This is a genomic window from Kitasatospora sp. NPDC057692, assembly GCF_042799475.1.
In the GTDB taxonomy this organism is placed as follows: domain Bacteria; phylum Actinomycetota; class Actinomycetes; order Streptomycetales; family Streptomycetaceae; genus Kitasatospora.
Map to the genome: position 1 here is coordinate 1 of NZ_JBHVIV010000027.1, position 49,873 is coordinate 49,873.

Annotated in this window: 73 protein-coding genes and 2 pseudogenes (1 of these 75 cut by a window edge); 19 read left to right on the plus strand and 56 right to left on the minus strand. The window is 72.3% G+C overall.

What is annotated here, in order from left to right:
* Positions 1–41: 41 nt before the first annotated feature.
* The gene (locus ACFVFS_RS17115; RefSeq protein WP_376087371.1) at positions 42–419 is read right to left on the minus strand and encodes a DUF1844 domain-containing protein; all 378 of its coding nucleotides are present in this window, start codon (positions 417–419) and stop codon (positions 42–44) included.
* 460 nt (positions 420–879) lie between these two features.
* Between ACFVFS_RS17115 and infC the strand changes: the two genes are divergently transcribed.
* The 9 genes from infC to ACFVFS_RS17160 all read left to right on the plus strand — a co-directional run bounded on the left by infC (position 880) and on the right by ACFVFS_RS17160 (position 10,364).
* The gene (gene infC, locus ACFVFS_RS17120; protein ID WP_380625092.1) at positions 880–1,629 is read left to right on the plus strand and encodes a translation initiation factor IF-3; all 750 of its coding nucleotides are present in this window, start codon (positions 880–882) and stop codon (positions 1,627–1,629) included.
* Positions 1,630–1,763: 134 nt separating this feature from the next.
* Positions 1,764–1,958: a 50S ribosomal protein L35 gene (rpmI, locus tag ACFVFS_RS17125; RefSeq protein WP_030055648.1), complete on the plus strand. Its 195-nt coding sequence runs from the start codon at positions 1,764–1,766 to the stop codon at positions 1,956–1,958.
* A gap of 109 nt (positions 1,959–2,067) precedes the next feature.
* Positions 2,068–2,463, plus strand: coding sequence for a 50S ribosomal protein L20 (gene rplT / locus ACFVFS_RS17130; RefSeq protein ID WP_266275176.1), 396 nt, complete (start codon positions 2,068–2,070; stop codon positions 2,461–2,463).
* Between the two features lie 105 nt (positions 2,464–2,568).
* Complete coding sequence (locus ACFVFS_RS17135; protein WP_380624855.1) at positions 2,569–3,435, plus strand: TrmH family RNA methyltransferase; 867 nt, start codon at positions 2,569–2,571, stop codon at positions 3,433–3,435.
* 127 nt (positions 3,436–3,562) lie between these two features.
* Complete coding sequence (locus ACFVFS_RS17140; protein WP_380624857.1) at positions 3,563–4,666, plus strand: ATP-binding protein; 1,104 nt, start codon at positions 3,563–3,565, stop codon at positions 4,664–4,666.
* 213 nt (positions 4,667–4,879) lie between these two features.
* Positions 4,880–6,001, plus strand: coding sequence for a phenylalanine--tRNA ligase subunit alpha (gene pheS, locus ACFVFS_RS17145; RefSeq protein WP_380624859.1), 1,122 nt, complete (start codon positions 4,880–4,882; stop codon positions 5,999–6,001).
* Positions 6,001–8,502 carry a phenylalanine--tRNA ligase subunit beta gene (pheT, locus tag ACFVFS_RS17150; protein ID WP_380624861.1) on the plus strand — a complete coding sequence of 834 codons (2,502 nt, stop codon included), beginning with the start codon at positions 6,001–6,003 and terminating at the stop codon, positions 8,500–8,502. The genes pheS and pheT overlap by 1 nt, the downstream gene beginning before the upstream one ends.
* A gap of 177 nt (positions 8,503–8,679) precedes the next feature.
* On the plus strand, positions 8,680–9,525 hold the full coding sequence (locus tag ACFVFS_RS17155) for a chitosanase (protein ID WP_380624863.1): 846 nt from the start codon (positions 8,680–8,682) through the stop codon (positions 9,523–9,525).
* 107 nt (positions 9,526–9,632) lie between these two features.
* Positions 9,633–10,364, plus strand: a complete 732-nt coding sequence (locus ACFVFS_RS17160) for a hypothetical protein (RefSeq protein ID WP_380624865.1) — start codon at positions 9,633–9,635, stop codon at positions 10,362–10,364.
* Positions 10,365–10,764: 400 nt separating this feature from the next.
* Here ACFVFS_RS17160 and ACFVFS_RS17165 read toward each other — a convergent pair.
* Positions 10,765–10,890 (minus strand): annotated as a pseudogene (locus ACFVFS_RS17165) (3-hydroxyacyl-CoA dehydrogenase family protein); the annotation flags it as partial.
* 616 nt (positions 10,891–11,506) lie between these two features.
* On the opposite strand from ACFVFS_RS17165, the pseudogene ACFVFS_RS17170 reads away from it, so the two are divergent.
* Positions 11,507–11,683, plus strand: a pseudogene (locus tag ACFVFS_RS17170) (GntR family transcriptional regulator); the annotation flags it as partial.
* Between the two features lie 42 nt (positions 11,684–11,725).
* Complete coding sequence (locus ACFVFS_RS17175; RefSeq protein ID WP_380625094.1) at positions 11,726–12,121, plus strand: UTRA domain-containing protein; 396 nt, start codon at positions 11,726–11,728, stop codon at positions 12,119–12,121.
* A gap of 38 nt (positions 12,122–12,159) precedes the next feature.
* Here the strand turns inward: ACFVFS_RS17175 and ACFVFS_RS17180 are convergent, their stop codons facing one another.
* The 3 genes from ACFVFS_RS17180 to ACFVFS_RS17190 form a co-directional block, all read right to left on the minus strand.
* Positions 12,160–12,372 carry a hypothetical protein gene (locus ACFVFS_RS17180; protein WP_380624867.1) on the minus strand — a complete coding sequence of 71 codons (213 nt, stop codon included), beginning with the start codon at positions 12,370–12,372 and terminating at the stop codon, positions 12,160–12,162.
* Positions 12,373–12,639: 267 nt separating this feature from the next.
* Complete coding sequence (locus ACFVFS_RS17185; protein WP_380624869.1) at positions 12,640–13,821, minus strand: helix-turn-helix domain-containing protein; 1,182 nt, start codon at positions 13,819–13,821, stop codon at positions 12,640–12,642.
* Between the two features lie 74 nt (positions 13,822–13,895).
* The gene (locus ACFVFS_RS17190; RefSeq protein WP_380624871.1) at positions 13,896–14,525 is read right to left on the minus strand and encodes an HAD family hydrolase; all 630 of its coding nucleotides are present in this window, start codon (positions 14,523–14,525) and stop codon (positions 13,896–13,898) included.
* A 49-nt stretch (positions 14,526–14,574) separates the two neighbouring features.
* Here ACFVFS_RS17190 and ACFVFS_RS17195 point away from each other — a divergent pair, with 49 nt between their 5' ends.
* From ACFVFS_RS17195 to ACFVFS_RS17220, 6 genes are all read left to right on the plus strand, one after another.
* Positions 14,575–14,844: a hypothetical protein gene (locus tag ACFVFS_RS17195; protein WP_380624873.1), complete on the plus strand. Its 270-nt coding sequence runs from the start codon at positions 14,575–14,577 to the stop codon at positions 14,842–14,844.
* A 38-nt stretch (positions 14,845–14,882) separates the two neighbouring features.
* On the plus strand, positions 14,883–15,182 hold the full coding sequence (locus ACFVFS_RS17200) for a hypothetical protein (RefSeq protein ID WP_380624875.1): 300 nt from the start codon (positions 14,883–14,885) through the stop codon (positions 15,180–15,182).
* 292 nt (positions 15,183–15,474) lie between these two features.
* On the plus strand, positions 15,475–16,086 hold the full coding sequence (locus ACFVFS_RS17205) for a hypothetical protein (RefSeq protein ID WP_380624877.1): 612 nt from the start codon (positions 15,475–15,477) through the stop codon (positions 16,084–16,086).
* A 134-nt stretch (positions 16,087–16,220) separates the two neighbouring features.
* Positions 16,221–16,736, plus strand: coding sequence for a hypothetical protein (locus ACFVFS_RS17210; protein WP_380624879.1), 516 nt, complete (start codon positions 16,221–16,223; stop codon positions 16,734–16,736).
* Between the two features lie 15 nt (positions 16,737–16,751).
* Positions 16,752–17,285, plus strand: a complete 534-nt coding sequence (locus tag ACFVFS_RS17215) for a hypothetical protein (protein WP_380624881.1) — start codon at positions 16,752–16,754, stop codon at positions 17,283–17,285.
* Positions 17,282–18,154 (plus strand): hypothetical protein, encoded by an 873-nt coding sequence (locus ACFVFS_RS17220; protein WP_380624883.1) that lies wholly within the window; start codon positions 17,282–17,284, stop codon positions 18,152–18,154. Before ACFVFS_RS17215 ends, ACFVFS_RS17220 begins: the two co-directional genes overlap by 4 nt.
* A 48-nt stretch (positions 18,155–18,202) precedes the next feature.
* Here ACFVFS_RS17220 and ACFVFS_RS17225 read toward each other — a convergent pair whose 3' ends face one another.
* The 22 genes from ACFVFS_RS17225 to ACFVFS_RS17330 all read right to left on the minus strand — a co-directional run bounded on the left by ACFVFS_RS17225 (position 18,203) and on the right by ACFVFS_RS17330 (position 34,731).
* Complete coding sequence (locus tag ACFVFS_RS17225) at positions 18,203–18,475, minus strand: hypothetical protein (RefSeq protein ID WP_380624885.1); 273 nt, start codon at positions 18,473–18,475, stop codon at positions 18,203–18,205.
* Entirely contained in the window at positions 18,472–18,696 is a 225-nt protein-coding gene (locus ACFVFS_RS17230) for a holin (protein ID WP_380624887.1), read from the minus strand. Before ACFVFS_RS17230 ends, ACFVFS_RS17225 begins: the two co-directional genes overlap by 4 nt.
* 2 nt (positions 18,697–18,698) lie before the next feature.
* Positions 18,699–19,559, minus strand: coding sequence for a peptidoglycan recognition family protein (locus ACFVFS_RS17235; RefSeq protein WP_380624889.1), 861 nt, complete (start codon positions 19,557–19,559; stop codon positions 18,699–18,701).
* A gap of 8 nt (positions 19,560–19,567) precedes the next feature.
* Entirely contained in the window at positions 19,568–19,912 is a 345-nt protein-coding gene (locus ACFVFS_RS17240; RefSeq protein ID WP_380624891.1) for a hypothetical protein, read from the minus strand.
* Positions 19,913–19,924: 12 nt separating this feature from the next.
* Entirely contained in the window at positions 19,925–20,635 is a 711-nt protein-coding gene (locus ACFVFS_RS17245) for a hypothetical protein (RefSeq protein ID WP_380624893.1), read from the minus strand.
* Positions 20,635–21,735 (minus strand): hypothetical protein, encoded by a 1,101-nt coding sequence (locus ACFVFS_RS17250; protein ID WP_380624895.1) that lies wholly within the window; start codon positions 21,733–21,735, stop codon positions 20,635–20,637. The genes ACFVFS_RS17245 and ACFVFS_RS17250 overlap by 1 nt, the downstream gene beginning before the upstream one ends.
* Before the next feature lie 9 nt (positions 21,736–21,744).
* Entirely contained in the window at positions 21,745–22,872 is a 1,128-nt protein-coding gene (locus ACFVFS_RS17255) for a hypothetical protein (RefSeq protein ID WP_380624897.1), read from the minus strand.
* A 13-nt stretch (positions 22,873–22,885) separates the two neighbouring features.
* Positions 22,886–23,776: a phage tail protein gene (locus tag ACFVFS_RS17260; RefSeq protein WP_380624899.1), complete on the minus strand. Its 891-nt coding sequence runs from the start codon at positions 23,774–23,776 to the stop codon at positions 22,886–22,888.
* A gap of 3 nt (positions 23,777–23,779) precedes the next feature.
* On the minus strand, positions 23,780–26,665 hold the full coding sequence (locus ACFVFS_RS17265; protein WP_380624901.1) for a hypothetical protein: 2,886 nt from the start codon (positions 26,663–26,665) through the stop codon (positions 23,780–23,782).
* Positions 26,666–26,693: 28 nt separating this feature from the next.
* Positions 26,694–26,894, minus strand: a complete 201-nt coding sequence (locus ACFVFS_RS17270) for a hypothetical protein (protein WP_380624903.1) — start codon at positions 26,892–26,894, stop codon at positions 26,694–26,696.
* 182 nt (positions 26,895–27,076) lie between these two features.
* Positions 27,077–27,415, minus strand: a complete 339-nt coding sequence (locus ACFVFS_RS17275; protein ID WP_380624904.1) for a hypothetical protein — start codon at positions 27,413–27,415, stop codon at positions 27,077–27,079.
* 83 nt (positions 27,416–27,498) lie between these two features.
* Entirely contained in the window at positions 27,499–28,278 is a 780-nt protein-coding gene (locus ACFVFS_RS17280; protein ID WP_380624906.1) for an Ig domain-containing protein, read from the minus strand.
* A 25-nt stretch (positions 28,279–28,303) separates the two neighbouring features.
* On the minus strand, positions 28,304–28,726 hold the full coding sequence (locus ACFVFS_RS17285; protein ID WP_380624908.1) for a hypothetical protein: 423 nt from the start codon (positions 28,724–28,726) through the stop codon (positions 28,304–28,306).
* A complete protein-coding gene (locus tag ACFVFS_RS17290; RefSeq protein WP_380624910.1) occupies positions 28,723–29,016 on the minus strand; it encodes a hypothetical protein in 294 nt (97 codons plus the stop codon). Before ACFVFS_RS17290 ends, ACFVFS_RS17285 begins: the two co-directional genes overlap by 4 nt.
* A gap of 11 nt (positions 29,017–29,027) precedes the next feature.
* On the minus strand, positions 29,028–29,369 hold the full coding sequence (locus ACFVFS_RS17295; RefSeq protein ID WP_380624912.1) for a hypothetical protein: 342 nt from the start codon (positions 29,367–29,369) through the stop codon (positions 29,028–29,030).
* Entirely contained in the window at positions 29,366–29,920 is a 555-nt protein-coding gene (locus ACFVFS_RS17300; protein WP_380624914.1) for a mobile element protein, read from the minus strand. The genes ACFVFS_RS17295 and ACFVFS_RS17300 overlap by 4 nt, the downstream gene beginning before the upstream one ends.
* A complete protein-coding gene (locus ACFVFS_RS17305; protein WP_380624916.1) occupies positions 29,907–30,098 on the minus strand; it encodes a hypothetical protein in 192 nt (63 codons plus the stop codon). Before ACFVFS_RS17305 ends, ACFVFS_RS17300 begins: the two co-directional genes overlap by 14 nt.
* Positions 30,099–30,214: 116 nt before the next feature.
* Positions 30,215–30,427 carry a hypothetical protein gene (locus ACFVFS_RS17310; protein WP_380624918.1) on the minus strand — a complete coding sequence of 71 codons (213 nt, stop codon included), beginning with the start codon at positions 30,425–30,427 and terminating at the stop codon, positions 30,215–30,217.
* A gap of 13 nt (positions 30,428–30,440) precedes the next feature.
* Complete coding sequence (locus tag ACFVFS_RS17315) at positions 30,441–31,709, minus strand: phage major capsid protein (protein ID WP_380624920.1); 1,269 nt, start codon at positions 31,707–31,709, stop codon at positions 30,441–30,443.
* An 8-nt stretch (positions 31,710–31,717) separates the two neighbouring features.
* Positions 31,718–32,587: an HK97 family phage prohead protease gene (locus tag ACFVFS_RS17320; protein ID WP_380624922.1), complete on the minus strand. Its 870-nt coding sequence runs from the start codon at positions 32,585–32,587 to the stop codon at positions 31,718–31,720.
* Positions 32,588–32,590: 3 nt separating this feature from the next.
* Entirely contained in the window at positions 32,591–34,510 is a 1,920-nt protein-coding gene (locus ACFVFS_RS17325; RefSeq protein ID WP_380624924.1) for a phage portal protein, read from the minus strand.
* Positions 34,510–34,731, minus strand: a complete 222-nt coding sequence (locus ACFVFS_RS17330; RefSeq protein WP_380624926.1) for a hypothetical protein — start codon at positions 34,729–34,731, stop codon at positions 34,510–34,512. The genes ACFVFS_RS17325 and ACFVFS_RS17330 overlap by 1 nt, the downstream gene beginning before the upstream one ends.
* Positions 34,732–34,767: 36 nt before the next feature.
* Between ACFVFS_RS17330 and ACFVFS_RS17335 the strand changes: the two genes are divergently transcribed.
* The gene (locus tag ACFVFS_RS17335) at positions 34,768–34,974 is read left to right on the plus strand and encodes a hypothetical protein (protein WP_380624928.1); all 207 of its coding nucleotides are present in this window, start codon (positions 34,768–34,770) and stop codon (positions 34,972–34,974) included.
* 18 nt (positions 34,975–34,992) lie between these two features.
* Here ACFVFS_RS17335 and ACFVFS_RS17340 read toward each other — a convergent pair whose 3' ends face one another.
* From ACFVFS_RS17340 to ACFVFS_RS17425, 18 genes are all read right to left on the minus strand, one after another.
* Positions 34,993–35,379 carry a hypothetical protein gene (locus tag ACFVFS_RS17340; protein ID WP_380624930.1) on the minus strand — a complete coding sequence of 129 codons (387 nt, stop codon included), beginning with the start codon at positions 35,377–35,379 and terminating at the stop codon, positions 34,993–34,995.
* 22 nt (positions 35,380–35,401) lie between these two features.
* The gene (locus tag ACFVFS_RS17345; RefSeq protein ID WP_380624932.1) at positions 35,402–37,129 is read right to left on the minus strand and encodes a terminase large subunit; all 1,728 of its coding nucleotides are present in this window, start codon (positions 37,127–37,129) and stop codon (positions 35,402–35,404) included.
* Positions 37,092–37,556, minus strand: coding sequence for a phage terminase small subunit P27 family (locus ACFVFS_RS17350; protein WP_380624934.1), 465 nt, complete (start codon positions 37,554–37,556; stop codon positions 37,092–37,094). Before ACFVFS_RS17350 ends, ACFVFS_RS17345 begins: the two co-directional genes overlap by 38 nt.
* Positions 37,557–37,750: 194 nt before the next feature.
* Positions 37,751–38,137, minus strand: a complete 387-nt coding sequence (locus ACFVFS_RS17355) for an HNH endonuclease (RefSeq protein WP_380624936.1) — start codon at positions 38,135–38,137, stop codon at positions 37,751–37,753.
* 5 nt (positions 38,138–38,142) lie between these two features.
* On the minus strand, positions 38,143–38,328 hold the full coding sequence (locus ACFVFS_RS17360; RefSeq protein ID WP_380624938.1) for a hypothetical protein: 186 nt from the start codon (positions 38,326–38,328) through the stop codon (positions 38,143–38,145).
* A complete protein-coding gene (locus ACFVFS_RS17365; protein ID WP_380624940.1) occupies positions 38,325–38,567 on the minus strand; it encodes a hypothetical protein in 243 nt (80 codons plus the stop codon). Before ACFVFS_RS17365 ends, ACFVFS_RS17360 begins: the two co-directional genes overlap by 4 nt.
* 47 nt (positions 38,568–38,614) lie before the next feature.
* A complete protein-coding gene (locus ACFVFS_RS17370) occupies positions 38,615–38,884 on the minus strand; it encodes a hypothetical protein (protein WP_380624942.1) in 270 nt (89 codons plus the stop codon).
* Between the two features lie 25 nt (positions 38,885–38,909).
* Positions 38,910–39,185: a hypothetical protein gene (locus tag ACFVFS_RS17375; protein ID WP_380624944.1), complete on the minus strand. Its 276-nt coding sequence runs from the start codon at positions 39,183–39,185 to the stop codon at positions 38,910–38,912.
* Between the two features lie 138 nt (positions 39,186–39,323).
* Positions 39,324–39,551 (minus strand): hypothetical protein, encoded by a 228-nt coding sequence (locus ACFVFS_RS17380; RefSeq protein WP_380624946.1) that lies wholly within the window; start codon positions 39,549–39,551, stop codon positions 39,324–39,326.
* Between the two features lie 73 nt (positions 39,552–39,624).
* Complete coding sequence (locus ACFVFS_RS17385) at positions 39,625–40,038, minus strand: DUF6221 family protein (RefSeq protein ID WP_380624948.1); 414 nt, start codon at positions 40,036–40,038, stop codon at positions 39,625–39,627.
* The gene (locus ACFVFS_RS17390; protein WP_380624950.1) at positions 40,035–40,289 is read right to left on the minus strand and encodes a hypothetical protein; all 255 of its coding nucleotides are present in this window, start codon (positions 40,287–40,289) and stop codon (positions 40,035–40,037) included. Before ACFVFS_RS17390 ends, ACFVFS_RS17385 begins: the two co-directional genes overlap by 4 nt.
* 68 nt (positions 40,290–40,357) lie before the next feature.
* Complete coding sequence (locus ACFVFS_RS17395) at positions 40,358–40,483, minus strand: hypothetical protein (RefSeq protein ID WP_380624952.1); 126 nt, start codon at positions 40,481–40,483, stop codon at positions 40,358–40,360.
* A gap of 90 nt (positions 40,484–40,573) precedes the next feature.
* A complete protein-coding gene (locus ACFVFS_RS17400; RefSeq protein WP_380624954.1) occupies positions 40,574–40,750 on the minus strand; it encodes an ABC transporter C-terminal domain-containing protein in 177 nt (58 codons plus the stop codon).
* A 17-nt stretch (positions 40,751–40,767) separates the two neighbouring features.
* Positions 40,768–41,157: an ATPase gene (locus ACFVFS_RS17405; RefSeq protein WP_380624956.1), complete on the minus strand. Its 390-nt coding sequence runs from the start codon at positions 41,155–41,157 to the stop codon at positions 40,768–40,770.
* A 147-nt stretch (positions 41,158–41,304) separates the two neighbouring features.
* Positions 41,305–42,219: a hypothetical protein gene (locus tag ACFVFS_RS17410; protein ID WP_380624958.1), complete on the minus strand. Its 915-nt coding sequence runs from the start codon at positions 42,217–42,219 to the stop codon at positions 41,305–41,307.
* A gap of 3 nt (positions 42,220–42,222) precedes the next feature.
* Positions 42,223–42,630 carry a hypothetical protein gene (locus ACFVFS_RS17415; protein WP_380624960.1) on the minus strand — a complete coding sequence of 136 codons (408 nt, stop codon included), beginning with the start codon at positions 42,628–42,630 and terminating at the stop codon, positions 42,223–42,225.
* Between the two features lie 15 nt (positions 42,631–42,645).
* Positions 42,646–43,710, minus strand: a complete 1,065-nt coding sequence (locus ACFVFS_RS17420) for a hypothetical protein (RefSeq protein ID WP_380624962.1) — start codon at positions 43,708–43,710, stop codon at positions 42,646–42,648.
* 82 nt (positions 43,711–43,792) lie between these two features.
* Entirely contained in the window at positions 43,793–44,851 is a 1,059-nt protein-coding gene (locus ACFVFS_RS17425) for a hypothetical protein (RefSeq protein ID WP_380624964.1), read from the minus strand.
* A gap of 137 nt (positions 44,852–44,988) precedes the next feature.
* On the opposite strand from ACFVFS_RS17425, the gene ACFVFS_RS17430 reads away from it, so the two are divergent.
* Positions 44,989–45,276, plus strand: coding sequence for a hypothetical protein (locus ACFVFS_RS17430; protein ID WP_380624966.1), 288 nt, complete (start codon positions 44,989–44,991; stop codon positions 45,274–45,276).
* 95 nt (positions 45,277–45,371) lie between these two features.
* On the opposite strand, the gene ACFVFS_RS17435 is transcribed toward ACFVFS_RS17430, so the two are convergent.
* From ACFVFS_RS17435 to ACFVFS_RS17485, 11 genes are all read right to left on the minus strand, one after another.
* Positions 45,372–46,007 (minus strand): hypothetical protein, encoded by a 636-nt coding sequence (locus ACFVFS_RS17435; protein ID WP_380624968.1) that lies wholly within the window; start codon positions 46,005–46,007, stop codon positions 45,372–45,374.
* Positions 46,008–46,104: 97 nt separating this feature from the next.
* Entirely contained in the window at positions 46,105–46,512 is a 408-nt protein-coding gene (locus tag ACFVFS_RS17440) for a DUF3307 domain-containing protein (RefSeq protein ID WP_380624970.1), read from the minus strand.
* A complete protein-coding gene (locus ACFVFS_RS17445; protein WP_380624972.1) occupies positions 46,509–46,664 on the minus strand; it encodes a hypothetical protein in 156 nt (51 codons plus the stop codon). Before ACFVFS_RS17445 ends, ACFVFS_RS17440 begins: the two co-directional genes overlap by 4 nt.
* Positions 46,661–47,776, minus strand: a complete 1,116-nt coding sequence (locus tag ACFVFS_RS17450; RefSeq protein WP_380624974.1) for a hypothetical protein — start codon at positions 47,774–47,776, stop codon at positions 46,661–46,663. The genes ACFVFS_RS17445 and ACFVFS_RS17450 overlap by 4 nt, the downstream gene beginning before the upstream one ends.
* Positions 47,773–48,117, minus strand: a complete 345-nt coding sequence (locus tag ACFVFS_RS17455) for a LuxR C-terminal-related transcriptional regulator (RefSeq protein WP_380624976.1) — start codon at positions 48,115–48,117, stop codon at positions 47,773–47,775. Before ACFVFS_RS17455 ends, ACFVFS_RS17450 begins: the two co-directional genes overlap by 4 nt.
* Entirely contained in the window at positions 48,114–48,398 is a 285-nt protein-coding gene (locus ACFVFS_RS17460; protein ID WP_380624978.1) for a hypothetical protein, read from the minus strand. The genes ACFVFS_RS17455 and ACFVFS_RS17460 overlap by 4 nt, the downstream gene beginning before the upstream one ends.
* Positions 48,395–48,559: a hypothetical protein gene (locus ACFVFS_RS17465; protein ID WP_380624980.1), complete on the minus strand. Its 165-nt coding sequence runs from the start codon at positions 48,557–48,559 to the stop codon at positions 48,395–48,397. Before ACFVFS_RS17465 ends, ACFVFS_RS17460 begins: the two co-directional genes overlap by 4 nt.
* 11 nt (positions 48,560–48,570) lie before the next feature.
* Positions 48,571–48,762 (minus strand): hypothetical protein, encoded by a 192-nt coding sequence (locus tag ACFVFS_RS17470; RefSeq protein ID WP_380624982.1) that lies wholly within the window; start codon positions 48,760–48,762, stop codon positions 48,571–48,573.
* The gene (locus ACFVFS_RS17475; protein WP_380624984.1) at positions 48,759–49,139 is read right to left on the minus strand and encodes a hypothetical protein; all 381 of its coding nucleotides are present in this window, start codon (positions 49,137–49,139) and stop codon (positions 48,759–48,761) included. Before ACFVFS_RS17475 ends, ACFVFS_RS17470 begins: the two co-directional genes overlap by 4 nt.
* A 60-nt stretch (positions 49,140–49,199) precedes the next feature.
* Complete coding sequence (locus tag ACFVFS_RS17480) at positions 49,200–49,550, minus strand: hypothetical protein (protein ID WP_380624985.1); 351 nt, start codon at positions 49,548–49,550, stop codon at positions 49,200–49,202.
* Between the two features lie 54 nt (positions 49,551–49,604).
* Positions 49,605–49,873, minus strand: partial view of a hypothetical protein gene (locus tag ACFVFS_RS17485; protein ID WP_380624987.1) — the 3' portion only. Its footprint extends 70 nt past the window's final position; only the last 269 of its 339 coding nucleotides appear in the window; the start codon falls outside the window, past its right edge — the gene reads right to left on this strand; the stop codon is at positions 49,605–49,607.

Below are 49,873 nucleotides of genomic sequence, written 5' to 3' on the forward strand. Positions count from 1 at the left end.
CCCACCCCCCCCGCCCCCCCCCACCACCGCCGTTCGGGGCCTCAGGAGTAGACCGGACCGGTGAACTTCTCGCCCGGCCCGGCACCCGGGGCGTCCGGGACGATCGAGGCCTCGCGGAAGGCCAGCTGCAGCGAGCGCAGGCCGTCGCGCAGCGGCGCGGCGTGGAAGTTGCTGACCTCCGGGGCGCCCGCGGTGACGAGTCCGGCCAGCGCGGTGATGAGCTTGCGGGCCTCGTCGAGGTCCTTGTCCTTCTCGCCGCCCTCGGCGAGGCCGCACTTCACGGCGGCCGCGCTCATCAGGTGCACGGCGACGGTGGTGATCACCTCGACGGCCGGGACCTCGGCGATGTCCCGGGTGAGGTCGTCGAAGCCGATCGCCTCGTCGTCCGCGGCGGGGTTCTGGGTGGTCTCGCTGCTCAAGGGGGGCTCGTTCCGTCGTGCCGGTGTCCGTACAGAGGGAGCGTACAAGCCGGGGCGTGCGGGGGCGGAATAGCGTTCGACCCCCCGGCGCTGTATGCTTCGAGACTGACCGGCCAGACGTCCTCACGGAGGTCCGGCCAGCAAGTGGAGGCTCCACCCAGGAGGCCCGAGAGGGCAACCGCGAAAGTCTCCCACCTGATCGGCCTCACGGTCGACGGGTCCGGTCCGCGACGGGCGCCCAGTGTGCCGACGGTCGCCGCAGCGCCCCTCACCGGGTGCCGCCCCCGGTTGTGTGGAGCCCCGCTTGTACCGAGCGGGGCTTTTTTCGTGTCGCGGTGTGAACGGCCGAACGGAGCCGGGCACAGCGCAGCACGAATGAAGCCCCGCCCAGTGGTCGAGTCCACTACGTGCGACCGCCGTCCGACGGCCGCATCGCAGAAGGTGCAACCGAGGAGGCCCCATCAGCACCGAGCCCCGCATCAACGACCGGATTCGCGTCCCCGAGGTGCGACTCGTCGGTCCCAGCGGCGAGCAGGTCGGCATCGTGCCGCTTGCCAAGGCGCTGGAGCTCGCGCAGGAGTACGACCTCGACCTGGTCGAGGTCGCGGCGACCGCCCGGCCGCCGGTGTGCAAGCTCATGGACTACGGCAAGTTCAAGTACGAGTCGGCCATGAAGGCCCGTGAGGCGCGCAAGAACCAGGCGCACACGGTCATCAAGGAGATGAAGCTCCGGCCGAAGATCGACCCGCACGACTATGACACCAAGAAGGGTCACGTCGTCCGGTTCCTCAAGCAGGGCGACAAGGTCAAGATCACGATCATGTTCCGCGGTCGTGAGCAGTCCCGCCCCGAGCTGGGCTTCCGTCTGCTTCAGCGGCTCGCCGACGACGTCCAGGACCTGGGCTTCGTCGAGTCCTCGCCGAAGCAGGACGGCCGTAACATGATCATGGTTCTCGGCCCGCACAAGAAGAAGACCGAGGCGATGGCCGAGGCCCGCGCCGCTGCGGACGCCCGCAAGGCCGAGCGTCAGGGCCGCACCACCGGTCCGGACGCGGACCTCGCCGAGTCCGACGAGCCTGCCGAGGTTCAGGACGCCGCCGTCGAGGTTCAGGACGACGCTGCCGAGCCCCAGGACGCCGCTGCCGAGGTGGAGGCCCCCGAGGCCGCCGCTCCGGTCGAGCAGCCGGCCGAGGCCTCCCAGGGCGCCTGACCCTCCCAGGTCAGGCCCGGGAGACCGGCCACAGGGTGACGGGGCGCCCCGCCCGGTCACCGCAGATCCATCCTTCACGCCCGCGCGGCGCACACCGCGCGGGCGTGGACGGACCGACGAGGAGATACGGCGAAATGCCGAAGCAGAAGACGCACAGTGGCGCCAGCAAGCGCTTCAAGATCAGTGGCTCTGGCAAGGTGCTGCGCGAGCGCGCCGGCCGCCGCCACCTCCTGGAGCACAAGCCTTCGACGCTGACCCGCAAGCTGGCCGGGACGGTCGAGCTGGCCCCCGCCGACGCCAAGAAGATCAAGAAGCTTCTCGGCAAGTGATCGCCCTCCCGCCCGGCGCGAGCCGCGTGCGGGGCAGCTGATCCTTCCCGACCCATTCGAATGACGGACCACGTGAAGTAGTCCGTGGTCCAACCCAAGGAGTAATCAAGTGGCACGCGTCAAGCGGGCAGTCAACGCCCACAAGAAGCGCCGGGTCATCCTGGAGCGCGCCAGCGGCTACCGCGGCCAGCGCTCGCGCCTGTACCGCAAGGCCAAGGAGCAGGTCACCCACTCGCTGGTCTACAACTTCAACGACCGCAAGAAGCGCAAGGGCGACTTCCGTCAGCTGTGGATCCAGCGCATCAACGCTGCGGCCCGTGCCAACGGCATCACCTACAACCGCTTCGTGCAGGGCCTGAAGGCCGCCAGCGTCGAGATCGACCGCAAGATGCTGGCCGACCTCGCCGTCAACGACCCGGGTGCGTTCGCCGTCCTGGTCGAGGTCGCCCAGAAGGCGCTGCCGGCCGACGTGAACGCCCCGAAGGCCGCCGCCGACGCCGCCTGATCCCCGGATCAGTCGAGTTGAGCTGACCGGACCCGCAGGCTCGATCCTGCGGGTCCGGTTTTGCGTTACCCGGTCACCCCGGCCAGCCAGTACAGAGACGAGATCATGCCGAGCACCGACACCCCCCTGCTCACCTCCCTGCGCTCGCCCCGCGTGGTCGCGGCCCGGCGGCTCGCCAAGCGGAGCCAGCGCGGCAAGGAGCGCCGCTTCCTCGCCGAGGGCCCGCAGGCCGTGCGGGAGGCGATCGCGTTCGGGCGGCTGCCGGGCTCGGGCGAGCACGCCGTCGTCGAGGTGTACGCCACCGCCGAGGCCGCCGAGCGGCACGCCGTGATCGTGGAGGCCGCCCGCGCCGAGGGGCTGCCGGTGCTCACCGCCACCGACGAGGTCATCGCCGACATCTGCGACACGGTGACCCCGCAGGGCATCGTCGCGCTCTGCCGCTTCATCGACACGCCCTTCGCCGACGTCCTGGCCGCCCGTCCGCAGCTGGTCGCCGTGCTCGCCCACGTCCGCGACCCCGGCAACGCCGGGACCGTGCTGCGCACCGCCGACGCGGCCGGCGCGGACGCCGTGGTGCTCACCGACGCCTCCGTCGACCTGTACAACCCGAAGGCCGTCCGGGCCTCGGTCGGCAGCCTCTTCCACCTCCCGGTCGCCGTCGGCGTGCCGGTCGAGGAGGCGATCGGCCGGCTGCGCGAGGCCGGGGTGCGGGTGCTCGCCGCCGACGGCGCGGGGGAGCGCGACCTCGACCAGGAGCTCGACGAGGGCACCCTGGGCGCACCCGGCGCATGGGTGTTCGGCAACGAGGCGTGGGGGCTCCCCGAGGAGACCCGCGCACTGACCGACGAGGTCGTGCGCGTGCCGATCCACGGGCACGCCGAGAGCCTCAACCTGGCCACCGCCGCCGCCGTCTGCCTCTACGCCTCGGCCCGCGCGCAGCGCTCGCCCGGCGGGTGCCGCGCCGCGCGGTGACCCGCGCGCCGACCCCGGCGCCGATCCGACGCGAATCGTCGGCCATGCCCTATTACGCGGGGCTGTGAGGCGCTAGGGTCTGCCTCGGTGGGGGGAAAGACACGGTGGGTAATCGGGGAGGACACCCATGGTCGGCAGCGGGCCAGAGCTCGACCCGGACGACCTGCCGGACGGCCTGGTGGTCGCCGACGCCCTGGGCCGGGTGGTCTGCTTCAACCGCGCCGCCGCCAGGCTGACCGGCGTCGCCCCGCAGGCCGTGCTCGGCGGCGCCCTGGAGGACGTCCTGCCGCTGGAGGACCTGGACGGCCGCCGCTGGTGGCAGCTGACCGACCCGTACGGCGGCCTGGCTGTCCGCACCGGCCAGCCGGAGCGCAACCTGCTGCTGCCCGGTGGCCGCGAGGTGCTGGTCTCCGCCCGCTACGTCCGCGAGCGCCCCGGGGGCCCGCTGGAGCGGCTGGTGATCGCCCTGCGCGGCACCGAGGCGCGCCGCCGCACCGAGCGCAGCCACGCGGAGCTGATCGCCACCGTCGCGCACGAGCTGCGCTCGCCGCTCACCAGCGTCAAGGGGTTCACCGCGACCCTGCTCGCCAAGTGGGAGCGGTTCACCGACGGGCAGAAGCGGCTGATGCTGGAGACCGTGGACGCCGACGCCGACCGGGTCACCCGGCTGATCGCCGAGCTGCTGGACATCTCCCGGATCGACGCCGGCCGGCTGGAGCTGCGCAAACAGGTCGTCGACCTGGCCGCCGCCGTGCGCCGGCACGTCGAGCGCAAGGTCGCCACCGGCATCCCCGAGGAGCGCTTCGACATCCGGGTCAGTGAGCCGCTCACCGTGCTGTGGGCCGATCCCGACAAGGTCGACCAGGTGCTCGCCAACCTGCTGGAAAACGCCGTGCGGCACGGCGAGGGGACTGTCACCATTGAGGTGGCACCGGCCAAGGAGGTCGTCGAGGCCCCCGTCTGGGAGCGCCCCGGCACCCAGCCCCGCATCGTGGAAGGCACAGCGGTCACCGTGAGCGACGAAGGCAGCGGCATCCCCGAGGAGGCGGTGCCGCGCGTCTTCACCCGCTTCTGGCGCGGCTCCAAGCGCGGCGGCACCGGGCTCGGCCTCTACATCGTCAAGGGCATCGTGGAGGCCCACGGCGGCTCGATCCGCGTCGACCGCGCGCCCGGCGGCGGCGCCCGGTTCCGATTCATCCTGCCCGCCGGGGTGCCCGACTTCATGTTGTAGTCGGTCCGCCGGGCGGGCTTGACGGCAGCCGCGCTACGCGCTGCGACTACACTCGACCTTTGGCGTTGTGGAACGCCCCGCGCGGCCGCGCCGCGGACACCCCGCCTCCCCGGTTCGGAGAACGGCTGCCCGTGCCCCGGCCACGCCGGGCGTGACGCGAAGGCACGAGCCCCTTACCTGAGCACGGACGAGCAGGAGCACGGGAAGATAGAGATGTCGGCACCCAACAAGTCGTACGACCCGGTCGAGGTCGAGGCCCTCAAGCCCGAGGTGGTGGAGACGGCCCGGGACGAGGCCGTCGCCGCGTTCGCCGCCGCCACCAGCCTCGACGAGCTGAAGCAGGCCAAGGTCGCCCACACCGGCGACCGCTCCGCCCTGTCCCTCGCCAACCGCGAGATCGGCGCCCTCCCCCCGCACGCCAAGGCCGCCGCCGGCAAGCTGATCGGCCAGGCCCGGGGCGCGGTCAACCAGGCGCTCGCCAAGCGGCAGGCCGAACTGGAGGCCGAGCGCGACGCCCGGGTGCTGGTCGAGGAGGCGGTGGACGTCACGCTGCCCTACGACCGCACCCCGCGCGGCGCCCGCCACCCGCTGACCACGCTGGCCGAGCGCATCGAGGACACCTTCGTCGCGATGGGCTACCAGGTCGCCGAGGGCCCCGAGGTCGAGGCCGAATGGCTCAACTTCGACGCCCTCAACCTGGGCCCGGACCACCCGGCCCGCTCCATGCAGGACACCTTCTTCGTGCAGGCCCCGGACGGCTCCGCCGACTCCGGCGTGGTGCTGCGCACCCAGACCTCCCCGGTCCAGGCCCGCACCCTGCTCCACCGCGAGCCCCCCGTCTACGTGGTCTGCCCCGGCCGGGTCTACCGCACCGACGAGCTGGACGCCACCCACACCCCGGTCTTCCGGCAGGTCGAGGGCCTGGCGGTGGACGAGGGCATCACCTTCGCCGACCTCAAGGGCACCATCGAGCAGCTGGTCTCGACCCTGATCGGCGACGGCCTGGAGCTGCGCTGGCGGCCGTCCTACTTCCCGTTCACCGAGCCGAGCGCCGAGATCGACCTGCAGTGCTTCGTCTGCCTCGGCGCGTCGGTCGGCAACCCGGACCGCCCCTGCCGCACCTGCGGCTCCGAGGGCTGGATCGAGCTCGGCGGCTGCGGCGTGGTCAACCCGCGGGTGCTCGTCGCCTGCGGCGTGGACCCCAACCGCTACAGCGGGTTCGCCTTCGGCCTGGGCCTGGAGCGGATCCTGATGAACCGTCACAACGTCGCCGACATGCGCGACATGGTCGAGGGTGACGTGCGCTTCACCCTCCCGTTCGGGATGGAGATCTGATGCGCGTCCCGCTTTCCTGGCTGCGCGAGTACGTCGACCTGCCGGCCGGTGAGACCGGTCGCGACGTGGCCGAGCGGCTGGTCCGCGCCGGCCTGGAGGTCGAGACCGTCGAGCAGCTCGGCGGCGACCTCAAGGGCCCGCTGGTGGTCGGCGAGGTGCTCTCCATCGAGGAGCTGACCGGCTTCAAGAAGCCGATCCGGCACTGCTACGTCAACGTCGGCGAGGCCAACGGCACCGGCGAGCCGCAGGAGATCGTCTGCGGCGCCACCAACTTCGCCGTCGGCGACAAGGTCGTCGTGGTGCTCCCCGGCGCCGTGCTCCCCGGTCCCTTCCCGATCGCCGCCCGCAAGACCTACGGCCACACCTCGGCCGGCATGATCTGCTCGGCCCGCGAGCTCGGCATGGGCGACGACCACAACGGCATCATCGTGCTCCCGCCCGAGTACGAGCCCGGCACCGACGCCGTCGAGCTGCTCCAGCTCGTCGACGAGGTGCTCGACATCGCCGTCACCCCGGACCGCGGCTACTGCCTGTCGCTGCGCGGCGTCGCCCGCGAGGCCGCCGCCGCCTACGGGCTGCCGCTGGCCGACCCGGCGCTGCTCGACGTGCCGCCGGCCAACTCCTTCGGCTACCTGGTGAAGGTCAACGACCCGGCCGGCTGCGACCGCTTCGTGGCCCGCACCGTCGTCGGCCTCGACCCGGCTGCCAAGTCCCCGATCTGGCTCCAGCGCCGGCTGCAGAAGGCGGGCATCCGCCCGATCTCGCTCGCCGTCGACATCACCAACTACGTGATGCTGGAGGTGGGCCAGCCGCTGCACGCCTACGACAAGCAGCGCGTCGACGGCCCGATCGTGGTCCGCCGGGCGGAGGAGGGCGAGCGCCTCACCACCCTCGACGGCGTCCAGCGCACGCTGTCCGCCGAGGACCTGCTGATCTGCGACAACAGCGGCCCGATCGGCCTGGCCGGGGTCATGGGCGGCGCCTCCACCGAGATCCTCGACCCGGCCGCCGGCCCGGGCACCACCGAGGTGATCATCGAGGCGGCGCACTTCGACCCGGTCGCCATCGCCCGCGGCGCCAAGCGGCACAAGCTGCCCTCCGAGGCGTCCAAGCGCTTCGAGCGCGGCGTCGACCCGGAGGCCGCCCGCGCCGCCGCGCAGCGCGCCGTCGACCTGCTGGTGCTGATCGCCGGCGGCACCGCCGAGGCCGGTGTCACCGACATCGCCGCCCCGCACCCGGTGCGCACCATCACCATCGCCGCCGACCTGCCCGACCGGGTCGCCGGCACCGGGTACGGCCGGGAGACCGTCACCCGGCGCCTGCAGGAGATCGGCTGCTCGGTCTCCGGCGCCGACGTCCTGGAGGTCACCCCGCCGACCTGGCGCCCCGACCTCACGGACCCGTACGACCTCGCCGAGGAGGTCATCCGGCTGGAGGGCTACGACAACGTCCCCGCCCGGATGCCCACCGTCCCGCCGGGCAAGGGCCTGACCGAGGCCCAGCGGATGCACCGCCGGGTCGGCGTCGCGCTGGCCGGCGCGGGCTACGTCGAGGTCAACAACTACCCGTTCGTCGGCGAGGCCTCCTTCGAGGCGCTCGGCCTGGAGCCGGAGGACCGGCGGCGGCGCACCGTCACCCTGGTCAACCCGCTCAACGACGAGGAGCCGGGGCTGCGCACCACGCTGCTGCCGGGCCTGCTCGGGGCGCTGCGCCGCAACATCGGCCGCGGCAACACCGATCTGGCGGTCTTCGAGACGGGCACGGTGTTCCTGCCGAAGGACCAGCTGTCGGTCGCCCCGCGTCCGGCCGTCGACCACCGGCCCAGCGACGAGGAGCTGGCGGCGCTGGACGCCGCGCTGCCGCACCAGCCGCGCCGGGTCGCCGTCGCGCTGGCCGGCGAGCGGCTGCCGTCCGGCTGGTGGGGCAAGGGCGCCCCGGCGACCTGGGCCGACGCGATCGAGGCCGCCCGTACGGTGGCCCGCGCCGCCGGGGTGGAGCTGGCCGTGCGCCCGGGCCGGCTGATGCCGTGGCACCCGGGCCGCTGCGCCGAGCTGGTGGTGGCCGGCACCGAGCGCGTGGTCGGCCACGCGGGTGAGCTGCACCCGCGCGTGGTCAAGGCGCTGGGCCTGCCCGAGCGCACCGGCGCGATGGAGCTCGACCTGGACCTGCTGGCCGCCGACGGCGCCGCGCGGGTCGAGGGTCCGGCGGTCTCCGGCTTCCCGGTGGCCACCCAGGACGTCGCGCTGATCGTCGACGCCGAGGTGCACGCCGCCGACGTGGAGGCCGCGCTGCGCTCCGGGGCCGGCGAACTGCTGGAGGCGATCCGGCTGTTCGACGTCTTCACCGGCGAGCAGGTCGGCGAGGGCCGGAAGTCGCTGGCGTACGCGCTGCGGTTCCGCGCCGCGGACCGGACGCTGACCGCCGACGAGGCGAGCGCCGCCCGCGAGGCGGCCGTCGCCGAGGCCGTCGCCCGCACCGGTGCGGTGCTGCGCGGCGCCTGACGCCCGTCCCGAAGGGGCCCTGGCCGGACCACCGGCCGGGGCCCTTTCGCGTGCCCGTGCGGGCAACCCCCTTGCGCCGCAGGCGTCGTGAACGCTTCAATCAAGTTAGGAAACTTTCCTAACTCTCTCAGGAGTCCGGGCCGCCACCGTGCCCGGATCAGGGAAACGGAGCGTCAGATGCGTACTCGCCACCGCACCGCCCGCACCGCCCGCCTCGCCCTCGCCGCCCTGCTGGTGGCCGCGCCGGCCACCGTCGCGGCGGCCGGCGCCGCGCACGCCGCGCCCGCCGCCGGCACCGTCCGCCTCGCCGCCGTGGGCCTGGACGACCCGCACAAGAAGGACATCGCCATGCAGTTGGTGTCCAGCGCCGAGAACTCCTCCCTCGACTGGAAGTCCCAGTACAAGTACATCGAGGACATCAAGGACGGCCGCGGCTACACCGCCGGCATCATCGGCTTCTGTTCCGGCACCGGCGACATGCTCGACCTGGTCGAGTACTACACCACCCTCAAGCCGGGCAACGTCCTCGCCAAGTACCTCCCGGCGCTGCGCAAGGTCAACGGCACCGAGTCGCACTCCGGCCTCGGCTCCGCCTTCGAGCGGGACTGGGCGACCGCCGCCAAGGACGCCGTCTTCCAGCAGGCCCAGAACGACGAGCGCGACCGCGTCTACTTCAACCCCTCGGTCAAGCAGGCCAAGGCCGACGGCCTGCGCGCGCTCGGCCAGTTCATCTACTACGACGCCATCGTCATGCACGGCCCCGGCACCGGCTCCGACAGCTTCGGCGGGATCCGCGCCGCCGCCCTGAAGAAGGCCAAGAGCCCCGCCCAGGGCGGCGACGAGGCCACCTTCCTCAAGGCCTTCCTGGACGCCCGCAAGGTCGTCATGAAGAAGGAGGAGGCGCACGCCGACACCAGCCGGGTCGACACCGAGCAGCTGGTCTTCCTCAACGCCAAGAACTTCGACCTCAACCCGCCGCTCAAGTGGAAGGTCTACGGCGACAGTTACGCCATCAACAGCTGACGCGCCGCCGTGCGGTGGCGGGAGGCGGCCGGCGTCCGGCCGGGCCTCCCGCCACCGGCCCTTAATTCGCATGACGCCCGAACGCACGCGCTGGTAGCGTCCCCGACGTGGCAAAGCTGAACCAGATCATCGCCGTCGAAAAGGGCGTCAAGTCGAAGTCCTTCCAGGAGCTGACGCAGTCCCACCAGGACCTGCAGAAGACCCCGCTGCTGGCCGGCATCTCCCGGACGTACCAGCCCAAGGACGAGGAGGGCGAGCAGCTTCCCCCCGAGTCCACCCGGGTCCAGGTCAAGGCCGAGGACGTGCTGCGGGCCACGGCCACCACCCTGACCCGGCTGTTCGACGTCACCGCGACCAAGGACTGGGCCAACACCGAGGCCAGGGCCGACGTCGTCGTCGACGGCCGCACGCTGGTCGCCGCGGCGCCGGTCACCTACCTGCTCTTCCTGGAGAAGCAGCTCACCGACCTGCGGACCTTCGTCCGCAAGCTGCCCGTCCTGGACGCCGCCGAGGCCTGGAGCCACGACCCGTCCACGGACTCCTGGAGGACCGAGGCGGTCCGCACCATCCGCACCAGGAAGGTGCCGCGCAACCACGTCAAGGCCGAGGCCACCGAGAAGCACCCGGCGCAGGTCGAGGTCTACTACGAGGACGTCGCGATCGGCTACTGGACGACCGTGAAGTTCTCCGGGGCCCTGCCCGCCCGGCGGGTCAACGAGCTCCTGGAGCGGGTCGAGAAGCTCCAGCAGGCCGTCCAGTTCGCCCGCGAGGAGGCCAACGGCTTCGAGGTCGCCGACCGGAGGGTCGGGGACGCGGTGTTCGGCTACCTGTTCGGGTAGCCCCACGAGCCCCCCGGGTGAGACCGGGGGTGGCGCGAAAAGCGCAAGCTGATACTGAAGTTGAAGCTGATACCGGGGAAACGGTGGGGGTTCGAGTCCCTCCTCCGGCACCACGTGCCGGGGTAGCCCAAGTGGCAGAGGCGCCCCGTCAGACTCAGACTCTCGCTCAAGTCTCAGCATTCGCCGCCGAGCGCCGGATCGACCGGGTGTGCGCTGCAGCGTAGGTTGCGGGTTCGACTCCCGTCTGCGCCTCTCCATGGCGCGGTAGCTTTAATGGCAGAGCGACGCTGTAAAGACTGACTCACACTCTTAAACGTGCCGGTGCACAGCAATTGGGTGGCACACCAGGGGCCCGGGAGATGGATACCGCTCCCGGGCCCCGCCACGTCCGTGCCCGCCGTCAGGCGGTCGCGGTGTAGTCGTAGAAGCCGCGGCCGGACTTGCGGCCCAGCAGGCCCGCGTCGACCATCCGGGACAGCAGCGGGGGAGCGGCGTACAGCGGCTCCTTGTACTCGTCGTACATAGATGCCAAGTTGATGGGTCCCCAGGTAGGGTCCCTGGGTGGGCCAGGTTCGGCGTTCGCATGGCTTTGACCTGCATGGATGTTCTTTGACGTATTGAGACGTACTAGCCTCATGCTTGGACCGCTGGACCCCTACCCCGGCTCTACCGGGCAGAGAACTCTACGGATTCTCCCCGTCGAGCCGGCGGATCCATGGCCTTGTGGGAGGCGTCCCTGGTGCGTACGGCCACCCGTAGCGGGCCGCTGCCGCAAGGCGGGCGCCCTCCAACAGGAGGGTGCACTCCTCGCACGCAGTGACGGCCGCCAGTCCCTCGGCCTGGGCCAGGTATCCGACGGGGGTGGTCCGCTCAGAATCTGTTCGGCAGCGGTAGCAGCGCCCCGGGGTCCACTCGTACGCCGCCAGCACCACCTCGCGGGGCCATCGTCTGGCGTCGTACACGTGCATTCCTTCCGCAAGGTCGCCCACGGCGTAGAACACCCAATCGAATAGTGGTGTTGGTTACATAGAGATGATGGGCGGTGGTGCGTGCCCTGTCTAGATCTGCGTTAACGCAGATCAGAGCCGGTCTCTACGGTGAAGCAGGTCAGACCAGCTCACACGTAGTGACCGAGGGGGCCGATGGAGCCCGCGCCCTACCAGCGCGTAGCCGCCGAGATCCGTCGACGGATCCTCAGCGGCGAGTGGCCGTCTGGGCGGCAGCTCCCCTCCCAGGCCGACTTAGCCGCCGAGCTGGATGTCACCATCGCCGAGGCCCGACGGGGTATGGCCGTACTTCGGCAGGCGGGAGTTCTTGAGGGAAGGGCCCGCGCGCGGCTCTGGGTGGCGCATCCTCCTGCTGTGCGCACACTCCTCGATGTCGACGGAGACTGGCCCCACCCCCGGGGGGAGGGCGCCACCGGCAGCCAGCGAGCCACCGCAGACTTCGCCGGCCGACTCCATCTCCCCGAGCGCACCCGACTCCGCTGGCACCGCGAGGAACTGCTCGACCCCGACCTGCGGCCGAGCCACCTCATCACCACCTGGTGGGCCGGAGCGCGGGCCACCGAGTGGGACCGGGTCGAGGCCGAGGTCATGCTGCACCACCTCACCCCAGCCGAGGGCGACTACCTAGGCCTGCCCAGCGGAGTACCCGCGTGGCTGATCCAGCGCACCCGATACGACTCGACCGGGCGCCCCGCCGAGACCGCCGACATAGTGCTGCCCGCAGACCGGTGGCGAGTGCGGCTGAGGTAGGCCCTGGCCGGCGCCGCCGGACGCCAGCCAGGGAGCCATCAGGCCCACACGTCGCCCGGCCCGCGATCCGGCGGCCCCGGGCTCGCGGCGGTCGCCGCGGTGCAGCCCTTGTGTCTGGTGATCCAGTCAGTGAGGGCGGTCCGCATGCCGGCGTAGACGCCGTACCCGTAGTCGCCACAGACCCGGCAGTACCCGCCCGTTCCCTCCTCGGCCTCCGGCTCCTCAGGGGACACGGTGGTGCGGTCGGTCACGACTCCTCCTTGAGGACGCTCGGGCATGTGGGATGCGCACGGACCGCCCAGCCCAACGGGGCCATGCCCCGACCGGTCGCCGTATGCACGTAGCCGGCAGGTACGAGGGGCGGCTCCGGGTCCCCGCAGTCGATGCACGCCTCACCATGCAGGCGCGCAGGACTGATGGTCCCCGGGTCGATCTCGACCGGGCGGCCGGATATCTCCGTCACGACCTCTACGATCCCCACCAGCGAGGCCCCGAGTTAGCACATGGTGTGCTAAAGATCAGACAGCGCGGGCCCACCGTGCCAGCGCGAGCACCCGCTCGTCCCGGCCCCGCGTCAGCCGGACCATCGTCGCCAGCTCCGTTCGCACCTGCCCGTGCTCCCGCACGTGGAGAGGTGCGATCTGTCGGGCCACCAGCAGCGACTCTGCGGCATGCTGAGGACGGCCGAGGTGTACCTGCGCCCGGGCCAGGTCGATGTAGTAGTGGCTCCTGCGTTCCGCGGGGAGGGTCCGGGGCGGCGCCCAGCGGGAGGCGGCGGCCACGGCCTCCTGGAGATCGTCCTCCTGGCCAAGCTCGACCGCGACCGACAGTCGGTGGATCTCCAGGCTGTCCGGCCCCACGGCGGTGCCGTCGTACAGGCGCTCGCGTACCCGGCCCGCCAGCGCCGCGGCCTCGCGCAGGTGGGCGCGGGCGTCATCGGCGAGGCGCATCCGCCCGGCTGCGACGGCGGCCCGCATGTGCAGGGCTGCTGCTGCGGCGGCGAGCCGCTCGGTGGTCGGCGCGGGCATCCGGTCTGCGGCCGCGCGCAGCGACCGCAGGCCCGGGGCGAGCTGGCGGGCAGCGAAGTACGTCTCCATCCGCACATACGCTGCCGTCGCGGTGAGTGCGGGGTCACCGGCCATGCTGGCCGCCCACCGCATCAGCTCCACCAGCCTGGCCGAGAGATCGCGGTAGCCGTACTTGTAGGCCACAGCGTCAGCCGACCGGACGGCCAGCGCCAGCAGCCGGGCAGCCTCCTCCCGTTCCCGGCCGCGAGCCTGGTCGACCGCGCGGAACAGTTCGCCGAGCAGAGCAGGGGCCCGCTCGCCGAGGCGCACGTACTGGGACTGCACTCGGTCCTCGACGGCGGCGTCGACGTCGGCCGCGATCTGCGCGAGCGGCCGCACGGGCCCGTCCTCTGGCAGGTCGTACACCGCGATGGTCCGCTGCAGCTCGGGGATCGTCTGGTGCACCCGGCTGTCCGTCCGTGCTGGCCCGTCCATCAGCTCTTCCGGAGTAGTCCCCAGCGCGGTCGCGAGCGCTTCGAGAACCTGGTCGCTCGGGATCCGGCGGCCGTCGCCGACCTTCTGGATCATGCTCTCCGAGACGCCGCTCGCCTCGGCCAGCTGGCGGCGGGACAAATGGGCGACGGCACGGGCCGTCTCGAGGCGCAGGCCGAGGACGGTAGATGACGCAGGCATGTCTCGGACGCTACCGGCGTCGCCCGCCGCGCGCAGGTGATCGCGGAGACAGCCACACCATCGGGCTGGTGCTGCTACTGGCCGATCAGCAGATCAGCGAGCTGGTCCAGCGAGTCGACCGTCCAGTCCGCGTCCGGAGCCGTAGTGGTCAGGCCGATCGGGCCGCGGCGAAGGTGCGCTGCCCGCAGACCGGCGCGGGCCGCCGGCGCCACATCATTGGCCGGGTGATCGCCGACGTAGACGATCTCGTGCGGCTCGCCCGGCGCCCAGGCGAGCACCCGCTCGAAGAAGCCGGCGTCCGGCTTGGCCACCCCCCACTCGCCGGAGGTGGCGATCGCGTCGGCTGGCAGGTCGAGCCCGCGCAGGAGGGCGCTCACGTCTGCGTTCTGGTTCCCAGCGATGCCCACCCACAGGCCGGCCGCCCGTAGCCGGGTCAGCGCCGGGCGGACGTCTGGGTAGAGGTCCGACTCGTCGAGTCGATCGCCGTGCCCGGCGGCCTGCCGGGCCCGCCACTCCGCACCCACGTCGATGCCTGGGCGCAGGATCCTGACGGCGTCCGCGTTGTCCCGGCCTTCAGCCACCACGATGCCGACCAGGGCCGACAGGGTGTGCTGTGGGACGCCGAGCCACCGCGCCCAGTCCGCCCAGTAGCGGGTGTCGCTGGTCAGGGTCTCGCCGATGTCGAACACCACGGATCTCACCATGGCCCGAGCCTATCGAGGGGCTGTCGGTGCTTCGTCGTAGGCTGGCGGCATGCCTGATGCACTCGCCCTGCCTGATGACGTCCTGCCCCTGCACATCGCCGTGGTGGAGGCGGACCGGGCGATGACCGCGGCCAGCCAGGCCGGCGGCGATGTCGACGCGGCCCGCGGGGTGTTCGTGCAGCGGATGGGCGAGCTGCTGTCCCACCCGATCTGGGAGCAGGCCCGCACCGGGGGCTGCTACGCGCAGACCTGGCAGGCGTCCCTCGACGCGGCCAAGGCCAAGCTCGCCGAGATTCACGAATCCGACACGGCCAGTTAGCCGCCGGGTGCAGACTGTGGCCGATCGAAAGGAACCCGATGGCCACCCTGTCCCACATCGAGTACGTGACCGCAGAAGAACTCAGCGAGGACGACGTCAACTGGCTCGGAGGCCTCTTCGGCCTTGGCGAGACATGGACCGAGGACTTCGCCGTCGTCTGCGTCATCGAGAACGGCTCTCCGCGGTCCTACCTGTCCCTCGACATCGACTACGCCCGAATGCTCGAGGCCGCACACGAAGCCGGTCAGCCGGTCGAGCTCGACGCGACCGTGACTACGGAGAAGTTGCCGGTCAACCGGGATGGCTGGCCCGGTCACTGGATGGGTTTCGTGGAATAGGGCCTCTTGCGTATCCCGTAAGTTGCCTTACAAGATACGCAACCCGGGGCGGCCACTTGCGTATCTTGCAAGTCGCCTTACGGGATACGCAACCCGGGGCGACCCCCAGCACCTTCTTCGGTGACCGCCCGAAAAAGCCCGCTCAGAGTACGTGTCGGTGTTCTCCGGCGAGCGGATAGCCCGGTCGATCACGGTGTTGAAGACCTGGTCACAGGTCGGCTACATCCTCCGCTCGCTGCCGATCTGCGCGGCTATGGTCCCCTCCATCACATCTGCCACCTCTGGGGACCCCATGCGCCGCACCATCCTCGCCCTGGCCGCCGCCGGCCTCGCCCTCACCGCCACCGCCTGCAGCAGCAGCGGCAGCGACAAGGCCGCCGAGGCCGCCCCGCCGGCCGCCACCACCCCCGCCGCGGCCGGAACCGGCGCCCCGAGCACCCCCGCGGCGGCGCCCGCCACGCCAGCCGCGCCGAGCGGCGCGGGAGGCGGCGCGACCGCGCCGGCCGCTGCCGCGAAGCTGGACGCCAGCGCAGCCGTCGCCGCCCTCGCCAAGGCCGTGCCGAGCGTCAAGCTGACCAAGGCCTACACGGCCGAGGACGACCCGAACCACCTGCTCGGCCGCCCCGGACAGTACGTCTCGAAGATCGCGTTTGCCGACAGCCGGATCAAGGGCGCCGACCTCGAAGGCGCCGACGAGGACTCCATAGTCCGCGGCGGCAGCATCGAGACGTTCGCCAGCGAGACCGAAGCCGCCGCCCGCCTCGGCTACCTCCAAGGCGTCATCAAGGCGTTGCCCGCAGCCCTGGAGTACGACTACGTCGTGCGCGGCACCGTGCTGATCCGGGCGAGCAAGCTGCTGACCCCGGACCAGGCCAAGGCCTACGAGGCGGCACTCAAGGGCTGACCCTGGACGCGACGAAGCGCCCCGCTCTCCTTGGAGGCGGGGCGCTTCTGTGTCTCGCCACCCGAAAGGACGAGAGGACTTGAACTTTGAAGCACCGTGCTTCATAGTTGGGGTGTCGAGAGAGGGAGGGTCCGATGGTCACCATCACCACCAGCAACGCTGCCACCCAGGCCGGGGTCACGGTCGACACCATCCGCACCTGGTGCCGCACCGGCGCCGTCGCCGCCATCAAGCAGGCCGGCCGCTGGATCATCGACGCCGCCTCTCTCGCCTACCGCATCGCGCTCCCCAAGCTCCTCCACAGGCCCCGCCCCGTCGTCTTCACCGTCGACACCATGCTCGCCATCGGCGGCAACCGCTGGCAGCGCAACGGCCACGACCGGATCTACCTCAACAACTGGGCCGAACTCGCCGGCCTCGACGTCTCGCACTACAAGTCCGGCAACATCAACGGCGCCACCTGGCAGGGCGAAGGCATCTCCAACTCCCAGGCCCGCCTCATCCTCGGGAGCCTCGACAAGGTCTGGTTCGACACCGCCGACAACCAGGTGCACTGCCGCTTCGGCTGGACCAAGTCCCGCGTCGCCACCCCCGACGAGATCTGGCAGGCCGCCCTCGCCGGCATCCGCGCCGCCATCGCCGCCCTCTGAACCGAAGGACACACCATGAAGCCCCACTTCACCGCGTGGCTCGTCAACGACCGCTCGGCTCTGGAGAGCGACAACTGCGACGTCACCGTTCTCCCCGACAGGCCCCTCATCTACATCGAGGACGCCGACGGCGAGGAGGTGGAGGTCATCAACTGGGAATCCACCGGCACCGGCGTCTTCCACGCTGTCACCAACGTCGACGCGCGCCATGGCGACGACGAGGACGCCATCCGCGAGACTGAACAGCTCCTGGAGGAGGCAGGCTGGCGCATCACCGGAAAGTGGGAGCCGCTCGACACTGCCTACGTCACCGAGGTCGAGCGCTGGGACAGCGACGAGATGTGGACCCTGCAGCAGGCCGCCGACCACATGGGGGCCACCAGCGCGAAGGTGGCCGCCCAGGCCCTGCGCCGCCTCGGCGTCGAGGCCGTCGGCCGGGCCCCCGGCCGCGGTGGCCAGTCCATCTACAACGCCGCCGAGGTGATGTACGTCCACGCCACCCGGCCCGGGCAGGGAGCCCGCACCGACCTCAAGGGCGGAGTCGAATGAGGCCCTCCGCGCTGCCGAAGACCCGGGACCAGGTCCTCCGCCACCTGACCGACCCGGCCAAGCCGTTGATGGCGGCGATGGGCGGCCACAACGAGGCCGGCCGACAGGTCGAGGTCAGCACGCTTCAGACGGCCGAGCTCTACTGGGTCGCCGCCGACATGACCGCCCTCGCCGTCGCCGCCGGCAGCCAGCTCGCCTCCGCACGATGGGCATCCGCCGACCGGCCCGCCCCGTCCGGCCTGATCGTCTTCGACGGCGGCATCGGCAACTTCCCGATGAACGGCGTCGACGTCCCGATCGAAGCCGTCACCTGGGGCGCCCACGACGGCGACCTGAGCATCAGCCTGTGGCTGACCCGGGCCCGCCTCGACGAAGAGACCAGGCAGCGCGGGCTCTACGAACTCGTCATCGACGAGATCCCGCCGCTCATCCCGATCATCGGACGGCCCGTCCCGGTCGGCGCGGAGCCGGTCCCGTTCGCCGCCCTCGACCCGGACCTGCCCACCATGGTGCTCCAGACCATCGCGGCCACATGGCTCCTCATGGAACAGCCCACGCTCATCGAACGCCGCGCAGAGCAGCCCGACAAGGCCACCGTCCGGGCGTACGGCAGACGACAACAGACAGCCCCCGGAGTCACGCTGATCGACCTGCGCCGCGCCTACGTGCCGGACCAGCGCTCGGAGAGCGGCACTGACGTGGCAGGGCACCGATACCGCCACCGCTGGGTCGTGCAGGGCCACTGGAGGGACCAGCCCTACGGCCCGGAACGCGCCCAGCGCCGCAAGCAGTGGATCCCCGCCCACCTGAAGGGGCCCGACGGCGCCCCGCTCCTGAAGACCGAGCGCGTCAACGTCTGGCGCCGCTGAACGCACGGAGCGCCCCCGCCCGGGAGTCCTGGGCGGGGGCGCGGTGGCTCAGCGGGAGAGAAACGGGACGAGGGCGATCGCGACCCCGGCCAGGCTGGCCAGGACGGCGATCGTCGGCAACGGCCAGCGGGAGCGCTTCAGCGCCTCAACCTCGGCCCGGAGCTGCGCGACCTCGCTCTCCACCTGCGTCGTTCTCGTCAAAGCGACGTCGAGTCTGCCGTTCAGCGTGGCGAATCCGGTCTCCATCGTGCCGCGGATCTGCTCCAGCTTGACGGCTACCTCCAGCCCAAGAGCGGTCGACTCAACGTCCGCCCCGCTCACTCGCGGGTCCTCGGCAGCAGCGCCGCCGTCGTCGGGTCACCCACCACCCCGGCCACCGCGCCCTTGACCACCGTCAGCGCCGCCGGCAGCGCGGCCACCGCCGCCGCCCTGAGCGTCCCCACCGACGTCAGATCGACGCCGTCCGCCAGCAGCAGACCCAGCAGCGCGACCACATACGTGGCCACGGTCCGCTCGGCCACGTCGATGATGTACTTCCGCATGATCAGTTCCCCTTCGTGGTGATGGTGCCGTTGATGGCGATGCCGTCCGCCAGTCGCCGCTCGAACTCGTCGCCGATCTGCTCGACCGCCGGGCCGCCGGAGGCGAGAGCCCGCAGGTCCTCGGCGAGCTGGCCCGCCACCCACCTGACCGGGTGCGGGTTGTCCTCCATCGGCTGGCCGAGCGCGCCCTGGGTCGCCTGGCGAGTCCAGTACAGGACGTCGTGCGTGAGGTCCGGCTTGCGGGCGTCGATCGCGGCGTTGACCTCCTGCCGGATGACGGCGCGGATCTCGTCGATGGTGGGCATGTCGTCCTCCTGGACGGGTGCGGGCGCCGGGGCCGGCGCGGGGGAAGTGGTGGTGGTGGGGCGGGGGGCGCCGCGCTGGACCCACGCGTACAGCGCCGGGCCCGGGCAGTCGGTGGCGTAGCCGTCGCGGTGCCCGCGGATCTCCGGGCCGGCACCGTGCGCCTGAAGCAGCTCGATGCCGTCACGGATCGCGGCCAGCATCTCGGGCGTCGGCTCGGTCAGGCCGGAGTCGCCGACCAGGCCGACGACCGCGTAGTGCGCGGCGTTGAGCGGCTGGCTGCCGTTGGCGCCGGTTCGGCGGCCGAGGCCGCGGCCCTCCAGCAGGTAGCCGTGCGGGCAGGCGCCGAACGAGTAGGCGATGTCGCTGTAGTTCTCCTGCTTGTTGGCGAGGTGGCTGGCGCGGATCGCCTGCCACTCGCGCAGGCACGCGCCGTGGTCGGCCAGCAGGCCGCGGCTGACCGGGGTGCCCTCATAGTGGATCTTGACGCCCCGGGTCGTGGCCTGGAGCGGGGCAGCGGAAGCGGGCCAGCCGAGGTCCGCGCGGGTGACGAGCTTCATCGGGATCCTCAGGGGGTCGGCGGTGTCTGTGCGGGGATGAGGGTGGCGAGCCAGCGCAGGTGCGCGACGGCCCAGGTGGCGGCCTCCTCGACGGCCTGCTTCACGAGCTCGGGGTTGGGCTGCCAGGTGGTGCCGCTGTAGGCGGGCACCGTCACGTAGGCGATCTGGTCGATCATGGTGTAGTCCGCGTTCATGACGGTGATCGAGGCCGTGATCGTCGGGCTGTTGCGGCGGTTCGGCTCGGCGTCGGCGACCTGCACCGCGACCGGCAGGCCCTGCTCGATCACCAGCTCGGTCGCGCGGCCCATGTAGTCGAGTGGGATGCCCCAGGGGTGGGCGGGATCGATGTCCATCGGTCTCCTGAGTCAGAGGGATTGGCGGGCCCACAGGCCCTTGTGCCAGACGGTGCAGGTGCCGGTGCCGACGGTCCGCTGGACCTGGAGCAGCAGGGTGCCGGACTGGCCGTAGGTGAGGCCGTGCGCGGCCGGGTCGGCGGTGAAGCTCGCGGCGGCGTCGGTGGCAACCGCGGTGAGGGTGGTGCCGAGCTGGACGGGGGTGCCGCCGGTGTCGAGCATCAGCCGGGCCTGGCAGGTGGTGGAGGCCGGCGCGGAGAGGGTGTACTCGGCGGCCACGACCGGGTGGTGGGCGTGCCAGGTGCCGCGTTGGACGGTGGTCCAGGACGTGGCGGTGAACGTCACCGCGGCGGCCATGGGGATGGGGATCCAGGGCCGGGCCAGGCCCCAGACCGTGTCGTCGCGCAGCACGGGGTTGCCGGCCGCGTCGTAGACGGTGGCCGTCTGCTGGCCTGGGCCGGTGGTGGCGACGGCGAGCGCGATGGTGCCGTTCGTGCGGTAGAGGCGGGCGACGCGCTGCGGGCCGTCCTGGCCGAGGAGGACCTGGTCGCCGACGCCGCCGGCCTGGAGGACGCGCAGGGCGCGGGTGCCGGCGACGATGACGTCCGCGCTGGCGGCGATGTTCTGGGCGGGGCGGATCTGGGCGCGGCCCGCGAGCTCGCGAAGCCGGTCGTCGACCGAGCGCATCCAGTCGCCGAGGTCCTGCTGCTGAGCGGGGGGCATCAGGCCGCCTCCAGGTAGAGGTCCGTGGTCCGGGCGCGGGGCCGCTCGGCCGGCTGGACCTTGAGGCCGATGACGCGGTAGCGGGCGTCGAGGACGTCGTAGTGCCAGGTGTCGTTCAGCCGCAGCCGGACGTAGGAGCCGAGCGGGGGCCGCTGGTTGCCGGTGTAGGTGACGGACGGCACCGCGACCGGGCGCGCGGCCCGGGCGAGGTCCGCGGCCGCGTGCTCGTCGAGGACCGACTGCGTCTCCACCGTGCTGTAGTCGCTCGTGCCGTCCAGGCGCGGCCAGCCGGCCGCCCAGTCGCCGGGCGCGGTCAGCACCTGCGACATCAGCGGGACCTGCTCCGACCCCATGTCCGTGCCCGTGCTCGCGCCCCTGCTCTGCCAGGCGTTCGCCATCGTGGTGGCGTCCTCGGGCAGGGCGTAGGCGCCGACCGGGCCGGGCGAGGACAGCACCAGGTCGGCGCTACCGTCGTTCGCCCCGACCGTCAGCTTCGGGTAGCCGAGCCGCAGCGTGCGGTGCCGCACCCCCGCCGAGTCGGCCCACACCTGGATCCGCCACTCGAACCCGTTCTGCGTGGAGGCGAGTTGGTCGACGAGGCCGCCGATCCACGGCAGGTCGTGACGCGAGTACTGCCGGTCCCGCAGAACCCCGGACATCTGCGCCGGGTCCATCTCGACGCCGAGGTTGCCGCCGGCCTGCGCCTGGGCGTAGGTGATGAGCTGGCGGACGATCGCGAACTGGTCCGCACCGGCGGCCACCAGGTCGGCGAGCAGCAGCCGGTGCGCGCGGAAGTACGACTCCAGGCCGCCGGCCTGGATGGCACAGGTGTAGTTGCCGCGCGCGTCGCGCTGCCGGGTCCGGGTCCACAGCACACCGGACCACGCGAGCTGCCCGTCCTCCTCATACAGGTGCAGCATGCTGCGCCCGGGCAGGGCCGTCTCGCGGATGCGCCGGGCCGTTGCCGAGTCGGGCACGGGGATGGTGCCCGACAGCGAGCCGGTCTTGCCGATGTAGTCGTCCCAGGTGACGCCGCCGATGGGCAAAACGCCGAGGCGGGTGTCCGTCATCAGGTCGCACACCATGAGCTGGTAGGCCACGACGCCCCCTCAGCCGAGGAGGGGGTTGATGGTGATCGTCCTCGCGTAGATCGTCGCGAAGACGCCGGCCGTGTCCACCTTGTGCCGCCAGGCGACGGTGATCGTCTCGCCGGGCTGGCCGGTCACCCGGATCGAGAGGCTGCCGCCCTGTTGCATGTAGGAGGTGGCCGAGCCCGTCATGACGCAGATGACGTCGGAGGGCGCGAAGATCGTGCCGCTCGCCGAGCCCGTCACCAGGAAGCTGCTGAAGCTGTAGTAGCCCGATCCGATGTCGTGGCGCACGCTGCCGGCGATCTGGAGCTTCCCGCTCGGCGGCACCACCGCGGTCGCGGTCAGCACGATCGACGCGGACACGAAGGTCGCCGAGTTGATCAGGGTGCTCGACGTGTTCTCGACGGCCGTGCTGGCCATGCCGACCGCCTGCAAGGTGCCGTCCGTCTTGAGCGAGTTCGCGCCGCCCCGGTAGAGGGCGGTGTCGCCGCCGAACACCAGCCGGCCGAGGATGCCGAGGTAGATCCTCGACAGCCAGTCGGTCCCGTCGAATCGCTCCAGGATGCCGGTGGCGCCGCCGCCGTCGCGCCACTGCCCCGGGTAGGCACCGACGGCCGGGCCCGGGGTGATGCCGCCGAGCGGGACGGTGTAGACGCGCTGGTCGGTCAGCGCCGAAGCCCAGTTGATGGGCGCGCCGGCGGAGGCGTTCGCGGGGACGGCGATGTCCCACAGCCGCAGGTAGGCGGTGCCGGTGGGGGGCGCGGCGGGGGCGCCCGCGCCGGGGGTGCCCTGCTGGTAGACGATCTGGCCGACGCGCTGCCCGGAGGAGTCGTGTTCGTGGTCCAGGGCGACCGCCCACACGGTGTCCACCCGCGCCAGGCTGGTGTGCCCGGGGGCGACGGTGAACGTGAACGGGGAGTCGTTCACGACGGGGTAGGCGCCCTGGGGGGTGGTGCCCTGGACGACGGCCCGGCCGGGCGCGACGGTCCCGGTCATGGCGGTGCCGGTCAGCAGCAAGGGGGTGCCGCCGGGGATCACCCCGGAGCGGACGGTCAGGCTGCCGGTGGGGGTCATCAGGACCGTGGCGAGCCGGATCATTGCGCGGGTGAGGCCGGTGAGGCCGACCCAGACGCCGTAGACGGACATGGGGGCGGACCTCCTAGAGGTAGGCGGAGCGCCACCGCACGGTGGCCTGCGCGGCGGGATCGGTGCTGGACGGGTCGGCTCGGAAGCTGATGACCGAGGTGCCGGGCGGCAGCGCGAACAGGTTCTCGATGGCGCTGCGGGCGGTCGCGGTGCTGATGCGGGACTGGCCGCCGAGCTCCACCGTCCCGGCCCTGGTGTCCACGGTCAGGACGTCGCCGGCGCCGAGGGTGATCGCGTACTCCAGGCGCAGGGACCCGAGGACGGCGGTCGGGTTGGCGACCGGCCCGCGGAACTCGATGACCGGGTGGGTGAACTCGTCGCCCTCGTTGAGGACCAGGAGGTCACCCGTGCTGCCCGGCGAGCCGAACGACAAGCCGGCCTCGGGGGTGCCGAAGCTGAGGCCGACCTCGGGGGTGCCGAACGAGAGGCCGGTCTCCGGGGTGGGCAGGCGGGCCGACACCGACTCCTCGGCCACGCTGTAGAGGCGCGGGTCGCTCGCCTCCCACAGGAGGCTGACGACCGGTGTGCCGGTGACGCCCTCGGTGTCGGAGGACACCACGCGGCGGGTGATCCGCGCGAAGCTGAGCAGCTGCTCGCCGGCGAGCTGCACGACGAGCGGCCGCTCGTCCTGGTGGACGGTCGTCGCGGCGCGCAGGGCCCGGCGGATCTGCGGCCAGTCCTCGGGCCGGCAGACGACCCGCAGGGTGCAGGCGATCGGGCGGGCCTGGGCGAGGAGTTCGCCGGGCCAGGAACCGGGCTGCTGGGAGCGGGGAGTCGAACCGGAGTCCAGCCCGGGCAGGTCCTCCCAGCCGGGCAGGTCCTGGACGGCGTAGACAGTGCCGTCGCCCACCAGCAGGTCGCCCCACTGGAGTTGGAGGTCGCGGGTGATCAGCTCGCCGGCCACCGCTCACCCCCTCCCCCGTCGCAGGACCATGAGGTCCATGGCCGTCTGCTGGGCGCCGCCGGAATCCGACTCCCAGTAGTTCTCGATCTGGAGGGCCGGGCCGCCCGCGGCGCCGGCGGCGACCGGGACGGGCCCGGCGAGCGGGGCCCGGTAGGCGGGCGCGGACACGGCCGGTGGGGTGGTCCACTTCGGCAACGCCGCGTCCGGCACCTCGACCAGGCTCGCCATAGTGCGGGCCAGGGAGGGCCGGCCGTCCTCGACGCCCTGCTCGATGCCGGCCGGGATCCAGCGGCCGATCTCCTTCCGCATCACGCGGCTCGGGGAGTTGATGCCGAGGGCGGACGCGATCGGCCCGGGTATCGCGGACTTGGCGAAGGAGACGAGCTTGTCCCGCAGCCAGCCGCCCATGCCGGAGATGCCGTTCCACAGGCCCGTCACGACGTCCCGGCCCTTATCGACCAGCAGGTTGCCCAGGTTCCCGATGGCGGAGGCGATCGATCCGGGCAGGCCCTTCATCCAGTTGACCAGGTCGGTCATCTTCTCGACGGCCGTCGCCTTGATCGAGTCCCAGTGCTTGATCAACAGGCCGATCGGGGTGAAGTTCAAGAAGGCGTTGTAGATCCAGCCCGGGATGCCTCGCAGGAAGTCGAGCGTCGCGTTCCAGGCGTTGACCGTCGCGTTCTTGATGGTGTCCCAGTGCTTGATGATCAAGCCGACCAGGGTGAAGTTGAGGAAGATGTCGACGATCCAGCCCGCGATCTGCTTGATCCAGGTCCAGATCCAGTTCCACGCGGCCACGGTGGCGTTCTTGATCGTGTCCCAGTTGGCAATCACCAAGGCGACCAGGGCGATCACGGCCGCCGTGATCCAGCCGACAGGGCCCATGGCGAGGACCCAGGCGGCGGCCATCTGCGCGGCGCGGATCATGGACTGCACGCCCATCAGCACCCAGCCCGCGACGACCGCGGCGGCGGCCTCGGCCTGGAGAGCCATGCCCCAGACGGCCCGTGCGCCGGTCGCGACCCACGCGCCGACCTGCTGGGCGCCGGACGCCACGGCGGAGGCGCCGGCGGCGATCCATCCGCCCACCGTCGAGTACGAGGCGGCCACGGTCATCGCGGCGTTGGTGACGGCGGCGGTGCCGGTGGCGACCCAGGATGTGACCTGGGCGGTGCGGGAGGCCACCGCGGCGGCGGCGGTCTGCGCGTAGGTGACGGCGGTGGTGATGAGGACCGGCAGCAGCAGGGTGCCGATCACCCCCGCCACGACCGTCACCGCAGTGCGGTTGTCGTTCAGCCACCGCCCGGTGGAGACCAGAGCGGGGACCAGGGTGCCGGTCAGCCAGGAGGCGAGCGAGGCGACGGCGGGCACGAGGTTCTGGCCGAGCCAGACGGTCGCCGTGGTGACCGCGGGGACGACGGTGTCACGCAGGACCTCGCCGACGCGGATCGCCGCCGGGACGACGTCGTTGCGCAGGAACGTGCCGACGTTCTTCGCGACCGGGCTGAACTCGTCCCGCAGCAGGGCGGCCGCATCTTTCGCGCCCGGGATCAGATCGTCACGGACGAACCGGCCCGCCACCTGCGCGGCCGGACCGAGGTGATCGCTCAACCACGATGCGCCGGAGGTGATGGCCGGGACGAGGCGGTCGGCAACCTCGCGCGCCAGGTCGCCCGCGGCCGGCACGACGGTACCCGTGATCCAGGTGGCCGCCTGCCCGAACGCCGGGCCGAACGTGGCGTTGAGGAACGAGGCGCCGCGCTCCAGGAGCGGCAGCACCTTGCCGCCGATCGCCTGGGTCAGCCCCTCCTCAAGCGTCCGCTTGAACATCTCGATGTGGGTGGCGGCGTTGTCTCGCAGCGCCGTGCCGACCCCGGCCGCGGCGCCGGCGGCCTTGTCCATGCCGGAGGCCGCCGCGGCGGTCGCCGGGTCCATGGCCCACAGGGCGCCAGCGGCCTCACCGGCCATGTCGCCGAACAGCGCGACGCCGAGCTGCGCCTGCTGCGCGGGGTCCTTGACCTGCCGCAGGGCGTCGAGGGTGGCCTGCAGTGCGGCCCGGGCGGTGGGGCCGCCCTTGCCGATGTCGGCGAGCATCTGGCCGGCGTTGAGGCCGAGGGCCTTGAAGCCTTCGGTCGCGCGATCGGTTTCCTCCGACGTGATGCGCGCGAACTCGTGCAACACGTCGGCGGCTTGATCCAAGTCGCGGCCGCCGGCCTTCACGAACTGCGACATCAGGCCGAACGAAGTCTGGGCGTCGAGGCCGATGCGCTTGAGGTGCGTGCCGTACTCGGTGACGATCGCCGGCAGGTCGGCGACCATGCTCTGCGGCAGCACCTGGGCGGCGCGGGTGAGGACGTCGAGCGCCTCCCCGCTGTCCTTGACCAGGCCCTGGCGGATCAGCTGACCCGCGGCCGTCGCGCTCTCGCCAAGGTCCAACTCGAAGGTGTTGGCGAGGTCGGAGACCTTGGTGGAGATGTCGGCGATCTGCGCGTTGGTGGCACCGGGCGGGATGAGGCCGGCCGACATCGTCGCTCGGATCGCGTCGGCCGCGCCCTGAACATCCTCGGTGACCGCGTGCGCGTACAACTGCCCGGCGATGTGGCCGTAGCGCTGGGCCTCGGGGCCGGTCGCGCCGAGCTGGGCGCCGAGCTTCCCGGCGACCTGCTCCTGCTCCATGGCGCCGACAACGCCCTTGATGACCAAGGCGCCAACGACCGCGCCCGCCGCGGCGACGCCGAGCGCCAGCCCCTTGGTGAGGCGCTTCGCGAAGCCCTCCGCGGCCTCGTCGCCGGCCTCGGCGACGGGGGCGCTGATCTGCTCGCGGATCTCGTTGCCGATGCCGCGCACGGAGGGGACGATCTGGAGGCTGGCATAGCCGACGGTGGGCACCGGACCACCCCCTCCGGTGCTGGTGAGGTCAGGTCAGGTGGCCTGCCTCGACGGCTTGGCGGTGGGCGGCAGCCCGTTCGCGGGCGGCCTTGCGGGCGGCCTCGCGCTCGGCCGGATCGCGATGGACGCCGGTGCCGGGCCGCGGGTACGGCTTGGGCCGGGCCAGGGTCCGGTTGCCGGTGCGCTGCCAGTTCGCGTCGGCGAGAACGTCCCAGAGGTCGGCGAGCATGTGCTCGGTCTGTGACCAGACCGCACGACCTGCCAGGGCCGCCCGCAGGCGGGAGGTGGGCGGCAGGCCGCGCAGGTAGACGCCCAGCTCGCGCCAGGTCAGCTCGCCGGTCCACAGTTGGCGTAGGCGTACGCCCGGGTAGGTGGCGGCGAGATCGGCCTCGATGGCCTCCCCGTGCTCTCTCAGGAGCCGTCGGAGGCCGGCGATTCCCCCGGCTTCATCCCGCAGTGCTTGAGGTAGGCCATGAACAGGCCCTTCAGCTTGAACTGCGGGACGGGCGTGGACCGGAACTCGGCCCAATCGTCCTCGCCGAGGCCCAGGCGGAACGTGGCGAGCATCGCCTCGGCGTCGCCGCGTTCGGCGGCCTCGATGGACTCCCACGCGTCGAGCGCCTGGAGGTGGGCGAGCGACCAGCGGCGGCCCTGCCACTGGAACACGAACGGGGTGAGGTCGACCTCGGCCTGCAGGGTGTCGAGGTTGAAGTCGAACGGGGTGTCGTCCGGGCGGCGGGTGTTGGACATGGCGCGGTCCTTTCGGTGTGCGCGGTGGGAAGGGGTGGCCGGGGCGGGCGGACCGCGCCGCTCGCCCGCCCCGGGGCTGGAGATCAGGACACGGTGACGGCGCAGGTGGCGGTCAGGCCCTGGTAGGTGGCGATGATGTTGGCGGTGCCGGCCGCGACGCCGATCGCGTAGCCGTACGCGACGGTCGCCTTGGCGGCGTTGCTGGTCGTCCACTTGCACTGCGGGTCGAGGGTGACGTCGCGGGTGCTCGCGTCGGCGAGCGTGGCGGTGGCGGTGATCGCGCCAATCGCACCGACGGCCAGGGCCTTGGTCGTCGGCGCGACGGCCAGGGCGGTGACGGCCTGGCTGGTCTGCTTGTCGAACAGCACACCGTTGCTGTCGGGGTAGATGACCGCGGCGAACGTCGCCTTGGCGAGGTCGGTCTCGTTGACGTCGCGGTCGCCGTCGAGGGTGATGACCGCGTAGTTGCGGGTGATGAGCCGCTCGGTGAGGCCGGTCGCGGCGTCCCTCGTCTCGAACGCGATCTTGGTGTTGATGGGCTTGGGGACCACGATCTGGCTGGACGTCGACCCCGGCCACAGCAGGGACCGGGTGTAGGCGTTGTCCTCGATCGTGGAGAACTTCTTGGTCAGCTTGAAGTTCTTGCGGGAGGTGCGGACGATGATGCCGCCCCACGCGTAGTAGTCGGCGGTGTCCTCGTCGCGGGTCTCGGGCATGCCATCGTCGCCGTCGAGCAGGCCGAGCAGGTTCCAGCCCGCGCCGAACGCGGTGTTGGCGTCGGCCGGGTTGGCGGTGCTCAGGTTGGCGGCGACCCAGACATCGGCGTCCGTCCACAGCCGCGCGTTGGTGGTGTTTCCGGACATGCCGGACCTCCAGGAGTGATGGTGATCAGGTCAGGGGCACCGGGGCGATGTTCGCCGTCACGGTGAGGGTGGAGATGTTCACGCCGGAATCCGGGTCGATGGCGGGCAGCGGCCCGACCCCCGGCTCGGTGGAGCGGATGACGGGGCCGCCCGCGGCGTGCAGCAGGGCGGCGACGAGTTGGGCGAGGTCGTGCGCCTGGTCGGGGTCCTCGTGCCACACCGAGATCCGCAGCAGCACCTCTGCGTTCAGGCGGGTGCGATGCGGGACGGCGTCGTCGAGCGCGACCAGTACGAACGGCAGGTGCGGCGCCTCCGGGGACCGCCCGTCGGGGATACGGGTGCCGACCGCGACGCCCGCCGCATAGGGTTCCGGCCGCCCGGCGAGCCCGGCGCGCAGGAGCCCGGCGGCGGTGGCGGCCGCGTCGGGGAAGAGCACCGAGGCCTTCATCCGCCGCCTCCGCCGCGGGCCTTGACCTCGGCGCCGATGCCAGCGGCCGCGCGGGTGAGAGCGCCGTCACGCGCCTGCCAGGCCATGCCCCGGCGGTCGGCGATGGTGACAGCGGCGGCCTGCCGGTCGGTGGTGTAGGCGTCGACCCGCACCGCCTCCGGGGCGGACACACCCGCGCGCGCCCGGTCGGCGATCCGGCCGGCCGCCTCGTCGACCATGGTCCGCACCTCGGCGCTCTGGAGGATCTCCCGCACGCCGCCGGTGTCCAGCACGAACTCGACCTCGGCCACGGGCGAGCCTCCTATCCGGTGGAGCGGCGCATCTGCCACTCGACGTGATGGGTGCCGCCGAGCACCGGGTGGGGCCAGCGGCCGACCTCGCCCTGCACCTCGCAGAGCAGGCCGTCGTACTCGATGCGGTCGTCCGCGCGGACGTCCGGGGCGGTGCCCGGTTCGGACAGGACCCGCCAGCCGGTGACCACGCTGGTGCGGTCGGTCTCCTGGCGTTCGGTCTGCAGGACGGGCTGCACGGACAGTCGGGTGATGGTGGTCCGGGTCGCGGTCGTCCAGTCCTTGATGGTGTTGCCGGCCCGGTCGGGGGGGGGGCCCGCGCGCACCCGCACCACCGACTGGTCCCAGATCACGTGTCCTCCGCGGTGCCGAGCCGGTGCCGGGCCACCGCGGCCGACCACTGGGAGGTGACGCCGATCGCCGCGGTCGCGCCGAACGTGACGCTCTCGCTGCCGGCGGTGTAGGCCTGGATGCCGGGCTGGACCCGGTACATGGAGCGGGCCTGGTCGGTGACCGCCTCCTGAATGTCCTCGGGCACCGCGGTGTAGCCGTGGTCGTAGGTGACGGCCAGGCAGCGCAGGACGGCCGGCCAGGTCTGGCAGCCGGTCCGGTGCAGGTAGCCGTCGGCGGACCACGTGAAGTCGGCGCCTTCAGCCAGCGCGGTGCCGCTGAGTGCGACCCCGGTGACGGCGGTGACGGGAGCGGCGGGCAGCAGGATCTCGGTACGGCCGTTGCCGTCCAGGACGATGGCGTCGCCCTGGACGGCGGTGACCGGGTGGCCGACCGCGCCCCGAAAGCGCCTGCTCGCGGCGGTGAGGGCTGCCAGCAGCTTGGGGTCGTCGGCCGGGACGCCGAGCCACACTGCCAGCTCGGCCGGGTCCGCGAGCGGGTCAGTCGCCGCCACCGGTCGCCGCCTTGTTCCGGGCCCCGGATCGGGCCTTGCCCGCCCGCTTCGGCCCCGGCTCGGGGATGTCGTCTACGGGCAGGGCGCCGAGCCGGTCGGCGTCCTGTTCGTTGAGCTTCATCACGGTCTCGACGCCGTGACCGGTGACGACCCGGTAGCGGCGCAGGGGTCCGCCCACAGCGGCCACCTCCACTCGATGGTCAACAGGGGTGCTGGGGGAGGGCGGCCCGCATGCCGCATGCTCGTCGCCGCACAGGCGGCACCGCCCTCCGGTCGAAGACCGGGCCGGCCCCATCAGGGAGCGAGCTGGCCCGAGGTGCGCATCGCCGCCAGCAGCGCGTTGACCTTCGTCCGCAGAGCGAGGTAGTCGGTGCGCAGGGCGTCGTACTCGGCCTTCGTCGGGGTCGCGCCCGCAGCGGCGGCGGAGGTTGCCGGGGCGGCGTCGGCCACTGCCGCGGTCTGCCTGGCCGCGCGGGCGGCGCCGGCGGCCGGATCCAGGTACGTCACGGTCAGCCTCCTATCAGGCGGTGAGGTCGATCTCGACGAACGCGTTCGGCTGCAGGATCCCGAACGCGGCCCGCATCTCGGCGAGGACGGCGACCATGTTCCTGATGAAGAAGTCGCTGTGGCTGTCGGTCATGGTGACGGTCGCCTGCTCGCGGTCCCACAGGACGGCCTTGCGGAAGTCGCCGACGTAGCCGGTGCCGGCGGGGACGGCGTCGGTCTCAATGACCGGCAGGCCCCACAGGGTTCCGGCGGTGCCGACGCCGGCCGGTCCGCCGAAGTAGAACCGCGCCTCGTTGTCCTGGAGCAGGTCGATCGCCTCCAGGTCGGCGGGGTTGAAGAGGTAGGCGTTGGCCACGGAGCGGCCGACCGTCCGCACCTTCGTCTTGGCCTTGCGGGTCGTGGTGAGGAGGTTGGTGTCCCAGGCCTGGGCCTGGACGCCGGAGACGTTGCCGAGGCCCTCGAAGTTCTCGCCGGTGCCGTCGCCGGAGATCATCTGGTCTTCGAGCTCTTCCTCCAGGCCGTACTTCAGGAAGGCGTCGATGAGGGTACGGATCTGGGCGGCGTCGGACAGGGCGCGCTTGGTGACGGGGATCCAGTGCGCGATGGTCTTGACCGGCGCGGTGACCTTGGCGGCAGCCAGGGCTGACTCGGGCTTGGTGCCGGAGGAGCCGGAGGTGGCGGTGGCCTCGGCGACCGGGGCAGCCGCATTGGTCACCGAGGTGAGGCGCACGTACTCGACGGTGTCGGACGTGGTGGTGCCCTGGGTGACGACGTTGCGCAGCGTCAGCGGCCGCTGGAACGCCTCCAGGCCGACCTGCTGGCCGATGTTGTCGTTGACGACCCAGGCCCCGGCGGAGGTGTCGGAGGCGCCGGTGATCAGCGACTTGAAGCCGACCGGCATGCTCTGCACGCGGGACTTCTCGCCGAACCTGCCGTTCGGCGCGGCGCCCATCAGGGCCTGGTACTCGGACGAGGTCACGAACGCCTCGCCGATGCTCTTGCGGTCGGGGACGATCAGGCCGGCCGGGGTGCGGCGCTCGCCGGACTTGCCGTTGAGGGCGATGCCGTCCCCGAGGTCGGCGATGGCCTGGCGCATCGCGCCGTCGCCCTTGGCCTTCTCCAGCCGCTCCTTGGCGTTGGTGGCCTTGGCCATGGCGTCGGTGACCTGGCTGCGCTCGTCGTCGGTGAAGTCGCGGTCCTCGGCCTCCGCCTTGGCGGCGATGGCCTGGGCGGTCTGCAGGTGGTGCTTGAGCTCGTCGGTGAGCTCCTTGATCTTGTCCATGGGGTTCCTCAGTCCGTGAGCGTGGAGGCCTCGGCCGCGAGGGCGGCGAGGTCGGCCTGCAGGCGGAGCGAGGCGGGTCCGGCCTTGGCGGCCCCGGTGGGGGCTTCGCGGGGGTCCGGCGTGGTCTCGTCGGTGCTGCTGGTGGCGGGTCCCTGGGCGGGCCCGGGGTTCTCAGCCTTGGCGGGCGCCTGGTTGGCGGCGGCCGGCTTCGGCCCGGGGCGGCCGGGCTGGGTGGTCTTCTCGTCCTCGGCGGGTGCGGCGGCGGCGAGGACCTCGCCGATCGCGGCGTGGGCCGCGGTGAGGGAGTCGATGTGCTTCTGCGCGAGGACGCGGCCGACCTTCAGGCCTGCGGCGATCGACTGGGCCTTGGCTGCCAGGAGTTCGGTCTCCTGGTTCGCGCCGACCAGGCACGGCCCGACCTCGTACAGCTTGAGCTCGCGCAGCTCGTAGTAGCCGTACCAGCGGCCGTCGTCGTCCTGGCCTTCGACCCACGCGCCCTCCTCGATGTCGTACGCGAAGGAGAACTGGGTGACCCGGCGGCCCTTCAGCAGCCGGTAGACCTGGGCGGCCTTGGGGTTGGTGTCGACGTCCTCGATCTGCCCGGTGACCTCCAGGCCGTCCGGGGTCTCGTTCGCCTGCAGGACGATCCCGACGTGGGAGAACGGGTCGCCCCAGTCGTGCGACCAGATGACGGGGATCGGGTCGCCCTTGGCCCTCCAGTCGGCGAGCGTCTTGGTGAACGCGCCCGGCTGGACAACGTCGCCCACCGAGTCCTCGTTGCCGAACACGCTGACCAGCGCGGTGAACTGGCCCTCGGCAAGGCCGTCGGCGGCGCCGGCAGCCTTGATCCGGGCGTGGCACTCCTTGGTGCGTGGCACCGCCTACCCCTCTCTCTCGTAGTCCAGGCGGCAGTTGCAGCCGGCTGTCTCGGCGGCCTTGCCGCTTGCGTCGCCCGGCCAGCGCAGCCCGTTGCCGAAGACGTTGCCGAGTAGAACCCGGTCGCCGTCGAGGCGGGCGTGCGTGGAGCGCGGGGACGATCCGGTCCGCCAGACCTTGTAGTTGAGGCCGGAAGCTCCGGCCGCATCGTGGCCGCCGAACGACCTCGACTCGGTGGCCGCGGTCAGCGCCCGGCGGGCCGCCGTTGCCCCGGCCCACACCTCGGCCGCCCGGCCGACCTGCTCGCGCCAGTCCTTCGCCGGATCGGCAACCGCCTCCCGCAGCGCGGTGACGGCCGCCGCCTCGTGCTCCTCGGCATGCGACGCCGCTGCGGCCAGCAGCCACGGCAGCATCACATCCGCCGACCAGCCCTCGGCCTCGGCGTTGTGCTCGGCCAGGACCTCCCAGGCGCCGACCAGCGCGAGGCGCTCGGTGCGGGCGACCAGCAGGGCCTGCAGCTGGGCGAGGCGGTCGGGCGCACCCGCCGCCCACAGCTCCAGCAGCTCCGGCGGGGCCAAGTCCTTGACGCCGACCTGCCGCAGCAGGCCGTCCATCTGCCGGGCCGACCAGGCGCTGAGCCGGGAGGTGAGCATGTCGCGCTCCGCTTCGAAGCCGGCCAGCCCGCCCGGTCGGCCCGCCTTCGCCCCGTCCGGGCCGGCCGCCTTCGGCGCCGTGTCCCGAGGCGAGGCGAGCCCGCCCGCCGTCACGTTGAGCGGCGTGATCAGCTCGTCGCCGCCCTCGATCCACGGCAAGTTCATGCGGGCCCGCTGCTCGTTGCGGGTCATCCACGGCCCGCCCGTAGCCGTGCTGGCCGCGGCCGCCTGCGACTCGAAGTCGCCGGCCATCTTCGCGGCGATGTTGAACTCGCAGTACACGTCGTCGGAGTCGGGGGTGTCCGCGATGATCTGCGCACGGAACTCTTGCTCCAGCATCGCGAGCCAGGATCCGAGTGTGTCCTGGTACAGGTGCGCGTGCTGCTCTTTGATATTGGAGTAGGTGGCGTGGTCGAGGATGCCGATCAGCGGTGGCGGGATGTAGTAGGCCGCCGCCACCTCCTCGCGGCTGAGCTTGCGGGACTCGATGTACTGGGCCTGCTGCGGGCTGTATGCGATCGGCGTGTAAACCATGCCGTCTTCGAGGATCGGCGTGCCGCCCTCGGCGCCGCCGCCGCGGGCGAACGTCGACCACATCACCCGGAACCGGCGCTTCTCCTCCGGGCTCCACTCGGGGGCGTCGGCCGGCCGGGACAGGACGCCGGTCATGCGCGCGCCCCCGCGCCACATCTGGGCGCGCTGAGTCGACGACTCGGACTCCTCCAGGAGGATCGAGCGCAGTGCCTCGATCGGAGACGACCCTGAGGTGAGGTCGTCGGGCGTGTAGCCGTGAATGTGGACGACCTGGTCGGTGCTGAAGCGCTGCCCCGATGCGGCCTCGTAGCCCGTGGGCGCCGCCCAGTTCCCACCGTACGGCCGGATCAGGGTCGGCGGCACCGGCAGGAGGCGTCGGCCCTGGCCCTCGACGTCCAGCTTGATCGCGTAGAACTCGTCGTAGATCGCCAGGTCGGAGACGATCCGCTCGACCAGGCGGTACGTGGTCAGCCCGGGTAGCGGGTCGGCCATCAGCACTGCGGCCGGGTGGTCCGTCAGCCGGACCCGGTCGGTGTCCGAGACGCGCCGGAAGAAGTGCAGCCCCAGCTGGGCGACGTTGCGGGCCAGGAACCCGACCACCGTGCGGACCTGAGGCTGGCGCCGCCAGATCTCCCCGTACTCCCACGGAGCCGCGCTCCGCAGCGGCACCGCGGCGAACGTCGGCGCGACCCCGGCGCCCGTCACGCTGAGCTGGCCACGGCTGACGACGAACGACATCAGCCACCGCCCCCAGCGAGCACCTGCAGGAACTCCACCCGCGCGCGCTCGATCACGATCTCGCCGTCCACGCGCTGCGGCTCGCGGCCCGCCTCCAGCAACTCCGCATCCCGCAGCACAAGCAGCGGCCCGCGCCGAGCCCACAGCACGCCACGAAAGGCCTTGTCCGCGAGGTTGACCACGACCCTTTTACGCACCGCGGTGCGACGCCACGCGAACACGGCGGTCCTCCTTTGCCGAGCCGCTACCGTGGCGGCATGAAGTTGAAGTTCGAGTTCGCAGCCGCAGGCAGTGAGATCTACGCCCCGAACGCCTTCGACGGGCAGGTCGGCAAGGAGATCCGGGTCAACCTTCCGGGCCGCGAAGCAACGACGGGCCGGGTCCTGGAGGCAAAGGTGGCCGGGAGTGGGCGATCTGTTGAGCTCACCGTTGAGGTGAGCGACACCAACCTGCCCTTGGTGTAGGAGGGTTCGACTCCGTCATCAGGGCTTTCGGCCATGAGTAGATGCGGTCAGGTAGCGCTCGGCCATGGCCAGAGCCCTACGGTGGTTTCGGTCGCCGGTGCTCTCCGCCTCCCGCTCCGCGCGCGCCGGCAGTCGACACAGCGCGACATCTGGGATGTACGGCGAGAGCTCATTTGCCAGTCCCACGCCGAGCCACAGGTCCACGGCTAGCCCGGTGACGGGATATGTGCCTTCTGCCAGTAGAACGCTCTTGAGGTCGTCGCGACCGGTTGCCTTGTACTCGGAGACCTCGATGACGGAGATGGGCAGGTCGGGTTCGACGAGGATCAAGGTCACGTCCCAGAGGCGTCCATCCGGGTCCAGCTCGACCGCCGCAAAGGCGAGGGCTCCAGGCTTACGCGCCATCACAGCCTCCAGCTTCCGGCCGTCACACGACCATGATCGAATCGTCGCCATCGTCCCCGTACCGGCTCTTACGCCGCGGCGGCCGGGCGAGCACCTCGGACATCGCCGTCGCCAGCGCACTGACACCGTCGATCTTGTCGCCGCTGCTGGCCTTGTCCGGCTTCACGTTCCCGGCCGGGTCCATCGCCACGGCCAGGTTGTCAACACACCAGCGCACCACCGGATGCCCGCCATGCCGCAGAGACGGCCGCTCCGGCGACCCCTGCAGCACCAGCCGCTGGATCGCCTTCAGCGCCGGGGACATGGTGATGAAGCCCTGCCTCACCTTGACCATCGGCGCCCGCTCGCTGATCAGGTCGTTCGTCAGCTGGCTGGCGTTCCACGGGTCGTAGCCGAGCGAACGCACCTTGAACGCGTCCCGGTCCCGACGGATCTGCTCGCGGATCCAGTCGTAGTCAGCGACGTTGCCCGGGGTCGCCACCAGGAAGCCCTCACGCACCCACCGGGTGGCCGCCCCCGCGGTCCGCTTGTCCAGCGCCCGAAGGTTGTCCTCCGGCGTCCAGATGCGCCACAGCGCGTCGAGGGTGCCGTCCTCGTCGTTCGGGAACAGCCAGCACAGCGCGCACAGGTCGCTGGTGCTGGCGAGGTCCAGGCCGCCGTAGGCTTCCCGGCCCGCGAGCGCCGCCTCGTCGACCAGGGACGCGTTCGCGTCCCAGTCCTCCAGCCGCAGGAACCTGGTGCTCTGCTTGGTACGGATGCCCAGGTGCAGGCGCAAGAACTTCGCCAGGTCGGCCGGCGACTGCTGGGCCTCCGCCGACGCGCCACGCAGGTACGCCGCGGACGGCGACACCCCGTACCCGGGGTTGGCCTTGCGCCACGTCGCCTCCTCGTGCGGGTCGTCGTCCGCATCCGCGCCCCACACCACCCCGTACGTGTCCGGGTCGTGGAGGGCGCCGCGCGCGAGCTGCTCGACGTACTGGCGGCGCCGGTCGTAGATGGACTCCTGGCGGCCGTCGTCCGCGGTCGTGATGATGACCACGAGGGGCTGCCGGCGGGAGCCGGTCCCGGTCTCGATGGTCTCCACCAGGTCCGGCGACTTGTGGACGTGCAGCTCGTCGATGATCCCGCCGTGGACGTTCGCCCCGTGCAGGGCCTCCGCGACCGACGACACCACGGTGAAGTAGGAGCCGGACGCCGGGTGGGTGATCTTCTTCGTGAACGCCTTGACGTTGCCCTTCAGCGCCGGCGCCCGCTCCGCGATCGTCTTGATCGGGTCGAACGTGTACCGGGCCTGCTTCTCGCTGGTGGCCGCCGCGTACACCTGCGCGCCGGGCTCGTCGTCGGCCGCCATCAGGTAGACGGCGATACCGCCGGACAGGGTGGTCTTGCCGTTGCGGCGCGGCACGTCCACGTACAGCTTGCGGACGATCCGCACGTACCCGTCGGCCTCGTCATCCCAACGGACCCAGCCGAACACGGGCGCCAGGATGTAGGCGACCTGCCACGGATCCGGGTCCAGCGGCTTGCCGGCCCACTTGCCCTGCGTGTGCCGCAGCAGGTGGAAAGACAGCAGCACCCGGTCCACCCGGTCCGGGTCGAAGACCGCGCCCGGCGCCTCGCCCGGGCTCGGGGTCTGGACCTTCGGCGGGCAGTCCGGCAGCGGAATGCCGCGCGACTCCAGGTACCAGGCGACCTCCGGGGAGATCCCCAGGTCAGCGGGGTCCGGCGAACGGGTTCTCCGCGTTCCCATCGTCGCCCCCGCTTCGCGCCAGGGCCTGCTCCGTCGAGGGGGTCAGACCGAAGTGGGCGGCCCACGACCGCAACTCCCGCCCGGCCGCCCGGGCGATCGCGACCGCCGGATGTGCGAGCGTGCCCTGCTTCGCCTCGATCGTCAGGCCCTCGCGCTGCACCGTCTGCGTCGCCTCACGGAACGTCGCCCACGCCTCGCAGTACGCGGCCAGCGCCGCCCGGTCGGCCTCCTTCACCAGGTCGAGGCGGGACAGCTCGGGCATCACCCGGTCCCACTCGGCCCGCGCCTCCGCGCTCAGCCACTCCGGCGCGGTCGGCGGGACCCGCTTGAAGTCCGGCCCGGGGTTGACCTTGCGCCCACCCGAGTCGCGGCCGGGAGAGCGGCCGGTGATCAGCTTCAGGGTCGCCGGAGCGGCAGCCTTCGCCACGGCGGACCCCCTATCGGCGAGGTGAGCGTGTGCCTTCGGAGTTCACCGCGGCGGGCCCCCAGGGTTGGGCGTCTGTGATTCGGACACCCCTACCCCCCTCCGGCGTGGGAGGTTGAGGTGCGAGGTGGGTCGTGTCAGGTCGGTTGAGGGCGGGCCTGCGTGGGCTGGGGGGTGGGGGGTGGCCGGCGCTGGGGTCACGGTGTGTGCTTGCGCCGGGCCTGGTTGGCCCTGGCCGCCTCGGCCTTGCTCTTCGTCTCGTGGCAGGGGACGCAGGCGAGGCCGAGGTTGTCGAGGTCGGTGGCGGCGCCGCCTTCGAAGATGGGCACGATGTGGTCGAGCTGGTGGCCGGGTTCGTCTGGGTCGTCGGGCGGTCCGTCGCCGCAGATGTAGCAGCAGCCGTGGTCGCGCCGGGACACGCGCGTCTTGAGGGAGCGCCAGGTGCCAGAGCTGATGCCGTAGCGGCCGGCCTTGTCGTCGCGCCCGGCCCAGGGGATGGGCTGGTGGTCATCGCAGCGGCCGCGCTTGGTGGCGAGCTCAGGGCACTGGGGGTCGGTGCAGCGGGAGGGCGGGGCGATCGGCACGGGCCCTACCTCCAACGGCAGATGTAGGCCATGCGGCGGCCAATGGCCAGGCTGATGCCGGTTCGGTGTTCGTAGCTGTTTACGGTCCAGCCGAGCGAGGCGATGTGCTTGGCGTCGAGGGTGTGGGTGGTGATGCCGTAGAGGATGCCCAGGGTCTGCTCGATCTTGGCGTGCAGGGATCCGGGCTTCATCGGGGGTTCTCCGAGGTGGGTGCGGTGCTGCGGATGATGGCGGCAGCACCGATGAGGAGCTCGGCGAGGAGCTCGCGGACGTCGGTGCCGGCGTCGCCGAGCTCGGCCTCGATGGTGCCGAGGCGGAACTCGGCATTGTCCCCGACGCGCAGGTGCACGGGGATCTCCAGGGTGGTGCCCAGGGCGGCGGCGGCCTGGGCAGTCTTCTCGGCGGTCCAGGTGTGCTCTTCGGTGATCACGTGGCCGCCGTTCGAAAGGTGTTGGCGGTGCAGGGTGTGGCGGGCGCTCATGTGCTCGGCAGCCAGGACCAGGTGCCGGGCTCGGTGCCCTGCGGTCGGCTGGTGACCCAGTGGGTGTCGGTGCCGTCCATCAGGACGCGGAGGTTGCAGGTCTGGTCGGGGGCCTCGCCCTCGACCCGGACAACCAGGGCGGGGTAGGTGTCCCCGGGGTAGGCGTGGTTGCCCATGTGGGACAGGAGCACGCGGCGTCGGTTGAGGGTGTTGGTGTCGTCCTCGGTGATCCGGTACTGGACGATCTGGCCGATGGTGGGCTGCACGGTGTTCCCTTTCGCGATGGGCTGGCTAGGCGGCGGCTTGTCTGGGATGCCAGCCGGGGCGTCGTCCGCCGCGCGCAGGCCGGTCGGCGCCGTGCTGCCAGGCGTCGTGCTCGGCGCGGGCGGCGGTGGGCAGGTGGTAGAGGCGGGGCCCGCCCGGGAGCGGGACGTGCTCGATGCGGCGCCGCTTGACCCAGGTGCTGATCACGTTGGGGTCGACCTCGAACTGCTCGGCCAGGTCCTCGCGGGTGTAGAGGTCGCGGGGGTTGATGCTGGCGAGTGGGGGGTTCGGGTAGCGGACCACGGCACCTCCCCGGGCAGCACGAAGGCCCCGAGCGGTGGTCGCTTCGGGGCCTTCAGGGCGTTTCTGGGCAGGGGCTACCTGCTGCAGCCGAGGGTACGACGGGCGCCGATCATGCGCAAGCCCGGCTGCTGTTGGGCTTCAGAGGCTGATGGTTAGGGTGGGGAAGCCGTCGGGGATCTCGTCGTCCTCGGTCACCAGGTACACCAGCTCGTCGGGGTGGTCGGGGCCGTACGGGATGGCTTTCATCCAGGCGATGACGTCTGGCCGCTCCATCAGGCCGGGGGCCTCGGGACAGCCGGGGTCGGCCAGTTCGTGGCCGGGAACGCGGTCTCCGACGGTGGCGGACACGAGGTGCACGGTGGACATGGTGAGCTCCTGAAGTCGTGGGCGGTGCGGACGGCCCTCCAGGGCTGATGGTGGGCACAGCGTAGCGGGGCGGTCAGGCGTCGGGCGCCCACTCGGGCCGGTAGCCGGGGTGGTCGGCGTACGGCAGGGCGAGCAGGCGGAGCACCGGGTAGAGCTGCCTGGCGTCCTCAAAACGGTTCTCGTCGTAGTACCCGTCCGCGTCTTCGGCAGAGTCGGCCACGGCCGATGTGTAGCGAGCCAGGATGCGTCGCTTGGCGTCGACCTCGGCCAGCACCCGCGCCGGGTGGTGCCGGGCGATGTGGCGGGCGGTCGCCTGCTGTTGTCGCGTGCTGCACACGACGATGTCTGCGATCTCGGTGCCGTCCTCGGAGTCGACGACGCCGTACTCCTCGGCATCGGTGGCCCATAGGCCCGGCCACGATGTGGCGGCGCCCTGCTCATCCTCGTCGAGGCGGGCGCGGAGGAACGCCACCAGGTCGGCGGTCATCGTGCGTCCACGTGGCGGGCGGTGATGATGTCGGGGTCTGCGTTGACCAGGGCGGTGGCGTCGTGCTTCACGTCGGCGGGCAGCGCGTCGAACGCGTCCTGGTAGATGGGGCGCATCACCCGGTTCTTCAGGTCCGACGGCATGGCGGCGTAGACAGCGGGCGCCATGGCGCTGGCCAGGTCTCGCATGGTGATGGAAGCCAGAAGGAGGGCGGCGGCGGCTGCGTCGACGAGTGTGTCGCGGTCGGTCATGTCTCATCCTCTCGCAGGTCCGCCCGCCCCGGCGAGGTGTCGGGGCGGGCGGACTGGTCGGTGTTGGGTCAGTGCTCGGGCTGGGGCCAGACGACGCTGTAGCCGCTGCCGCGCTCGACGACGCGGGGCTCGGCCGGCAGCTGGGGGGTCGGCTGCGGGTCGGCGGGCTGCGGGGTTCCGTTGGCGTAGGCCATGATGGGCTTCTCCTCTGCTGCTGTGTGGCGGGTGGAGGGCCCGGGGCGGCCGGTTGGCTGCCAGGCTGTGGCGGCCGCCCCGGGGCGAGATCAGGCGGCCTGGGTGGCCTGGCGGAGGTAGAGCTCGGCGAGCCGGGCCCTGAGGGTCGCGAGCTGGTCCGCGGTTCGACGGCGCTTGTCCGGGTCGTTGGCGTTGTCGACGAAGGCGAGCTGCAGCTCGGTGATCCTGCCCTCGGCGGTGGCGATCTGCTTCTCGATGGTGTCCATGGCGGTGTCCTCTCGGGTCAGCGCTGGATGACGGGCTTGTCGATGTCGCGGTGCTCGGTGGTGACGGTCCAGCCGCGGCGGCGGAGGCGTTCGGCGGCCTGCTCGCAGGCGACGACGGATCGGTGCCTGCCGCCGGTGCAGGAGGTGCCGGCGGTGATGGTGGTCTGGTGGCGTCCGGGTCCGGAGGCGTAGGCGGCGATGTCGACGACGGCGGTGTTGATGCGTTCGTCGGCTCCGGGGGTGGCGAGGACGCGGTCGATGACGGCCTGGTCTCGGCCGGTCATCTCGCGCATGGCGGGGTCGATGTGGGGGTCGCGGTAGGGGCGCATGTCGATGGCGGGGAGGTCGAGGTGGGGCGGTTCGCCGTGGCCGGTACCGAAGCTGACGATGCGGATGGTCGGGCGCACTGGGGGCCTCTCGCGGGTGGTAGGCGGGGTCGGTAGGGAGCGGGGTAGGGGGTCGGTAGGCGGGGCGGTAGGCGTGCTCTGACCTGCAGGTCCTACCGACCTACTGAGGCCCCGGGGGTGGGGCGCGGGGCCGGTCGGGGAGGGGTGTCACGCGGCGCTCACGGTGGCCGGCTGGACGATGGCCGGGAAGGGCGCCGGATGGCCCTCGGGAAGGTCGGCCAGGAGGACCGCCGAGCGGTTGAGCGCACGGCCCTCAATGGTGAGCTTCTTCTGGGGCACGACGGGCACCCCGTAGGAGGCCAGTTCCTCGGTCAGATCGGCGACCGTCCAGTCGGTCATCTCGCCCCTCTTGCGGGCCTCGTCGAGGACCGCCTGGAGGTGGGCGGCCGTGCCCTGCTTGGTGAGGTTGGCGGTGTGGCGGATGAGGGCCCAGAGGACGCCCTCGTCGGGCGAGTCCTGGATCCACTCGTCGGCGTCGTCCGGCTCGGTCTCGGCGGGGGCGTCAGGGATCGGTGCGGCGGGCGCTTCGGTGGGGGCAGGATTCGCCTCGGGCCCGGGGGCGTGGATGAGGGCGGCGATCCACCAGCCGCCGAGGAGCACGCCGATGCCGTACCCGATCAGGGGGCGGGCGAGGGACCAGACGAGTGGGCCGCCGACGATCAGCATCAGGGCGGCGGCGCCGGCGGTGTCGCCGAACCGGCTGCGGGCGGCCTTGCGGTCGGCTTTGGCCTGCTCGGCCGTGGCTTCCTTGGCTGCGACCCGTGCGGCTTCCCGGGCGTGGATCATCGCGGGGCGCTTGGCGGCCTCGGAGTCGGCGAGCTTCTTGGCGAACGCGGCCTCGTCGGCGGCGGCGGCCTGGGCGGCGAGCTCGTCGGCCTTGGCGCGGAGTTCGGCGGCCTCGGTGCGGCGTGCGCGCTGGGGGGCGGTGAGCTTGCGGATCAGGACCGGGCTGCCGGTCATGAGGCCGGTGACGGGGTAGCAGATGGTCGCGATGATCCGCAGCCGGTGGCCGGCGGTCGCGCGCTCGGTCGGGAACAGCTTCTCCGGGATCAGCTTCTCCATGGCTCAGGCCACCATCGAGGTGATCAGGCTGGTGAAGAAGCTGCCGGGGATGGCCCACAGTCCCCCGGCGTAGACGAACAGGCTGGGGCTGATGGCGCCGAGGAGGGCGTCCTTCCACGCGCGGGGCGCGAGCCCGAAGACCGCGATCGTGGCGAAGGCGGCGGTGGCGCCGGGTCCCCAGTCGCCGATGGCGGCGTTGCCCTGGAAGGCGGCGTTCAGCTGGGTGCCGATGGTGGGCAGCTGCTGGAAGGCGGCGCCCGCGTTGGAGGCCAGCAGGCCGATGCCGTACGACCAGTAGGGGACGGCGTCCGGCTTGATGTCGATCTTGTTCTTCCCTCGGATGCCGACGTAGAGGTAGAAGGTCGTGACGGTGGCGGCGCCGCCGGTGCCCAGGGCGATGAGGCTGCTCATGGTGGGTGTGCTCCTTCAGCGGTAGAGGGGGAGGGCGGCGATGGCGGGGCCGAGGCCGAGGGCGACGGCGATGCCGGAGGCGACCGGGACGCGCAGGGCGACGAGGGTGATCAACGGGAAGGGGCCGGTGACCTCGGAGACGCGCTGGCGGCCGCGGTCGCGGACCTGGAGGTCCAGGGCCCAGCCGAAGGTGGCGACGAGCAGGCCGACGAACGGGCCGCCCGGGGCGATCAGCGGGACCAGGCCGGTGGCGTAGCCGCCGGTGGCGCTGATCGCGGTGAGGATGCACCAGCGGCGGAAGCGGCGGGCGCGGTCGGACGGGTTGCTGGTGCGGGCAGCGCGGCGGCGCTGGCGGCGGGCCCGGGTGGCGGCTTCGCGGCGGTCGGCGAGCTGCTGGCGGCGGTGGCGGCGGGTGCGCTGCTCGGGGGTCTCCCCCTGGGCGGCCAGGGCGGCGTCCTCCCGGGCGCGGGCCCGCTGCCGCTGCAGCGCGTGCTCGGCCTGGCGGCGCTGGGCGCGCTCGTCGGGGGTCTCGCCGATGCGGTCGGCGAGCAGGTCGACCAGGCCGACGAGGTCGTCGCGGCGGTGGCCCGGGGCGAGGGCGTCCTCGACGCGGTGGCGCTCGGCGCGCTGCTCGGCAGTCTCGCCGGCGGCGGCGAACTGGGCGTCGCGCACCGCTCGCTGGGAGGCGGCCAGGGCCTCGTACTGGACCTGCTCGCGGGCCGCGCGCTGGGCCTCGGTCTCGGTGAGGAGCTGGCCGATCTGCTGGCCGACCTGCGAGGCGATGTGCGGGACCTGCTCGGTGAGGATCCGTCCGACCGGGGCCCAGAACGCGGCCGCGGCGGCCTCCATCGAGGGCGGCGCGGGCTGGTCGCCGCCGAGCGGGACCGGAGTGTGCACCGGGCCGGACTTGCGCCACCACTCGGCAACCACCGGATCGGCCGCAGTCGCGGTCGGCGGGATCGTCGGGGGCGTCGAGGGCATGGGCGGAACGGGCGGAGGCGGCAGGGCCGAGACGGGCGCGGAGGTGAGGATCCTCTGCAGCAGCTCGCCCAGGTCGTCGTCCCAGGACGGTGTGGTCATCGAGGCTTTCCAGGAGTGGAGGGGTGGCTGGCGTCAATGGCGGCGTGGATGCCGGCGGTGCTCGGGCGCGCGGGGGCGTCCTTCAGGCGTAGCCGCCGTTGCCGTGGCGGCGCTCGTACTCGGCGCGCTGCTGTTCGGCCCGCCGGGCGGCCCGGGAGAGCGCGGTGCGGATGTACGCGGTGTCGGTGGCGACGCCCTGCAGCGCGAGGTGATGCGCGATGGTGTGGGCCTTCGCATCCGGGCCGAGCCAACTGCTGATCGCCATGACCGCGTCGCTCTTCTTCAGGCCGTCGACCTGCGGCGCATCCTCGCGCATCGCCCCCGCCGGGGTGAGGGCCGGCGTGTCTCCCTCGCGCGGCTGCGGTGCGACGCGGTCGAGGGTGACGGTGGGGACGGCGGCGCGCTCCAGGAGGAGGGCGACCTGCCCGGGGGTGACGGTGACCTGGTAGGTGGCGAGGATCTCGGCGACCTCGGTGTCGCTCGCGCCGGGGTTGGCGGCGGCGACGCGCTGGATGGCGGCGGCGGGACCGATCGCGGCGAACTCGGCGGCGATGACGTCCTCGGCGGTGCGGGCCGGGATGGCTGCGGCGGGCTGATGCGCCGGGGATGCGCCGCTGGTCACGTGGGCGACGGCGCGCTCGCGGACGGCGGTGGTGGCTTCCTCGTGGGCGAGGGCCCAGCCCCAGAAGCCGAAGGACGGGAGGCGGAAGGCGTCCTCGCCGCGGGCGGCCCGGGCGGCGGCGCGGTCGGCGTTCCAGGCGAGCGCGGAGACGACGAGCAGGCCGACTGCCGGCGAGGCGTACAGGACCTCGGCGGGCCGGCCGCCGTCGGCGATGTCGGCGTGGACCAGGTTGAGGTAGACCGAGACGCTGGCCATGGTGGCGGTGGCGAGGATGCTCGGGGCGGCGGAGCGTCCGGCGCGGATGGCGTCGGAGGCGGACCGGAGGCAGAGGTAGGCGATGCCGTCGAAGACGAGGCCCGCCACTACGGCGAGCCAGGGCGGGACGCCGTAGTGGCGGGCGACGACGTAGAGGGACCAGGCGGCCATGCAGGCGGCGGCGGTCCGGACGAGGGCCATGGCGGCGTGGCGGCCGATGTTGGCGGCGGTTCGGCGGGCCCAGTCGGGCGGGGTGGTGGTCATGGTGGGTGCGCTCCGGGGTAGCGGTGGGAGCCTTCTTAACCCATACTTGCATCATGAAGTTGCAACGTCAAGATGCATCTAGAGGTGTCATGTATCGCCCCTATCAGCGCCGACGCACAACGTGGCATCATCGGTGCATGACCAGCACTGATGACCAAAAGGCGGCGGCACGCACCAAGCTCGCCGAGCTCAGTGCTGCCTACACCGCAGCAGAGGACGCCCTCGACACGGCCCGCGAAGCGCTCAACGCCGGCATCGTCGAGGTCCTCAAGGCGCGCGCTCTGGGCCCGTCCGAGGTGACGCGCATCGTGCCGTACGAACGGCAGCATGTCGGCCGGATCGCGAAGGCCGGCGGCGTTCCTCCCCTACGCGAGCGGACCGTCGTCAGCGCCAAGAGCACCAGCGCCGAGCCGCCGCAGTCCTGACGCATCCGCGCGCATCACGGCCCCACCCGGGCGATCGGGTGGGGCCGTTGCCACGTCCGTGAGCTGCGGCGCATCCGCCGCGCATCAGGGCCGCATCAGGCCGCGGCGAGTTCGGCGGTCACGTGCTCGGCCCGGTCGGCTGCGGCGGCGTACTCGGCCTCCGACATGACAGCCCAGCAGTCGGGCGAGGAGCACTCGCGCATGCCGTCGGGCCGGATCACGACGGTCAGGAGGCGGCAGCGGGGGCAGGGGCGGCGCCGGGCGGGGCGGTCCTGGCGGTGCCAGCCGGTGACGCGGCTGAGGTGGTGGTGGAGCTGGCTGATCTCGTCGGCCATGTCGACGGCGTAGGCGCGGCCGGCGGCGTAGTCGAGGTGGTGGAGCAGGTATGTGGTGGCCGTGGTCGCGTCGTACTCGCTGTCGAGGGTGTACGGGGCGCGGGCCGGCACGGGCAGCACGGTCCAGGCGGACCAGTCGTTGGCGCGCTGCCGGTCGTCGAGGACGGTCGCGGCCCAGGACGCGAGGATGCTCAGGGTGGGGGTGTTGTCGCGGCGGGGGCCGAGGTCGTCGAGGGCGTTCAGTCGGCACGGGAGGGGCGGGGTGCGGGTGGCTCCGGAGACGCGGGCCCCGCGGTCGCCGGCGCCGGGCAGGAGCGCGATGCCGGTGTGGGCGATGAGCTCGGGGAGTTCGGTGAGCTGGTCGCGGAGGTGGTGGGTCTGCGGGGTGGTGAGCATGTCCGGTCTCCTGTGGTGCGCGGGCGGTATGGTGATCGGACTGGTGGGGCGTCCCTGAGGCTGGCGGGCTGGGGGCGCCCCGTCGTCGTGCGCGGGGTCAGAGCCTGGTGAGGGCCAGGGCTGCGGGCAGGAGCCCGAGGGCGATGTGCGCGGTCTGGTCGACGTGGGCGGCGCCGCCGTGCTGGATGTAGTCGGCGCTGCCGGTGGTGCGCATCCACCACAGGACGGGCCAGCGTCGGTCGATGATCGCGTGGGTGGTGCCGAGCCACAGGTAGGCGACGGCGAGCGCGGCCGTAGTGGGGTGGAGGCCGAGGGCGGCCGCGCCGAGGCGGAGCAGGGCTGCGGCGGCGCCGATGTGGACGGCGGCGTGGAACAGGTTGGCCCGCCATCCGGCCCACCCCGGGAGGGCCTTGTGGGCGGCCTGGTGATCGGTCTGCAGCGCGTAGTCGGCCGTGAGGTGGGCGATGTACAGCAGGATGAAGGTCGCGGCGAAGGTGCTGGTCATGCGGCGGTGCTCCTGGGCTGGTAGTGGGCGAGGTCGGGGATGACGTCGGTGACGGGTCGGGTCGGCGGGTCGTCGGGCCAGTCCTCGCTGTCGTCGGTGAACAGGAGCTCGGCGTCCCACTCGCCGTCGTCGAGGTCGTCGGGGCAGGTCACGGCCGGGCCTCGGCAGCGTCGTTGAACACTGGTGCGAGAATGGCGCGCACCCGTGCGCGGACCTCGGCTTCGGTCGGACCAGGGACCGGGTCCCAGTGGTGCCTGATGACCCGCCACGGCGTGCCCTCGTCGGCGCCCGCCTCGACACGGAAGTTGGGCTCGACGGACGTCACTCCGGGGACGGTCTGCCACTGGCCGTCGACCTCGCGGCTGAGGGTGACGGGCGTCGCGCCCTCGGTGCCGTCGAGGGCGGTGATCGTCGGACATGGCCACGCCACGTCGTAGTCCGGGTAATCGTGTTCGGAGCAATGGGTGCACGAGTCGGTGAACTGGGTGGTGGCGCGCTGGTGGAGGGCGCGGACGGCGGCGATGCGGGCCTCGGCCGCGCTGAGCGGTAGGGCAGCGGCCGCCAAGCCCGTCGCGGGGGTGTCGTCGGCGAGCCAGTACACGCGGTCCTTGGCGTCGCGGTGGTAGGCCTTGGGGTGTCCCGCCGGTCGGGCGCAGATGGCCCCGTGGCGGGCCGCGTAGGCGCCGCACGCGCCGTCGGGGACGTGCAGGGGCAGCGGTTCCCCGGCGAGGACAGCGGCGAGCGTGTCGGAGGCCCGGTGGAGTTCCTGCCACATGTCGTTGCGCCACTCGGTGTTGCCGGTGCTGGTGGCGTCGGCCCAGTGTTCGTGCATGCGGCCGGTGGCGGTGAGGAGGCGTTCGACGTGGGGGGTGAGGGTGGCGATGTGGGCCTCGGCCTGCTCGGCGCGGTCGTGGTAGGCGGAGAGGCTGCTGCGATGGTTCTCCACAAAGCACGTGGACGCCTTGTCCCCATCCGCGAGCACCCGGGTCGCCAGTTCCATCCGGCCAGTGGATGTGACCCTGTTCCAGCGCCACATCCACTGCGCGGGGGTGGGAACGGTGCGCTCGTCCTTGTACGGCTCCTCGCCCTGGTGGAGGAGGGTCAGGGCGGACTCGGCGTGGTCGGCGCGGGCGCGCTGGGTGTTGGCGTCGAGCAGAGCGTCACACCGCTCCCGCTCGACCCGGACCAGGGTGTCGTAGTACTCCTGCCAGTCGGCGGCAGTGATGCTGGGCTGATCAGCGGGCTGCTGGTAGTGGCTGGTCATGCGGCTCTCCTGATCTCGCGGACGTACTGGGCGTTGGCGCGGCGGCTGGCCGGGCAGGCGGTCTCGCCGCGGCGGATGTGCCGGCGGTAGGCGGCCCGGTCCCCGGGGCACGTGCAAGGGACGGGCGGCTCCGGGTCGGCGGGCGGCTCGTCGAGGAGCTGCTCGCGGTCGGCGAGGTGGACGGCCTGGGTCATCGACGCGGCGCTGAGCTTGGTGAGCACGCTGCGCGCGAAGCTGTTGGCTCCGCCGATGGTGATGCCCATGGCGTGGGCGGCGCTCTCCCGGGTGTGGCCGTCGGCCATGAGGCGCAGGTACTGGATCTCGCGGGCGGTGAGGCTCACGGCTGCGGCTCCTCGGGGGTGGTGGTGAGCACGATTCGGGGCTGCGGGCCGGGCAGGGCCGCGCCGAGGGCGGTCCACATGGCGGCCATGTCGAGGGCGGTCCGCCGGTCGGTCTCGGCCGTCACGGCCTCGGTCCGGTGGCGTTGGGCGTCGCGTTGCAGGTACTGGCTCCTGGCGGCGTTGGCGGCCTTGAGGAGGTGATCGGTGCGGCGTGTCTCGGCGTCCTCGGCGCGGTGGGCCCATTCGGCGGCTTGGGCAAGGGCTTCGGTGCGGGTGGTCACAGGGTGCCTCCGGGTCGGGGGATGAGGTTGCTGGTCTCGGCGTGCTGGCGGACGGGGTCGTCGGGCGGCGGCGGGTCGGGCTGGTCGCCGCGGGCCGCGCCGTGGCAGAGGGCGAGGGTGACGAGCGCGCTGCCGGCCAGCAGGAGGCCGGCAGCGCACACGAGCGGCAGGGTCACCCGGCGGCCTCGGCGGCCAGGATCTTCAGGCAGGCGGGGCAGTCGACCGGCCCGTCGACCTGGTGCATGCGGTTGGCCCACTTGGTCTTGCCGCAGGCGGTGCTGGTGCGGCCGGTCATGACGGGGTGGGTGCGTCCGGCGTGGGTGAGGCGGCCGCCACGGACGCGGATGCGGAGGTGGAAGGTCATCGGGTGCCGCCGTCCTGGCCGAGCACCGCGCGGGCCACCGCGAGGGCCTGCACGTCCGGGCCGACCATCTCGGCGTCCGTCGCGGCGCTGTCCAGCCAGTCGGCGACCAGCAGGCCGACGCCGGGGTGCATCAGGGCGATGTACTGGGCGTTGTCCGCGTTGGTGATACCGCCGCACTCGCGGCCCTTCCGGCCGGACGCTGCGATCTCGGAGGCTGCCGAACCGGCGGGGTGGGCGTGGCTGTAGATGCCGCTGGTGACGGTGGAGCGGGGGGATCGGACGATGCTGGGAACCCAGGGGCCGGGAACTGCAGCGGTGGCGTAGTCGCGGAGTTGCTGGGCGGCCTGGCGGAGCAGGTCGGCGGGGTGGTCGGGCACGGTGGTCTCCTCGGGTCGGGGGGGCCTGCCGCCCGGGCGGGGGGCGGCAGGCGGACGGGGTCAGCTCTGGGCGGCGATCAGAAGCCAGCCGGGCGCGCTCATCAGGTGCACGCCGCAGGCCTTGGCGGCGGCGCGCAGGTGCTCGTCCCAGCGCGGCGGATGCAGCGGGTCGAGGTCGTCGGCGGTCAGGCGCTCCGGGTCGCCGAGGTCGGCCTCCGCGCAGTACGTGACGAGGTAGAGCTTGTCGTTGTCGTAGCTGCCGGCCTCCAGGTGGCCGACGCTGTCGCGGTGCGGGTCGGGGTAGGTGACGCCCGTGTTGTAGGCGGCGAGCGGCTCGTTGAGGTCGTCGCCGTAACGAATGCCGGAGATGGGGGCGCCGTACGCGAGGTAGGCGCTGGTGTGGATGCCCACGGTGGTCTCCTTCGGGGTGGGGCCGCCGCGGGGTGCGGGCGGCCGGACGGGGTGTCAGCTGGTCGAGGTGCGGGCGGGGCAGGGCGGGTAGTGGCCGGGGTGGACCCGGGTCTGGCCGCCGCAGTCGGTGCAGCCGGCCAGGCTCGTCGGGGTGCGGGCGGCCAGGACGATGCCAGCGGCGGAGGCCAGCAGCGTGCGGCAACGGAGCAGCGCCTCGCCCTGGGCCTGAACCTCTGCGCGGAGGCGGGCGTTCTCGGCGTCGCGGGCGGCCAGGTCGGCCTCGACGACGGCGAGCATCACGTTGACGAGGCCCTGCTTCTCGC

Bases quoted from the DNA above. Each gene is read 5' to 3' on its own strand.
- ACFVFS_RS17270 (WP_380624903.1), bottom strand. From the start codon at position 26,894: ATGCTCGCCGACCTCTGGGACGTTCTCGCCGACGCGAACTGGCAGCGC.
- ACFVFS_RS17435 (WP_380624968.1), bottom strand. From the start codon at position 46,007: ATGCTCACCACCCCGCAGACCCACCACCTCCGCGACCAGCTCACCGAA.
- ACFVFS_RS17155 (WP_380624863.1), top strand. From the start codon at position 8,680: ATGCGTACTCGCCACCGCACCGCCCGCACCGCCCGCCTCGCCCTCGCC.
- ACFVFS_RS17215 (WP_380624881.1), top strand. From the start codon at position 16,752: ATGAAGCCCCACTTCACCGCGTGGCTCGTCAACGACCGCTCGGCTCTG.
- ACFVFS_RS17140 (WP_380624857.1), top strand. From the start codon at position 3,563: ATGGTCGGCAGCGGGCCAGAGCTCGACCCGGACGACCTGCCGGACGGC.
- ACFVFS_RS17395 (WP_380624952.1), bottom strand. From the start codon at position 40,483: ATGGCCTACGCCAACGGAACCCCGCAGCCCGCCGACCCGCAGCCGACC.
- pheS (WP_380624859.1), top strand. From the start codon at position 4,880: ATGTCGGCACCCAACAAGTCGTACGACCCGGTCGAGGTCGAGGCCCTC.
- ACFVFS_RS17185 (WP_380624869.1), bottom strand. From the start codon at position 13,821: ATGCCTGCGTCATCTACCGTCCTCGGCCTGCGCCTCGAGACGGCCCGT.
- rpmI (WP_030055648.1), top strand. From the start codon at position 1,764: ATGCCGAAGCAGAAGACGCACAGTGGCGCCAGCAAGCGCTTCAAGATC.
- ACFVFS_RS17430 (WP_380624966.1), top strand. From the start codon at position 44,989: ATGACCAGCACTGATGACCAAAAGGCGGCGGCACGCACCAAGCTCGCC.
- ACFVFS_RS17190 (WP_380624871.1), bottom strand. From the start codon at position 14,525: ATGGTGAGATCCGTGGTGTTCGACATCGGCGAGACCCTGACCAGCGAC.
- ACFVFS_RS17340 (WP_380624930.1), bottom strand. From the start codon at position 35,379: ATGGCGCGTAAGCCTGGAGCCCTCGCCTTTGCGGCGGTCGAGCTGGAC.
- ACFVFS_RS17345 (WP_380624932.1), bottom strand. From the start codon at position 37,129: ATGGGAACGCGGAGAACCCGTTCGCCGGACCCCGCTGACCTGGGGATC.
- ACFVFS_RS17420 (WP_380624962.1), bottom strand. From the start codon at position 43,710: ATGACCACACCGTCCTGGGACGACGACCTGGGCGAGCTGCTGCAGAGG.
- ACFVFS_RS17425 (WP_380624964.1), bottom strand. From the start codon at position 44,851: ATGACCACCACCCCGCCCGACTGGGCCCGCCGAACCGCCGCCAACATC.
- ACFVFS_RS17315 (WP_380624920.1), bottom strand. From the start codon at position 31,709: ATGGACAAGATCAAGGAGCTCACCGACGAGCTCAAGCACCACCTGCAG.
- ACFVFS_RS17325 (WP_380624924.1), bottom strand. From the start codon at position 34,510: ATGTCGTTCGTCGTCAGCCGTGGCCAGCTCAGCGTGACGGGCGCCGGG.
- ACFVFS_RS17275 (WP_380624904.1), bottom strand. From the start codon at position 27,415: ATGTCCAACACCCGCCGCCCGGACGACACCCCGTTCGACTTCAACCTC.
- ACFVFS_RS17220 (WP_380624883.1), top strand. From the start codon at position 17,282: ATGAGGCCCTCCGCGCTGCCGAAGACCCGGGACCAGGTCCTCCGCCAC.
- ACFVFS_RS17195 (WP_380624873.1), top strand. From the start codon at position 14,575: ATGCCTGATGCACTCGCCCTGCCTGATGACGTCCTGCCCCTGCACATC.
- ACFVFS_RS17450 (WP_380624974.1), bottom strand. From the start codon at position 47,776: ATGACCAGCCACTACCAGCAGCCCGCTGATCAGCCCAGCATCACTGCC.
- ACFVFS_RS17470 (WP_380624982.1), bottom strand. From the start codon at position 48,762: ATGACCTTCCACCTCCGCATCCGCGTCCGTGGCGGCCGCCTCACCCAC.
- ACFVFS_RS17415 (WP_380624960.1), bottom strand. From the start codon at position 42,630: ATGAGCAGCCTCATCGCCCTGGGCACCGGCGGCGCCGCCACCGTCACG.
- ACFVFS_RS17335 (WP_380624928.1), top strand. From the start codon at position 34,768: ATGAAGTTGAAGTTCGAGTTCGCAGCCGCAGGCAGTGAGATCTACGCC.
- ACFVFS_RS17255 (WP_380624897.1), bottom strand. From the start codon at position 22,872: ATGTCCGTCTACGGCGTCTGGGTCGGCCTCACCGGCCTCACCCGCGCA.
- ACFVFS_RS17360 (WP_380624938.1), bottom strand. From the start codon at position 38,328: ATGAAGCCCGGATCCCTGCACGCCAAGATCGAGCAGACCCTGGGCATC.
- ACFVFS_RS17380 (WP_380624946.1), bottom strand. From the start codon at position 39,551: ATGTCCACCGTGCACCTCGTGTCCGCCACCGTCGGAGACCGCGTTCCC.
- ACFVFS_RS17245 (WP_380624893.1), bottom strand. From the start codon at position 20,635: ATGCCCCCCGCTCAGCAGCAGGACCTCGGCGACTGGATGCGCTCGGTC.
- ACFVFS_RS17210 (WP_380624879.1), top strand. From the start codon at position 16,221: ATGGTCACCATCACCACCAGCAACGCTGCCACCCAGGCCGGGGTCACG.
- ACFVFS_RS17410 (WP_380624958.1), bottom strand. From the start codon at position 42,219: ATGGAGAAGCTGATCCCGGAGAAGCTGTTCCCGACCGAGCGCGCGACC.
- ACFVFS_RS17390 (WP_380624950.1), bottom strand. From the start codon at position 40,289: ATGACCGACCGCGACACACTCGTCGACGCAGCCGCCGCCGCCCTCCTT.
- ACFVFS_RS17440 (WP_380624970.1), bottom strand. From the start codon at position 46,512: ATGACCAGCACCTTCGCCGCGACCTTCATCCTGCTGTACATCGCCCAC.
- ACFVFS_RS17240 (WP_380624891.1), bottom strand. From the start codon at position 19,912: ATGGACATCGATCCCGCCCACCCCTGGGGCATCCCACTCGACTACATG.
- pheT (WP_380624861.1), top strand. From the start codon at position 6,001: ATGCGCGTCCCGCTTTCCTGGCTGCGCGAGTACGTCGACCTGCCGGCC.
- ACFVFS_RS17235 (WP_380624889.1), bottom strand. From the start codon at position 19,559: ATGAAGCTCGTCACCCGCGCGGACCTCGGCTGGCCCGCTTCCGCTGCC.
- ACFVFS_RS17280 (WP_380624906.1), bottom strand. From the start codon at position 28,278: ATGTCCGGAAACACCACCAACGCGCGGCTGTGGACGGACGCCGATGTC.
- ACFVFS_RS17400 (WP_380624954.1), bottom strand. From the start codon at position 40,750: ATGGACACCATCGAGAAGCAGATCGCCACCGCCGAGGGCAGGATCACC.
- ACFVFS_RS17230 (WP_380624887.1), bottom strand. From the start codon at position 18,696: ATGCGGAAGTACATCATCGACGTGGCCGAGCGGACCGTGGCCACGTAT.
- ACFVFS_RS17205 (WP_380624877.1), top strand. From the start codon at position 15,475: ATGCGCCGCACCATCCTCGCCCTGGCCGCCGCCGGCCTCGCCCTCACC.
- ACFVFS_RS17135 (WP_380624855.1), top strand. From the start codon at position 2,569: ATGCCGAGCACCGACACCCCCCTGCTCACCTCCCTGCGCTCGCCCCGC.
- ACFVFS_RS17285 (WP_380624908.1), bottom strand. From the start codon at position 28,726: ATGAAGGCCTCGGTGCTCTTCCCCGACGCGGCCGCCACCGCCGCCGGG.
- ACFVFS_RS17200 (WP_380624875.1), top strand. From the start codon at position 14,883: ATGGCCACCCTGTCCCACATCGAGTACGTGACCGCAGAAGAACTCAGC.
- ACFVFS_RS17385 (WP_380624948.1), bottom strand. From the start codon at position 40,038: ATGACCGCCGACCTGGTGGCGTTCCTCCGCGCCCGCCTCGACGAGGAT.